54 protein-coding genes (2 of these 54 only partly in view) are annotated in these 55,211 nt (G+C 67.4%); 14 read left to right on the top strand and 40 right to left on the bottom strand.

Features of this window, described 5'->3' with window-relative positions; genetic code table 11:
- The 5 genes from iscA to uvrB form a co-directional block, all read right to left on the bottom strand.
- On the bottom strand, positions 1-197 hold the 5' portion of the coding sequence (gene iscA, locus AC3A6J_RS04830) for an iron-sulfur cluster assembly protein IscA (RefSeq protein ID WP_487858778.1). The gene continues 127 nt to the left of window position 1, outside the view; the window shows 197 of its 324 coding nt (coding positions 1-197); it begins with the start codon at positions 195-197; the stop codon falls past the left edge of the window.
- A 1-nt stretch (position 198) separates the two neighbouring features.
- Complete coding sequence (iscU, locus tag AC3A6J_RS04825; RefSeq protein WP_487858777.1) at positions 199-621, bottom strand: Fe-S cluster assembly scaffold IscU; 423 nt, start codon at positions 619-621, stop codon at positions 199-201.
- 59 nt (positions 622-680) lie between these two features.
- Positions 681-1,901, bottom strand: a complete 1,221-nt coding sequence (locus AC3A6J_RS04820) for an IscS subfamily cysteine desulfurase (RefSeq protein WP_487858776.1) — start codon at positions 1,899-1,901, stop codon at positions 681-683.
- A gap of 86 nt (positions 1,902-1,987) precedes the next feature.
- The gene (gene iscR / locus AC3A6J_RS04815; RefSeq protein ID WP_280817610.1) at positions 1,988-2,524 is read right to left on the bottom strand and encodes a Fe-S cluster assembly transcriptional regulator IscR; all 537 of its coding nucleotides are present in this window, start codon (positions 2,522-2,524) and stop codon (positions 1,988-1,990) included.
- Positions 2,525-2,756: 232 nt separating this feature from the next.
- Complete coding sequence (uvrB, locus tag AC3A6J_RS04810) at positions 2,757-4,874, bottom strand: excinuclease ABC subunit UvrB (RefSeq protein WP_487858775.1); 2,118 nt, start codon at positions 4,872-4,874, stop codon at positions 2,757-2,759.
- Between the two features lie 103 nt (positions 4,875-4,977).
- Between uvrB and AC3A6J_RS04805 the strand changes: the two genes are divergently transcribed.
- The 3 genes from AC3A6J_RS04805 to AC3A6J_RS04795 all read left to right on the top strand — a co-directional run bounded on the left by AC3A6J_RS04805 (position 4,978) and on the right by AC3A6J_RS04795 (position 8,355).
- Entirely contained in the window at positions 4,978-6,174 is a 1,197-nt protein-coding gene (locus AC3A6J_RS04805) for an amino acid aminotransferase (protein ID WP_487858774.1), read from the top strand.
- A 151-nt stretch (positions 6,175-6,325) separates the two neighbouring features.
- Positions 6,326-7,726, top strand: a complete 1,401-nt coding sequence (locus AC3A6J_RS04800) for a polyhydroxyalkanoate depolymerase (protein WP_487858773.1) — start codon at positions 6,326-6,328, stop codon at positions 7,724-7,726.
- Positions 7,723-8,355, top strand: coding sequence for an RnfABCDGE type electron transport complex subunit B (locus AC3A6J_RS04795; RefSeq protein WP_487858772.1), 633 nt, complete (start codon positions 7,723-7,725; stop codon positions 8,353-8,355). The genes AC3A6J_RS04800 and AC3A6J_RS04795 overlap by 4 nt, the downstream gene beginning before the upstream one ends.
- Positions 8,356-8,376: 21 nt before the next feature.
- Here AC3A6J_RS04795 and AC3A6J_RS04790 read toward each other — a convergent pair whose 3' ends face one another.
- On the bottom strand, positions 8,377-9,294 hold the full coding sequence (locus AC3A6J_RS04790) for an EamA family transporter (RefSeq protein ID WP_487858771.1): 918 nt from the start codon (positions 9,292-9,294) through the stop codon (positions 8,377-8,379).
- Positions 9,295-9,405: 111 nt separating this feature from the next.
- Here AC3A6J_RS04790 and AC3A6J_RS04785 point away from each other — a divergent pair, with 111 nt between their 5' ends.
- On the top strand, positions 9,406-9,903 hold the full coding sequence (locus tag AC3A6J_RS04785) for an Lrp/AsnC family transcriptional regulator (RefSeq protein ID WP_487858770.1): 498 nt from the start codon (positions 9,406-9,408) through the stop codon (positions 9,901-9,903).
- Here the strand turns inward: AC3A6J_RS04785 and AC3A6J_RS04780 are convergent.
- From AC3A6J_RS04780 to scpA, 7 genes are read right to left on the bottom strand one after another with little or no spacing between them, the layout of a single operon-like run.
- A complete protein-coding gene (locus tag AC3A6J_RS04780; protein ID WP_487858769.1) occupies positions 9,893-10,381 on the bottom strand; it encodes a VOC family protein in 489 nt (162 codons plus the stop codon). The two genes, AC3A6J_RS04785 and AC3A6J_RS04780, sit on opposite strands and share 11 nt — an antisense overlap.
- On the bottom strand, positions 10,378-11,397 hold the full coding sequence (bioB, locus tag AC3A6J_RS04775) for a biotin synthase BioB (RefSeq protein WP_487858768.1): 1,020 nt from the start codon (positions 11,395-11,397) through the stop codon (positions 10,378-10,380). The genes AC3A6J_RS04780 and bioB overlap by 4 nt, the downstream gene beginning before the upstream one ends.
- The gene (gene accC, locus AC3A6J_RS04770; protein ID WP_487858767.1) at positions 11,397-13,445 is read right to left on the bottom strand and encodes an acetyl-CoA carboxylase biotin carboxylase subunit; all 2,049 of its coding nucleotides are present in this window, start codon (positions 13,443-13,445) and stop codon (positions 11,397-11,399) included. The genes bioB and accC overlap by 1 nt, the downstream gene beginning before the upstream one ends.
- Before the next feature lie 20 nt (positions 13,446-13,465).
- Positions 13,466-15,010 carry an acyl-CoA carboxylase subunit beta gene (locus tag AC3A6J_RS04765; RefSeq protein WP_487858766.1) on the bottom strand — a complete coding sequence of 515 codons (1,545 nt, stop codon included), beginning with the start codon at positions 15,008-15,010 and terminating at the stop codon, positions 13,466-13,468.
- A 44-nt stretch (positions 15,011-15,054) separates the two neighbouring features.
- Positions 15,055-16,128 (bottom strand): methylmalonyl Co-A mutase-associated GTPase MeaB, encoded by a 1,074-nt coding sequence (meaB, locus tag AC3A6J_RS04760; protein WP_487858765.1) that lies wholly within the window; start codon positions 16,126-16,128, stop codon positions 15,055-15,057.
- A complete protein-coding gene (locus tag AC3A6J_RS04755) occupies positions 16,098-16,571 on the bottom strand; it encodes a GNAT family N-acetyltransferase (protein WP_487858764.1) in 474 nt (157 codons plus the stop codon). Before AC3A6J_RS04755 ends, meaB begins: the two co-directional genes overlap by 31 nt.
- Before the next feature lie 23 nt (positions 16,572-16,594).
- Entirely contained in the window at positions 16,595-18,757 is a 2,163-nt protein-coding gene (gene scpA, locus AC3A6J_RS04750; RefSeq protein WP_487858763.1) for a methylmalonyl-CoA mutase, read from the bottom strand.
- A 130-nt stretch (positions 18,758-18,887) separates the two neighbouring features.
- Here scpA and AC3A6J_RS04745 point away from each other — a divergent pair, with 130 nt between their 5' ends.
- Positions 18,888-19,535, top strand: a complete 648-nt coding sequence (locus AC3A6J_RS04745; protein ID WP_487858762.1) for a GntR family transcriptional regulator — start codon at positions 18,888-18,890, stop codon at positions 19,533-19,535.
- A 108-nt stretch (positions 19,536-19,643) separates the two neighbouring features.
- On the opposite strand, the gene dusA is transcribed toward AC3A6J_RS04745, so the two are convergent.
- Entirely contained in the window at positions 19,644-20,639 is a 996-nt protein-coding gene (gene dusA / locus AC3A6J_RS04740; protein ID WP_487858761.1) for a tRNA dihydrouridine(20/20a) synthase DusA, read from the bottom strand.
- Between the two features lie 212 nt (positions 20,640-20,851).
- Here dusA and AC3A6J_RS04735 point away from each other — a divergent pair, with 212 nt between their 5' ends.
- Positions 20,852-21,232, top strand: coding sequence for a response regulator (locus AC3A6J_RS04735; protein ID WP_487858760.1), 381 nt, complete (start codon positions 20,852-20,854; stop codon positions 21,230-21,232).
- Between the two features lie 24 nt (positions 21,233-21,256).
- On the opposite strand, the gene AC3A6J_RS04730 is transcribed toward AC3A6J_RS04735, so the two are convergent.
- Together AC3A6J_RS04730 and AC3A6J_RS04725 are read right to left on the bottom strand one after the other, a co-directional pair.
- Positions 21,257-22,567: an MFS transporter gene (locus AC3A6J_RS04730; RefSeq protein ID WP_487858759.1), complete on the bottom strand. Its 1,311-nt coding sequence runs from the start codon at positions 22,565-22,567 to the stop codon at positions 21,257-21,259.
- A complete protein-coding gene (locus AC3A6J_RS04725) occupies positions 22,564-23,322 on the bottom strand; it encodes an aldolase (RefSeq protein WP_487858758.1) in 759 nt (252 codons plus the stop codon). The genes AC3A6J_RS04730 and AC3A6J_RS04725 overlap by 4 nt, the downstream gene beginning before the upstream one ends.
- A 225-nt stretch (positions 23,323-23,547) precedes the next feature.
- Between AC3A6J_RS04725 and AC3A6J_RS04720 the strand changes: the two genes are divergently transcribed.
- A complete protein-coding gene (locus tag AC3A6J_RS04720) occupies positions 23,548-24,561 on the top strand; it encodes a helix-turn-helix transcriptional regulator (protein WP_487858757.1) in 1,014 nt (337 codons plus the stop codon).
- Here the strand turns inward: AC3A6J_RS04720 and AC3A6J_RS04715 are convergent.
- From AC3A6J_RS04715 to ilvB, 5 genes are all read right to left on the bottom strand, one after another.
- Positions 24,542-25,003 (bottom strand): hypothetical protein, encoded by a 462-nt coding sequence (locus AC3A6J_RS04715; protein WP_487858756.1) that lies wholly within the window; start codon positions 25,001-25,003, stop codon positions 24,542-24,544. The two genes, AC3A6J_RS04720 and AC3A6J_RS04715, sit on opposite strands and share 20 nt — an antisense overlap.
- An 84-nt stretch (positions 25,004-25,087) precedes the next feature.
- Positions 25,088-25,405, bottom strand: coding sequence for a response regulator transcription factor (locus AC3A6J_RS04710; protein WP_487858755.1), 318 nt, complete (start codon positions 25,403-25,405; stop codon positions 25,088-25,090).
- A gap of 3 nt (positions 25,406-25,408) precedes the next feature.
- Positions 25,409-25,738 carry a response regulator transcription factor gene (locus AC3A6J_RS04705; RefSeq protein ID WP_487859339.1) on the bottom strand — a complete coding sequence of 110 codons (330 nt, stop codon included), beginning with the start codon at positions 25,736-25,738 and terminating at the stop codon, positions 25,409-25,411.
- A 51-nt stretch (positions 25,739-25,789) separates the two neighbouring features.
- Complete coding sequence (locus tag AC3A6J_RS04700) at positions 25,790-27,970, bottom strand: sensor histidine kinase (RefSeq protein WP_487858754.1); 2,181 nt, start codon at positions 27,968-27,970, stop codon at positions 25,790-25,792.
- 263 nt (positions 27,971-28,233) lie between these two features.
- Positions 28,234-30,045, bottom strand: coding sequence for a biosynthetic-type acetolactate synthase large subunit (gene ilvB, locus AC3A6J_RS04695; protein ID WP_487858753.1), 1,812 nt, complete (start codon positions 30,043-30,045; stop codon positions 28,234-28,236).
- Between the two features lie 65 nt (positions 30,046-30,110).
- Here ilvB and AC3A6J_RS04690 point away from each other — a divergent pair, with 65 nt between their 5' ends.
- Both AC3A6J_RS04690 and AC3A6J_RS04685 read left to right on the top strand, forming a co-directional pair.
- Positions 30,111-30,605 carry an Lrp/AsnC family transcriptional regulator gene (locus AC3A6J_RS04690; protein WP_487858752.1) on the top strand — a complete coding sequence of 165 codons (495 nt, stop codon included), beginning with the start codon at positions 30,111-30,113 and terminating at the stop codon, positions 30,603-30,605.
- A 188-nt stretch (positions 30,606-30,793) separates the two neighbouring features.
- The gene (locus AC3A6J_RS04685) at positions 30,794-31,726 is read left to right on the top strand and encodes an alpha/beta hydrolase (protein ID WP_487858751.1); all 933 of its coding nucleotides are present in this window, start codon (positions 30,794-30,796) and stop codon (positions 31,724-31,726) included.
- Between the two features lie 12 nt (positions 31,727-31,738).
- Here AC3A6J_RS04685 and AC3A6J_RS04680 read toward each other — a convergent pair whose 3' ends face one another.
- Positions 31,739-32,635, bottom strand: a complete 897-nt coding sequence (locus tag AC3A6J_RS04680) for a LysR family transcriptional regulator (protein ID WP_487858750.1) — start codon at positions 32,633-32,635, stop codon at positions 31,739-31,741.
- A gap of 88 nt (positions 32,636-32,723) precedes the next feature.
- Here AC3A6J_RS04680 and AC3A6J_RS04675 point away from each other — a divergent pair, with 88 nt between their 5' ends.
- Entirely contained in the window at positions 32,724-33,521 is a 798-nt protein-coding gene (locus tag AC3A6J_RS04675) for an NAD(P)H-dependent oxidoreductase (RefSeq protein ID WP_487858749.1), read from the top strand.
- On the opposite strand, the gene AC3A6J_RS04670 is transcribed toward AC3A6J_RS04675, so the two are convergent.
- From AC3A6J_RS04670 to AC3A6J_RS04645, 6 genes are all read right to left on the bottom strand, one after another.
- Positions 33,508-34,476 carry a Bug family tripartite tricarboxylate transporter substrate binding protein gene (locus AC3A6J_RS04670; protein WP_487858748.1) on the bottom strand — a complete coding sequence of 323 codons (969 nt, stop codon included), beginning with the start codon at positions 34,474-34,476 and terminating at the stop codon, positions 33,508-33,510. The two genes, AC3A6J_RS04675 and AC3A6J_RS04670, sit on opposite strands and share 14 nt — an antisense overlap.
- A gap of 60 nt (positions 34,477-34,536) precedes the next feature.
- Positions 34,537-34,914, bottom strand: coding sequence for an AtuA-related protein (locus AC3A6J_RS04665; RefSeq protein ID WP_487858747.1), 378 nt, complete (start codon positions 34,912-34,914; stop codon positions 34,537-34,539).
- Positions 34,911-36,299 (bottom strand): acyclic terpene utilization AtuA family protein, encoded by a 1,389-nt coding sequence (locus AC3A6J_RS04660; RefSeq protein WP_487858746.1) that lies wholly within the window; start codon positions 36,297-36,299, stop codon positions 34,911-34,913. The genes AC3A6J_RS04665 and AC3A6J_RS04660 overlap by 4 nt, the downstream gene beginning before the upstream one ends.
- Positions 36,300-36,449: 150 nt before the next feature.
- Positions 36,450-36,830, bottom strand: a complete 381-nt coding sequence (locus AC3A6J_RS04655; protein WP_487858745.1) for a helicase SNF2 — start codon at positions 36,828-36,830, stop codon at positions 36,450-36,452.
- A gap of 243 nt (positions 36,831-37,073) precedes the next feature.
- Positions 37,074-38,432, bottom strand: a complete 1,359-nt coding sequence (locus tag AC3A6J_RS04650) for a homoserine dehydrogenase (protein ID WP_487858744.1) — start codon at positions 38,430-38,432, stop codon at positions 37,074-37,076.
- 109 nt (positions 38,433-38,541) lie between these two features.
- Positions 38,542-38,685, bottom strand: a complete 144-nt coding sequence (locus AC3A6J_RS04645) for a hypothetical protein (protein ID WP_487858743.1) — start codon at positions 38,683-38,685, stop codon at positions 38,542-38,544.
- Positions 38,686-38,821: 136 nt separating this feature from the next.
- Here AC3A6J_RS04645 and AC3A6J_RS04640 point away from each other — a divergent pair, with 136 nt between their 5' ends.
- The gene (locus AC3A6J_RS04640) at positions 38,822-39,226 is read left to right on the top strand and encodes a hypothetical protein (protein ID WP_487858742.1); all 405 of its coding nucleotides are present in this window, start codon (positions 38,822-38,824) and stop codon (positions 39,224-39,226) included.
- A gap of 10 nt (positions 39,227-39,236) precedes the next feature.
- On the opposite strand, the gene AC3A6J_RS04635 is transcribed toward AC3A6J_RS04640, so the two are convergent.
- The 8 genes from AC3A6J_RS04635 to AC3A6J_RS04600 all read right to left on the bottom strand — a co-directional run bounded on the left by AC3A6J_RS04635 (position 39,237) and on the right by AC3A6J_RS04600 (position 48,384).
- Complete coding sequence (locus AC3A6J_RS04635) at positions 39,237-40,934, bottom strand: cation:proton antiporter domain-containing protein (protein ID WP_487858741.1); 1,698 nt, start codon at positions 40,932-40,934, stop codon at positions 39,237-39,239.
- A gap of 52 nt (positions 40,935-40,986) precedes the next feature.
- Positions 40,987-42,318 (bottom strand): dicarboxylate/amino acid:cation symporter, encoded by a 1,332-nt coding sequence (locus tag AC3A6J_RS04630; protein ID WP_487858740.1) that lies wholly within the window; start codon positions 42,316-42,318, stop codon positions 40,987-40,989.
- 81 nt (positions 42,319-42,399) lie between these two features.
- Positions 42,400-43,137, bottom strand: a complete 738-nt coding sequence (gene phbB / locus AC3A6J_RS04625; protein ID WP_021006768.1) for an acetoacetyl-CoA reductase — start codon at positions 43,135-43,137, stop codon at positions 42,400-42,402.
- A gap of 199 nt (positions 43,138-43,336) precedes the next feature.
- On the bottom strand, positions 43,337-44,344 hold the full coding sequence (locus AC3A6J_RS04620) for a tripartite tricarboxylate transporter substrate-binding protein (RefSeq protein WP_487858739.1): 1,008 nt from the start codon (positions 44,342-44,344) through the stop codon (positions 43,337-43,339).
- Between the two features lie 38 nt (positions 44,345-44,382).
- Positions 44,383-45,240: an HpcH/HpaI aldolase/citrate lyase family protein gene (locus AC3A6J_RS04615; RefSeq protein WP_487858738.1), complete on the bottom strand. Its 858-nt coding sequence runs from the start codon at positions 45,238-45,240 to the stop codon at positions 44,383-44,385.
- Positions 45,237-46,418: a CaiB/BaiF CoA transferase family protein gene (locus AC3A6J_RS04610; protein WP_487858737.1), complete on the bottom strand. Its 1,182-nt coding sequence runs from the start codon at positions 46,416-46,418 to the stop codon at positions 45,237-45,239. Before AC3A6J_RS04610 ends, AC3A6J_RS04615 begins: the two co-directional genes overlap by 4 nt.
- Positions 46,419-46,435: 17 nt before the next feature.
- The gene (locus tag AC3A6J_RS04605; protein WP_487858736.1) at positions 46,436-47,347 is read right to left on the bottom strand and encodes an HTD2 family dehydratase; all 912 of its coding nucleotides are present in this window, start codon (positions 47,345-47,347) and stop codon (positions 46,436-46,438) included.
- Positions 47,348-47,367: 20 nt separating this feature from the next.
- On the bottom strand, positions 47,368-48,384 hold the full coding sequence (locus AC3A6J_RS04600; RefSeq protein ID WP_487858735.1) for a tripartite tricarboxylate transporter substrate binding protein: 1,017 nt from the start codon (positions 48,382-48,384) through the stop codon (positions 47,368-47,370).
- 96 nt (positions 48,385-48,480) lie between these two features.
- Here AC3A6J_RS04600 and AC3A6J_RS04595 point away from each other — a divergent pair, with 96 nt between their 5' ends.
- On the top strand, positions 48,481-49,395 hold the full coding sequence (locus tag AC3A6J_RS04595; RefSeq protein ID WP_487858734.1) for a LysR family transcriptional regulator: 915 nt from the start codon (positions 48,481-48,483) through the stop codon (positions 49,393-49,395).
- A 335-nt stretch (positions 49,396-49,730) separates the two neighbouring features.
- Here AC3A6J_RS04595 and AC3A6J_RS04590 read toward each other — a convergent pair whose 3' ends face one another.
- Both AC3A6J_RS04590 and phaC read right to left on the bottom strand, forming a co-directional pair.
- Positions 49,731-50,909 (bottom strand): acetyl-CoA C-acetyltransferase, encoded by a 1,179-nt coding sequence (locus AC3A6J_RS04590; protein WP_487858733.1) that lies wholly within the window; start codon positions 50,907-50,909, stop codon positions 49,731-49,733.
- A gap of 47 nt (positions 50,910-50,956) precedes the next feature.
- Positions 50,957-52,723 carry a class I poly(R)-hydroxyalkanoic acid synthase gene (gene phaC / locus AC3A6J_RS04585; RefSeq protein WP_487858732.1) on the bottom strand — a complete coding sequence of 589 codons (1,767 nt, stop codon included), beginning with the start codon at positions 52,721-52,723 and terminating at the stop codon, positions 50,957-50,959.
- A 110-nt stretch (positions 52,724-52,833) separates the two neighbouring features.
- On the opposite strand from phaC, the gene AC3A6J_RS04580 reads away from it, so the two are divergent.
- Positions 52,834-53,154, top strand: coding sequence for a hypothetical protein (locus AC3A6J_RS04580; RefSeq protein ID WP_487858731.1), 321 nt, complete (start codon positions 52,834-52,836; stop codon positions 53,152-53,154).
- Here AC3A6J_RS04580 and pgeF read toward each other — a convergent pair.
- Positions 53,086-53,850, bottom strand: coding sequence for a peptidoglycan editing factor PgeF (gene pgeF, locus AC3A6J_RS04575; RefSeq protein ID WP_487858730.1), 765 nt, complete (start codon positions 53,848-53,850; stop codon positions 53,086-53,088). The genes AC3A6J_RS04580 and pgeF overlap by 69 nt on opposite strands.
- Positions 53,851-53,923: 73 nt before the next feature.
- On the bottom strand, positions 53,924-54,562 hold the full coding sequence (gene maiA, locus AC3A6J_RS04570; protein WP_487859338.1) for a maleylacetoacetate isomerase: 639 nt from the start codon (positions 54,560-54,562) through the stop codon (positions 53,924-53,926).
- A gap of 101 nt (positions 54,563-54,663) precedes the next feature.
- Here maiA and AC3A6J_RS04565 point away from each other — a divergent pair, with 101 nt between their 5' ends.
- Positions 54,664-55,211: the 5' portion of a fumarylacetoacetate hydrolase family protein gene (locus tag AC3A6J_RS04565; protein WP_487858729.1), read on the top strand. It continues 154 nt past the right edge of the window; the window shows 548 of its 702 coding nt (coding positions 1-548); its start codon is at positions 54,664-54,666; its stop codon lies beyond the right edge, outside the window.

The raw sequence follows: 55,211 nt of genomic DNA, 5'->3' as shown, positions 1-55,211 counted from the left end.
GGATCGACCAGCACCTTCACGCCCTGGTCCTCGAACACCACGTCTTCGGGCGAAAGCTCGTCCACGTACTCGAGTTTGTAGGCCAGGCCCGAGCAGCCGGTGGTCTTCACGCCCAGCCGCACGCCCACGCCCTTGCCCCGCTTGCCGAGGTAGCGGGTGACGTGTCGCGCAGCAGCGTCGGTCAGCGTGACGGCCATGTCAGTGGACGGCTTCCGCGTCGGCGGCAGCGCCGCTCTTTGCGCCGTGCTTGGCCTTGTAATCGCTCACGGCGGCCTTGATCGCGTCCTCGGCGAGGATCGAGCAGTGGATCTTGACCGGCGGCAGCGCCAGCTCTTCGGCGATCTGCGCGTTCTTGAGTGCCGCCGCTTCGTCGAGCGTCTTGCCCTTGACCCATTCGGTCACGAGCGAAGACGAGGCGATGGCCGAGCCGCAGCCGTAGGTCTTGAAGCGGGCGTCTTCGATCACGCCGGTTTCGGGGTTGACCTTGATCTGCAGCTTCATCACGTCGCCGCAGGCCGGTGCGCCCACCATCCCGGTGCCGACCGAATCGTCGCCCTTTTCGAACGAGCCGACGTTGCGGGGGTTTTCGTAGTGGTCGATGACCTTGGAAGAATATGCCATGGTGTACCTCTCAAACTTTGTTCAATCGTGGAGCCTGGTGCGGCCTGGATCCGGAAATCTCAGTGGGCCGACCACTGGATCGTGCTGATGTCGACGCCATCCTGGAACATCTCCCACAAGGGGCTAAGTTCGCGCAGCTTGGCCACGTTGTGCTTGATGGTCGATATGGCGTAGTCGATTTCTTCTTCGGTCGTGAAGCGGCCGATGGTCATGCGCAGGCTGCTGTGGGCCAGCTCGTCGCTGCGGCCGAGTGCGCGCAGCACGTAGCTCGGCTCGAGGCTGGCCGAGGTGCAGGCCGAACCCGACGACACCGCCAGGCCCTTGATGCCCATGATCAGCGACTCGCCCTCGACATAGTTGAAGCTCATGTTGAGGTTGTGCGGCACGCGGCGCTCGAGGTCGCCGTTGATGAACACCTGCTCGACATCCTTGAAGCCGTCGAGCAGGCGCTTCTGCAGGCGCGCCGCCTTGGCGATGTCGTCCTTCATTTCGAGCCGGGCGATGCGGAAGGCTTCGCCCATGCCCACGATCTGGTGCGTCGGCAGGGTGCCCGAGCGCATGCCGCGCTCGTGGCCGCCACCGTGCATCTGCGCCTCGAGCCGCACGCGGGGCTTGCGGCGCACGTACAGCGCGCCGATGCCCTTGGGGCCGTAGGTCTTGTGCGAGGCCAGGCTCATGAGGTCGATCGGCAGCTTGGTCATGTCGATCTCGACCTTGCCGGTGGCCTGGGCCGCGTCGACATGGAAGATCACGCCCTTCTCGCGGCACACGTTGCCGAGCGCCACCATGTCCTGGACCACGCCGATCTCGTTGTTCACGAACATCACGCTGGCGAGGATCGTGTCGGGACGGATCGCGGCCTTGAACTTCTCGAGATCGAGCAGGCCGTCTTCCTCGACGTCCATGTAGGTCACCTCGAAGCCTTGGCGTTCGAGTTCGCGCATGGTGTCGAGCACGGCCTTGTGCTCGGTCTTCACCGTGATCAGGTGCTTGCCCTTGCCCTTGTAGAACTGGGCCGCGCCCTTGAGCGCGAGGTTGTTCGACTCGGTCGCGCCAGAGGTCCAGACGATCTCGCGTGGATCGGCGCCGATCAGTGCGGCCACCTCGCCGCGCGCCTTCTCGACCGCCTCTTCAGCTTCCCAGCCCCAGGCGTGACTGCGCGACGCCGGGTTGCCGAAGTGTTCGCGCAACCAGGGAATCATGGCGTCGACCACACGCGGGTCGACCGGCGTGGTCGCGCCGTAGTCGAGATAGATCGGGAAATGAGGAGTTACGTCCATGGCTGGCTCGTGCTGGCGTGGGGTTGTTATGTGTCGATGTGTCGAAGAAAACTTCTAGCCGCAGCGCCCGGAGGCGCCGCGGGCCTTCAGGACTTCGCGAAGGCGTTGCCGAGGGCGAAGACCGAATTCGGCGCGTTCACGCGAATCGGCTTGACCACCGGCTGCGCCGAGATAGCGCGCTTGACGACCGGCTTGTTCTCGATCTGCACGCCCTTGGCGATCTGGTCGTCGACCAACTTCTGCAACGTGACGGAATCGAGGAACTCGACCATGCGCTGGTTCAGCGAAGCCCAGAGTTCGTGCGTCATGCAGCGGCCCTGTTCGCCGAGGCAGTTTTCCTTGCCGCCGCACTGGGTGGCATCGATGGGTTCATCGACGGAAACAATGATGTCTGCGACGGTGATATCCGCAGCCTTGCGGCCGAGGCTGTAGCCGCCGCCGGGGCCGCGGGTCGATTCGACCAGCTCGTGACGGCGCAGTTTGCCGAACAGCTGTTCGAGATACGACAACGAAATCTGCTGCCGCTGGCTGATCGCAGCCAGCGTGACCGGACCCGTGTTCTGGCGCAATGCCAGATCGATCATTGCTGTGACCGCAAAACGGCCTTTGGTAGTGAGACGCATCGCAAGCTCCTTCAAGTGCTTACCGTTGAAATGACACCTTGGCCCTGGACCGCGGTGACTTCGTCTCCGCCCTGCCCGACCCCTGGCGCTGGTGAACCAGCCAGTGGGATCGAACCTTCATCGCGAAGTTTCTTATTTGTTGTTGAGTATTTCACTCAAGTATAGCAGATGTCCCCGAGTTCTGCTCGGGTAAACCCCATCGGGCCGCGATGCGGAGTAGACGGGCGCGCGCTCAGACCGGCAGAACGGCGATGTTGTCGCCGCCGGCGGCGCCGAATGCCTGCTCCCGCAGCAGCGCGAGCTGGTCGCGCACCCGGGCCGCCTTCTCGAACTCGAGGTTGCGGGCGTGTTCCATCATGAGCTTCTCGAGCCGCTTGATCTCGCGGGCGATGTCCTTCTCGCTCATGTCCTCGACCTTGGCGCGCTCGAGGTCGAGCTTGGCCGCTTCCTTGCCGCTCTTCTCGCTGTAGACGCCGTCGATGAGGTCGCGCACCTGCTTGTTGATGCTGCGCGGCGTGATGCCGTTGGCCTCGTTGTGGATGATCTGGCGGGCGCGGCGGCGCTCGGTCTCGCCGATGGCCTTCTTCATCGACTCGGTCATCCGGTCGGCGTAGAGGATGGCCTTGCCGTTCAGATTGCGGGCGGCGCGCCCGATGGTCTGGATCAGCGAGCGCTCGGCGCGCAGGAAGCCTTCCTTGTCGGCGTCGAGGATCGCCACCAGCGACACCTCGGGAATGTCCAGGCCTTCGCGCAGCAGGTTGATGCCCACCAGCACGTCGAAGGTGCCCAGGCGCAGGTCGCGCAGGATCTCGACGCGCTCCACGGTGTCGATGTCGCTGTGCAGGTAGCGCACTTTCACGCCGTTGTCGCCCAGGTAGTCGGTCAGTTGCTCGGCCATGCGCTTGGTGAGGGTGGTGATCAGCACACGCTCGTGCTTCTCGACCCGGATGCGGATCTCGCCCAGCACGTCGTCCACCTGGTGCGTGGCCGGGCGCACCTCCACCTCGGGGTCGATCAGGCCGGTGGGTCGCACCAGCTGCTCGACCACGTTGCCGGCGTGCTGCTTCTCGTAGTCGGCCGGCGTTGCCGAGACGAAGACGCACTGGCGAACGCGGGCCTCGAATTCCTCGAGCTTCAAGGGCCGGTTGTCGAGCGCGCTCGGCAGCCGGAAGCCGTACTCGACCAGCGTGGTCTTGCGCGCCCGGTCGCCGTTGTACATGCCGCCGAGCTGCCCGACCATCTGGTGGCTCTCGTCGAGGAACATCAGCGCGTCCTTCGGCAGGTAGTCGGTGAGCGTGGCCGGCGGCTGGCCCGGCGCGGCGCCCGAGAGGTGGCGCGTGTAGTTCTCGATGCCCTTGCAGTGGCCGATCTCGGCCAGCATCTCGAGGTCGAAACGGGTGCGCTGCTCGAGGCGCTGCGCTTCGACCAGCTTGCCCTGCGAGACGAACTCCTTGAGCCGCTCGGCCAGTTCGACCTTGATGGTCTCGACCGCGCCCAGCACCTTGTCGCGCGGCGTCACGTAGTGGCTCGACGGATAGACCGTGAAGCGCGGAATCTTCTGGCGGATGCGCCCCGTGAGCGGATCGAACAGCTGCAGCGTCTCGATCTCGTCGTCGAACAGCTCGATGCGGATCGCGAGCTCGCTGTGCTCGGCCGGAAACACGTCGATCGTGTCGCCGCGCACCCGGAAGGTGCCGCGCGAGAAATCCTGCTCGTTGCGCGTGTACTGCATGCGGATCAGCCGCCCGATCACGTCGCGCTGCCCGATCTTGTCGCCCACGCGCATGATGAAGCGCATCTGGGTGTAGTCCTCGGGCGTGCCGATGCCGTAGATGGCGCTCACCGTGGCCACGATGACCGTGTCGCGCCGCTCCAGCACGCTCTTGGTGGCCGACAGCCGCATCTGCTCGATGTGCTCGTTGATCGACGAGTCCTTCTCGATGAACAGGTCGCGCTGCGGCACGTAGGCCTCGGGCTGGTAGTAGTCGTAGTAACTGACGAAGTACTCGACGGCGTTCTTCGGGAAGAACTCGCGGAATTCGCTGTAGAGCTGCGCCGCCAGCGTCTTGTTGGGCGCGAAGACGATTGCGGGGCGGCCCAGCTGTGCGATCACGTTGGCCATCGTGAAGGTCTTGCCTGAGCCCGTGACGCCCAGCAACGTCTGAAAGACCTCGCCGTCGCGCACGCCCTGCACCAGCCCTTCGATCGCCTTCGGCTGGTCGCCGGCCGGCGGGTATGGCTGGTACAGCTCGAACGGCGAGTCCGGAAAGCGGACGAATTCGCCCTGCGGAGCGGGACCGATCGGGTCGAGCTTCTTCAGGTCTGCTACGGCTTCGTTGATCTCTGGCATGGCTGTTTCCGACAGGTGGCGTGTGGCCGGTAAAATTCAAGGCAACCGGCAAGCTTAAACCTCCTCCGGTTGCAGCGCAGCTTTCACCCCAAAGGACCTTTCCATGTCTATGTTCACCGCGGTCGAAATGGCACCGCGCGACCCGATCCTCGGCCTCAACGAGCAATACGCAGCCGACACCAACCCCCACAAGGTCAACCTCGGCGTCGGCGTCTACTACGACGACAACGGCAAGCTGCCCCTGCTGCAGTGCGTGCAGGCCGCCGAACAGGACATGATGAAGGCGCCTTCGGCCCGCGGCTACCTGCCGATCGACGGCATCGCGGCCTACGACAACGCGGTCAAGGGCCTGGTCTTCGGGCCCGACAGCGAGCCCGTGCAGTCGGGCCGCGTCGCCACCATCCAGGCCATCGGCGGCACCGGCGGCCTGAAGGTCGGGGCCGACTTCCTCAAGAAGCTCAACCCCGCAGCCAAGGTGCTGATCAGCGACCCGAGCTGGGAAAACCACCGCGCGCTCTTCACCCAGGCCGGCTTCCAGGTCGAAAGCTATCCCTACTACGACGCGGCCAAGCGCGGCGTCGATTTCGACGGCATGCTGGCCGCGCTCCAGGCCGCACCGGCCGGCACGGTCGTGGTGCTGCACGCCTGCTGCCACAACCCCACCGGCTACGACATCACCCCGGCCCAGTGGGACCAGGTCGTCGCCGCGGTCAAGGCCAAGGGCCTGGTGCCCTTCCTCGACATGGCCTACCAGGGCTTCGGCTATGGCCTGAAGGAAGACGGCGCCGCCGTGGCCAAGTTCGTCGAGGCCGGCCTGACCTTCTTCGTCTCGACCTCGTTCTCGAAGAGCTTCAGCCTCTACGGCGAGCGCGTCGGCGCGCTGTCGGTACTGTGCGAGAGCAAGGAAGAAGCTGGCCGCGTGCTCTCGCAGCTCAAGATCGCGATCCGCACCAACTACAGCAACCCGCCGATCCACGGCGGCGCCGTGGTGGCCGCGGTGCTCGGCAACCCCGAGCTGCGCACGCTCTGGGAAAAAGAGCTCGGCGAGATGCGCGTGCGCATCAAGGCCATGCGCCAGAAGCTGGTCGACGGCCTCAAGGCCGCCGGCGTGAAGGAAGACATGAGCTTCATCACCACCCAGATCGGCATGTTCAGCTACTCGGGCCTCAGCAAGGACCAGATGGTGCGCCTGCGCAGCGAATTCGGCGTCTACGGCACCGACACCGGCCGCATGTGCGTGGCAGCGCTCAACAGCAAGAACATCGACTACGTCTGTGCGTCGATCGCCAAAGTCATCTGACGATCGAAACGAGAACTTTATTGTTAATGTAAAGTTCTCCACATTTCGGACCAAAACGACCCTGCCTTCAGGGTCGGCCTAGGGTTCGCCCCCTGCAGCGCGCTCCGTGGACTGATATATTGCACTGCAACATTTTCTTTCCGGGACCACGATGCTGTATCAACTCTACGAAGCCCAGCGCTCCCTGATGGAGCCGTTTGCCGATTTCGCGCAGGCGGCGTCCAAGCTCTACGGCCATGGCGCCGTGTACGGCCAGCTGCCGATGGCGCAACGCATGGCAGCCGGCTACGACCTGCTCTACCGCCTGGGCAAGGACTACGAGAAGCCCGAGTTCAACATCAAGAGCGTCAAGGTCGACGGCGAAGAGGTCGTGATCCAGGAAGCCATCGAGCTCGACAAGCCCTTCTGCGAGCTGCGCCGGTTCAAGCGCTTCACCGACGAGCCGCACATCCTCAAGACGCTCAAGAGCCAGCCCGTGGTGCTGATCGTGGCGCCGCTGTCGGGCCACTACGCCACGCTGCTGCGCGACACCGTGCGCACCATGCTGCAAGCGCACAAGGTCTACGTCACCGACTGGAAGAACGCACGCCTGGTGCCGCTCTCCGAAGGCGAATTCCACCTCGACGACTACATCAACTACGTGCAGGAGTTCATCCGCCGCCTGCAGGCCGAATACGGCAACTGCCACGTTGTGAGCGTGTGCCAGCCGACGGTGCCGGTGCTCGCGGCGGTGTCGCTGATGGCCAGCCGCGGCGAGCCGCTGCCGCTCACCACGACGATGATGGGCGGGCCCATCGACGCGCGCAAGTCGCCCACCGCGGTGAACAACCTCGCGATGAACAAGAGCTACGAGTGGTTCGAGAACAACGTGATCTACCGCGTGCCGCACGGCTTTCCGGGTGAAGGCCGCCGTGTGTACCCCGGCTTCCTGCAGCACACGGGCTTCGTGGCGATGAACCCCGACCGCCACGCCACCAGCCATTACGACTACTTCAAGAACCTTATCAAGGGCGACGACACGAGCGCAGAGGCCCATCGCAAGTTCTATGACGAGTACAACGCGGTGCTCGACATGGACGCCGACTATTACCTCGAGACCATCCGCACCGTGTTCCAGGAGTTCGACCTGGTGAACGGCACCTGGGACGTGCGCAACCCCAAGGGCGTGCTCGAGCGCGTGCGGCCGCAGGACATCCGCTCGACCGCGCTGCTCACGGTCGAGGGCGAACTCGACGACATCTCCGGCTCGGGCCAGACCGAGGCCGCGCACAGCCTGTGCACCGGCATCGCCGACGCGAAGCGCGAGCACTACGAAGTCAAGGGCGCGGGCCACTACGGCATCTTCAGCGGCCGCCGCTGGCGCGATCTGGTCTATCCGCGGATGGCCAAGTTCATCGCGGCGCACGACGAGCCGCAGCGCCGCGCCGGCGCACGCGAAACCCTGCCTGCCGAAGACCGGGTCAAGCCCGCCCGCAAGACGACCGTCGCGGCCGCCGCCAAAAAACCCGTGACGGCCGCTGCCGCCAGGAAGCCTGCGGCCCGCAGGAAGTGAACGCGCTGGCCGCACGCATCCACCAGGCACTGCCGCAGACGCAGTGCACACGGTGCGGCTATGCCGATTGCGCCGGCTATGCGCAGGCCGTGGCCGAAGGCGAAGCAGGCATCAACCAGTGCCCGCCCGGCGGCGCCGAAGGCATTGCGAGGCTGGCGCGGCTCACCGGCCGCGAGGTGCAGCCGCTCGACGCGCAGTTCGGCACCGAAGGCCCGCGCAGCATGGCGGTCATCGACGAAGCCTGGTGCATCGGCTGCACGCTCTGCCTCGATGCCTGCCCGACCGACGCCATCCTGGGCATCCACAAGCGCATGCACACCGTGATCGAGGCGCACTGCACGGGTTGCGAACTCTGCATTCCGGTGTGCCCGGTCGACTGCATCTCGCTCGAGGTCGAAACGGCCGGGCGCAGCGGCTGGGCCGCGTGGTCCGAGGCCCAAGCCGAAGCGGCGCTGCAGCGCTACCAGCGGCACGGCACGCATCGCCGGCTCGCCAAGCGCATCGACGAGCCGTCGCCTACCCCTGCCGAGCCGCAGGCCGCCGACACGCGCAAGCGCTCCATCGTCGAGGCCGCGCTGGCGCGCGCCCGCGCTGCCTCGCTGCTGCGCCCACCCACGGCCAAGCCTTGAGCGACTTGTTGGGAGCGGGGGTCAGCGCTTCTTCGGGCGCTTGATAAGCAGCAGCAACACGCCCGCGAGCACCACGCCCACCGCGTACCACTCGAAGCGCGTGACCGTCTCGTTCGCGATCCACACGCCGAGCAGCATCGCGATCACCGGCGTCACGAAGGTATAGCTCGAGGCCAGCGCCGCCGGCGCCCTGGCGAGCAGCACCATGTAGGCGTTGAACGCGATCAGCGAACCGAAGACCACCAGGTACAGCCACGCGCCGACCGCGAGCGGATCGAACGGCCTGGCCAGGCGTTCGCCGGCAGCGGCCGCCAGCGCCATCAGCACCACGCCGCCGCAGATCATTTCGCTCGCGAAACCCATCGCGCCCGGCGCGAGCGGCAGGCTGCGCTGGCTCAGCACGCTACCCATCGACCAGCACACGCAGGCGATCGAGATCGCGGCCAACCCTGCAGGCGATGACTGGAAGCCGCTGCCCTGCGTCAGCATCAGCACGCCGACAAGTCCCACGGCAATGCCCGCTGCTTCCAGGCGCGTGGGCCGGATGCCCCAGACCAGGTTCAGCAGCGCGATCAGCAGCGGCACCACCGCGATGAAGGCCACCACCAACCCCGAGCCGATCGACACCTCGGCCACGGCCGTGCCGCCCATGCCGCCGCCGAGCATCAGCGCGCCCACCACGAAGGCATTTCGCCACTGCACGGGGGACGGCCAGGCGGCGCCGCGCCAACGCATCCAGGCGAGCAGCACCACGCCGGCGAACAGGAAGCGCGAGCCCATCTGGAGAAATGGCGGAAAGCTGACCAGCGCGTACTTGATTGCCAGGTAGGTCGATCCCCAGACCAGCCAGGTGGCGGCGAGGCAGAGCCAGAGGATCGGCGGCATGGTGCCGGCAGCGGACGCGGGCGCGGCTTGAGATGGGGAGGCGAGCGTGGGCATGGGGACGATGGTTGTGGCGGCGAATGCGCCATGGTATGAAAGCGGTTGGCGTTCAACCATGCCAATCTCATGGTTCTAGCGCCCTTCCCACCGTTGTTTTGAAGGACTTCCATGGATTCCGCCTTGAACCCCACGCTGGACGCCCACGACACGCGCATCCTGGCCGAACTACAGAAGGACGCGCGCCTCACGATGGCCGAACTCGGCCGCCGCGTGCATCTGAGCCAGCCGGCCGTGACCGAGCGCGTGAAGAAGCTCGAGGCCGCGGGTGTCATCAGCGGCTACCGCGCCACTGTCAATCTTTCCAAGCTGGGCTACGGCATCCGTGCGCTGATCCGCGTCGGCCGCGCCGAATACGACCGCGTGGTCCAGCTGATCCAGCAGACGCCCGAATGCGTGAATGCCTACAACGTAACCGGCGACGACAGCTGGATTCTCGAGATCGCGGTCATCGACGTGAGCCACCTCGACGCCGTGGTCACCAAGTTCTGCATCCTCACCGAGACCGCGACCTCGATCATCCTGAACCCGGCGCGCGAGCACCAGCCGATGCTGCCGCCGCACCGCTCGGACGTGAAGCCGCCGATCCGGAAGATCGTCAACGCGTAGCCGCGAGCGCGGCGAACGCCGCCACCACCTCGGGCGGCGCCTGCACCATCTCGATCAGCACGCCCTCGCCCGCGATCGGAAACTCCTCGTTCGCCTTCGGGTGCAGGAAGCAGATGTCGAAGCCCGCCGCACCCTTGCGGATGCCACCGGGCGCAAAGCGCACGCCCTGCGCGGTCAGCCACTCCACGGCCTTCGGCAGGTCGTCGATCCACAGGCCCACATGGTTGAGCGGCGTCGCATGCACCGCGGGTTTCTTCTCGGGGTCGAGCGGCTGCATCAGGTCGACCTCGACCTTGAACGGTCCGCTTCCCATCGCGCAGATGTCCTCGTCGACGTTCTCGCGCTCGCTGCGGAAGGTGCCGGTCACTTCGAGCCCGAGCATGTCGACCCAGAGCTTCTGCAGGCGCAGCTTATCGGGTCCGCCGATCGCGATCTGCTGGATGCCGAGCACCTTGAACGGGCGTTGTGTCGTTGTCATGCGTGCGGCTCCTGCGAGCGCGTCGCGTTGAGCCCCAGTTTCTTGAGCAGCACCGTGTCGGCCTCGACATCGGGGTTGCCGGTCACCAGCAGCTTGTCGCCGTAGAAGATCGAGTTGGCGCCCGCCATGAAGCACAGCGCCTGCACCGCATCGCCCATCTGCTGGCGGCCGGCCGACAGGCGCACGCGGGCGGTCGGCATGGTGATGCGCGCGACCGCGATCATGCGCACGAAGTCGAAGGGGTCGACCGGTTCCGAATCGGCCAGCGGCGTACCGGGCACGCGCACCAGGCTGTTGATCGGCACCGACTCCGGATACGGGTCGAGGTTGGCCAGTTGCGCGATCAGCCCCGCGCGGTGCACCGGCTGCTCGCCCATGCCCACGATGCCACCGCAGCACACGCTGATGCCCGCGCTGCGCACATGCGCCAGTGTGTCGAGCCGATCCTGGTAGGTGCGCGTGTCGACCACGTCGGTGTAGTACTCGGGCGCGGTGTCGAGGTTGTGGTTGTAGTAGTCGAGGCCCGCCGCCTTGAGCTGCTGCGCATGATGCGGCTCGAGCATGCCGAGCGTGGCGCAGGTCTGCATGCCCAGGCCCTTCACGGCCTCGACCAGCACGGCCACCTTCTCCACGTCGCGGTCCTTGGGCGCGCGCCAGGCCGCGCCCATGCAGAAGCGCGTGGCGCCCGCGTCCTTGGCGGCCTGCGCGGCGCGCAGCACCTCATCGACCTCCATCAGCTTTTGCGCCTTCACGCCGGTGTCGAACTCGGCCGATTGCGGGCAGTAGCCGCAGTTCTCGGGACAGCCGCCGGTCTTGACCGAGAGCAGCGTCGCGAGCTCGATGTCGCCTGCGGGAAAATGCGCACGGTGCACCGTCTGCGCCTCGAACAGCAGGTCCATCAGCGGCCTGTCGAGCAGCGCCTGAATGGCCTCGACCGTCCACGGGCCTTGCGGTGCCGCGGCCTTGGGCGCCGGGCGGTGCAGCTTGACCGGCTGCTGCAGATCGTTCGCACCCATCAGTTGAACTCCATGATGACCTGGTCGACCGCGAGCGACTCGCCCTTGTTCGCCGAGATCTTGCCGACCACACCGTCCTGCGTGGCGAACAGCACGTTCTCCATCTTCATGGCTTCGATCACCGCGAGCTTCTCACCCGCGCGCACCTGCTGGCCCGGCTGCACCGACACCTCGACCAGAAGCCCCGGCATCGGCGACATCAGGAACTTGCTCAAGTCCGGCGGCGCCTTGTAGGGCATCAGCGCGAGCAGGCGGGCGCCCAGCGGCGACAGCACCATGGCCTCGATCTGCTTGCCGTCGTGCGCCACGCGCAGCGCCAGCGGGCTGCGGCCGGCGCCGCGCTCGACCTGCGCGGTGAATGGCCGGTCGTTCACCGTGCCCTGCAGCCGGATCGCGCCGAGCGCGGAACCGCCGTCGATCTTGTAGGTCTTGCCGTCCACCGCCACCGCGCAGGCACCGGTCTTGCCGTGGAAGTCGGTCACCGACACCGGATGGTGCACATGCTGGCCCTCGGCCCCGAGCTCGACCACCACGAACTGCTCGCCCACCTTCACGCCGTGGCCTTCGAGCTGGCCGCTGATGCCCGAGGCGCGCGCGCGATAGCGGCGGTGCACATAGGCCGCCAGCGCCACCAGGAACGAGGAATCGGCATGCGCCACGTCCTCGGCATGGAAGCCCTGGCCGTAGTGTTCGGCGATGAAGCCGGTGTTGAAGTCGCCCGCCACGAACTTCGGATGCGCTAGCAGCGCCGCCTGGAACGGGATGTTGGTGCTGATGCCGCGGATCACGAAGCCGTTGAGCGCCTCGCGCATGCGTGCAATCGCATGGTTGCGGTCCTTGCCGTGCACGATGAGCTTGGCGATCATCGAGTCGTAGTACATCGGGATCTCGCCGCCGTCGTACACGCCGGTGTCAACGCGCACGCCGCTCAGGCGCTCGGTGTCGGCTGCGAACATCGTCTCGGGCGGCGGCTGGAACTTCACCAGCCGGCCGGTCGAAGGCAGGAAGTTGCGGAACGGGTCTTCGGCATTGATCCGGCACTCGATGGCCCAGCCATTGCGCTTCACGTCGTCCTGGCCGAGCGGCAGCTTCTCGCCGGCCGCCACGCGGATCATCAGCTCGACCAGGTCGAGCCCGGTGATGCATTCCGTCACCGGATGCTCCACCTGCAGGCGCGTGTTCATCTCCAGGAAATAGAAGCTCTGGTCCTTGCCGACCACGAACTCCACCGTGCCCGCGCTCTGGTACTTCACCGCCTTGGCGAGCGCCACCGCCTGCGCGCCCATCGCGCGGCGCGTGGCCTCGCTGATGAAGGGCGACGGCGCCTCTTCGATCACCTTCTGGTGGCGGCGCTGGATCGAGCACTCGCGCTCGTTCAGGTAGATCACATTGCCGTGCGAGTCGCCCAGCACCTGGATCTCGATGTGGCGCGGCTCCTCGACGAATTTCTCGATGAACACGCGGTCGTCGCCGAAGCTGTTGAGTGCCTCGTTGCGGCACGAAGTGAAGCCCTCGAAGGCCTCCTTGTCGTTCCACGCCACGCGCAGCCCCTTGCCGCCGCCGCCGGCCGAGGCCTTGATCATCACCGGGTAGCCGATGTCCTTGGCGATCTCGACCGCGCGCTCCGCCGTGTCGATCGCGTCGTTCCAGCCGGGGATGGTGTTGACCTTGGCCTCGTTCGCGAGCTTCTTCGAAGCGATCTTGTCGCCCATCGCCGCGATCGAATAGTGCTTCGGGCCGATGAAGGCGATGCCCTCTTCCTCGACCTTGCGCGCGAAGGCTTCGTTCTCCGACAGGAAGCCGTAGCCCGGGTGCACCGCTTCGGCGCCCGTGGCCTTGCAGGCGGCAATGATGCGGTCGGCCTGCAGATAGCTTTCGCGGCTCGGCGCGGCGCCGATGTGCACGGCCTCGTCGGCCATTTCGACGTGGCGCGCTTCCTTGTCGGCGTCGGAATAGACGGCGACCGTGAGGATGCCCATCTTCTTGGCCGTCTGGATCACGCGGCAAGCGATCTCCCCGCGATTGGCAATCAGGATCTTCTTGAACATGTTCTTCTTCTCCGCAGCACTCACAAGGGGATGTTGCCGTGCTTGCGCCACGGGTTCTCGAGCTTCTTCTCGCGCAGCATCACGAGCGAGCGGCAGATGCGCTTGCGCGTCTCGTGCGGCAGGATCACGTCGTCGATGTAGCCGCGGGCACCTGCCACGTACGGATTGGCGAAACGCGCCTTGTATTCGGCCTCGCGCGCAGCGAGCTTCGCGGGGTCGTTCTTGTCCTCGCGGAAGATGATCTCGACCGCGCCCTTGGCGCCCATCACCGCGATCTCGGCGCGCGGCCAGGCCAGGTTGACGTCGCCGCGCAGGTGCTTCGACGCCATCACGTCGTAGGCGCCGCCATAGGCCTTGCGCGTGATGACGGTGATCTTGGGCACCGTGCATTCGGCGTAGGCGTACAACAGCTTGGCACCGTGCTTGATGATGCCGCCGTACTCCTGGCCGGTGCCGGGCATGAAGCCGGGCACGTCGACAAAGGTGACCACCGGAATGTTGAAGGCATCGCAAAAGCGAACGAAACGCGCGGCCTTGATGCTCGACTTGATGTCGAGGCATCCGGCCAGCACCAGCGGCTGGTTCGCCACGATGCCGACGGTCTGGCCTTCCATGCGCGCGAAGCCGATCACGATGTTCTTCGCATAGTCGGGCTGCAGCTCGAAGAAGTCGCCGTCGTCGGCCACCTTGTGGATCAACTCCTTGATGTCGTACGGCTTGTTCGGGTTGTCGGGCACCAGCGTGTCGAGCGAATAGTCGGGCCGGTCGGCCGGGTCGCCCTGGCCATTGTTGCCCAGGCGCACCGGCGGCTTCTCGCGATTGTTGAGCGGCAGGTAGTTGTACAGGCGCCGCAGCATCATCAGCGCCTCGACGTCGTTCTCGAACGCCATGTCGGCCACGCCGCTGCGCGTGGTGTGGGTGATGGCGCCGCCGAGCTCCTCGGCCGTGACGCTCTCGTGCGTCACCGTCTTCACCACATCGGGGCCGGTGACGAACATGTAGCTCGAGTCCTTCACCATGAAGATGAAGTCGGTCATGGCGGGCGAGTACACCGCGCCGCCCGCGCACGGGCCCATGATCATGCTGATCTGCGGCACCACGCCCGAGGCCATCACGTTGCGCTGGAACACGTCGGCATAGCCGCCGAGCGAGGCCACGCCTTCCTGGATGCGCGCGCCGCCCGAGTCGTTGAGGCCGATGACCGGTGCCCCGACCTTCATGGCCTGGTCCATCACCTTGCAGATCTTCTCGGCGTGCGCTTCGCTGAGCGCGCCGCCGAAGACCGTGAAGTCCTGGCTGTAGACGAACACCAGGCGCCCGTTGATCATGCCGTAGCCGGTGACCACGCCGTCGCCCGGGATCTTCTGCTCGGCCATGCCGAAATCGACCGAGCGGTGCTCCACGAACATGTCCCATTCTTCGAAGGTGCCGTCGTCGAGCAGCAGTTCGATGCGCTCACGCGCGGTGAGCTTGCCCTTGGCATGCTGCGCGTCGATGCGCTTCTGCCCGCCGCCGAGACGCGCCTGGGCGCGGCGCTTTTCGAGTTGTTCGATCAGTTCTTGCATGTTGTGCTTCCGAAGCTGTGGTCCTGAATCTGTGGGTGGTGGCTTCATGCCTTGGCCGCAATGGCCGCGGCCGCGAGCAGCTGGCGCGCCGCGGTCGACGCGGGCAGCGCGCCCTCGGCCACCTGGCGCGTGAGCTGCGGCAGCAGCTCGCGCACTTGCGGATGCTGCCTGAAGGCCTGCTTGAGGCCCGCGTCGATGCGCTCCCACATCCACGCGGTGGCCTGTTTTTCGCGGCGCCTGGTGAGCTTGCCGTTGGACGTCTGCAGCGCCTTGAACTGCGTCACCGCGTCCCAGAAAGCGTCGACGCCGGTGTTCGCGAGCGCGCTGAGCTGCAGCACCCGGGGCAGCCAGAAGCGCACCTCGGCGCCGCTGTGCGCGTCGTGCGCCGCATGCGCGTGATCGGGATTGCCCTGGTGGCCGAAGAGCCGCAGCGCCGAAGTGATCTGCGCCTCGGCGCGCGTAGCAGCGTCGCGGTCGAGGTCGGCCTTGTTGATGACGACGAGGTCGGCGAGCTCCATCACGCCCTTCTTGATCGCCTGCAGGTCGTCGCCCGCATTGGGTAGCTGCATCAGCACGAACATGTCGGTCATGCCGGCCACCGCCGTCTCGCTCTGGCCCACGCCCACGGTCTCGACGATGACGATGTCGTAGCCCGCGGCCTCGCACACCAGCATGGCCTCGCGCGTCTTCTCGGCCACGCCGCCCAGCGTGCCGCTCGACGGGCTCGGCCGGATGAACGCGCGCTCGTGCACCGACAGCCGCTCCATGCGCGTCTTGTCGCCGAGGATGGAGCCGCCCGAGACAGTGGACGACGGATCGATCGTGAGTACCGCCACGCGGTGGCCGCGCTCGATCAGCAGCAGCCCGAGCGTCTCGATGAAGGTCGACTTGCCCACGCCCGGCACGCCCGAGATGCCGAGCCGGAACGACTCGCCGGTGCGCGGCAGCAGCGCCGTGAGCAGCGCGTCGGCCTCGGCGCGATGGTCCGCGCGGGTCGATTCGAGCAGCGTGATGGCCTTGGCGATGGCACGGCGCTGCGCCATGCCCTGTGGCGCGGCCAGCGCCCGGTCGAGCGCCTCGGCCGAGTTCAGCACGCCTCCCCCACTGCCGCGCGCCATCGGTAATGCAGGTCGAAGCCGTCCTCGGCCTCGAGCACGAAGCCGTGGCGCAGGTAGAAGCGGTTGGCATCGCTCTTCACAAGCGCGGTGAGCTTGATGTCTCGCTGCTGCGCGCGCGCCTCCGACTTGGCCCATTCGAGCACCCATTCGCCGATGCCCAGGTTCTGGAAGCCGGTGCGCAGGTAGAGGTGATCGAGGCGCAGCGCATCGCCGCCCTCGGGCTTGAGCGTGACGAAGCCGATGCGCTGGTCTGCGTCGAGCACGATGTGGTGCATGTACGGCACGACGAAGCCTGCCGAGAGCCGCTCGCGCGAACGCTCGGGATCGAAGCGCCCGACGCGCTCCAGGCTCGGGCGCATCGCATCGATGCGCAGGGCCAGCATGGCCTCGAAATCGCCGGAGTCCACCGGCTGCAGCGACAGCCGCGACAGGAGATCTTTCACGTTGCTTCCCACACGCGCCTGATTCAGGAAGACACCGCGGCGCGGATCTGCTCGAGCACGTCCTTCGCGCTGGCCGGGATCGGCGTGCCGGGGCCATAGATGCCCTTGACGCCCGCCTCGTACAGGAAGTCGTAGTCCTGCCTCGGGATCACGCCGCCGACGAACACGATGATGTCGTCGGCGCCCTGCTTTTTCAGCTCTTCGATGATCGCGGGCACCAGCGTCTTGTGCCCCGCCGCGAGCGTGCTCACGCCCACCGCGTGCACGTCGTTCTCGATCGCCTGGCGCGCGCACTCCTCGGGCGTCTGGAACAGCGGCCCCATGTCGACGTCGAAGCCCAGGTCGGCGAAGGCGGTAGCCACCACCTTGGCACCGCGGTCGTGGCCGTCCTGCCCGAGCTTGGAGATCATCACGCGCGGGCGGCGGCCCTGCGCTTCGGCAAAGGCGTCGATCTCGGTCTTGAGGGCTTCCCAGCCTTCGGCCGAGTCGTAGGCAGCAGCGTACACACCGGTCACCTTTTGCGTGTCGGCTCGATGGCGGCCGAATGATTTTTCGAGGGCGTCGGAGATCTCGCCCACCGTGGCGCGCAGGCGCACCGCGTCGATGCTCAGCGCGAGCAGGTTGCCGGTGCCGTTCTCGGCCGCCTCGGTCAGCGCGTCGAGCGCGGCCTGCACCTTGGCAGCATCGCGCGAGCCGCGGGTCTTCTGCAGCCGCGCCACCTGCTGCTCGCGCACCATCACGTTGTCGATCGACAGGCTGTCGATCGCATCTTCGGTCTTGAGCTTGTACTTGTTGACGCCCACGATCACGTCGCGGCCCGAGTCGATGCGCGCCTGCTTCTCGGCCGCCGCGGCCTCGATCTTGAGCTTGGCCCAGCCGCTGTCCACCGCCTTGGTCATGCCACCCATGGCCTCGACCTCCTCGATGATGGCCCAGGCCGCATCGGCCATGTCCTGCGTGAGCTTCTCCATCATGTAGCTGCCCGCCCAGGGGTCGATCACGTTCGTGATGTGCGTCTCTTCCTGGATGATGAGCTGCGTGTTGCGTGCGATGCGCGCGCTGAACTCCGTCGGCAGCGCGATCGCTTCGTCGAGCGCGTTGGTGTGCAGGCTCTGCGTGCCGCCGAACACCGCGGCCATGGCCTCGATGGTGGTGCGCACCACGTTGTTGTACGGGTCCTGCTCGGTCAGCGACCAGCCCGAGGTCTGGCAGTGCGTGCGCAGCATCAGGCTCTTGGGGTTCTTCGGGTTGAACTCCTTCATGATGCGGCACCACAAGAGGCGCGCCGCGCGCATCTTGGCCACCTCGAGGTAGAAGTTCATGCCGATGGCCCAGAAGAACGACAGCCGCCCGGCGAAGCCGTCGACGTCGAGGCCCTTTGCGAGCGCGGTCTTCACGTATTCCTTGCCGTCGGCCAGCGTGAAGGCCAGCTCCAGCGCCTGGTTGGCGCCAGCCTCCTGCATGTGGTAGCCGCTGATCGAGATCGAGTTGAACTTCGGCATCTTCTGGGCCGTGTACTCGATGATGTCGCCGATGATCCGCATGCTCGGCGCGGGCGGAAAGATGTAGGTGTTGCGGACCATGAACTCCTTGAGGATGTCGTTCTGAATGGTTCCGCTCAGCTGGTCCTGCGCGACGCCCTGCTCCTCGGCCGCCACCACATAGCCCGCCAGCACCGGCAGCACCGCGCCGTTCATCGTCATGGAGACGCTCACCTTGTCGAGCGGGATCTGGTCGAACAGGATCTTCATGTCCTCGACCGAATCGATCGCCACGCCGGCCTTGCCGACGTCGCCGGTCACACGCGGATGGTCGCTGTCGTAGCCGCGGTGCGTGGCCAGGTCGAAGGCCACGCTCACGCCCTGGCCGCCGGCAGCCAGCGCCTTGCGGTAGAAGGCATTCGATTCCTCGGCGGTCGAGAAGCCGGCGTATTGACGGATGGTCCACGGGCGCACCGCGTACATCGTGGCCTGCGGGCCGCGCAGGTACGGCTCGAAGCCCGGCAGCGTGTCGGCGTACTTCAGCCCCTTCAGGTCGGCGGCCGTGTAGAGCGGCTTCACGGTGATGCCGTCGGGCGTGAGCCAGTTCAGCGCGTTCAGGTCGCCGCCGGGCGCCGACTTGGCCGCGGCCTTGGCCCAGTCGTCGAGGGTTGCGGGCTTGAAAGTGGGTTCGGGTGTGCTGCTCATGAAGGGGCCGTGGTGCAGTGTCGTCTTGCAGGAATCGTCGCATGCGCCCGCACGGATTTGCAGGTCGGCCGCGAGTCTAACCGATCCGTAATTATTAATTCAAACCCAGTTTTGAGGTACATTCGCGCCCATGTCCGCCGTCACCCTCACCCCGCGCGCCCTCTATGAAGAGGTGGCCGAGCTGCTGCGCCAGCGGATCTTCCGCCGCGAGCTCGAGCCCGGCAGCTGGATCGACGAACTCAAGCTGGCCGACGAATACGGCATCAGCCGCACCCCCCTGCGCGAGGCGCTGAAAGTGCTCGCGGCCGAGGGGCTGGTGACGATGAAGGTGCGCCGCGGCGCCTACGTGACCGAGGTGTCGGAGCAGGACCTGGCGGACGTGTACCACCTGCTGTCGCTGCTCGAGAGCGACGCGGCGGGCGTGGTGGCCGAGCGCGCCAGCGCCGAGCAGCGCCAGGAACTCAAGGCGCTGCATGCCGAACTCGAGGCCGCCGCCGCGCCCGGCAAGGTCGACCGCGAACACTTCTTCGCGGTCAACGAGCGCTTCCACATGCGGCTGCTGGCGATTGCCAACAACAAGTGGCGCGACCAGATGGTGGCCGACCTGCGCAAGGTGATGAAGCTCAACCGCCACAACTCGCTGCTGAAGGCGGGGCGCATCGCCGAATCGCTGGCCGAGCATCGCGCGGTCATGGCGGCGATCGACACGCGCGACGCGACGGCGGCCATGGCGCGCATGCGCGAACACTTCGCGAACGGGCTGGAAGCCGCGAACTAGGCCCACCCCCGAAACGGCTCACTTCGTGTAGCCGTCTCCCCCTCAAGGGGGCAACACCGGTGGCCCGGCAAAGCCGGTTCCACGGTGTTCCTGGCATGACCTTGTCGGCTACGCGGCTTGGGCGACAGGCTCGTGCGCGAGCGCCATCACCTCGCGCGGCGGGCGCGTCTTGAGCTTGTGGTCGCTCCACACCTGCCGCCAGCGCCGCGCGCCGGGCAGGCCGTTGCGCAGGCCCAGCATGTGGCGTGCGATGGAATACCAGAGCGTGCCGTGTTCGGCCGCCTCGCGCTCCATGTAGTCGCACATCAGCGATTCCACGTCTTCTCGTGTGAGCGGCTGCGCTTGGGCGCCGTAGAACTCGGCATCCCATTCGGCCAGCCACCACGGGTTGTGGTACGCCTCACGCCCGATCATCGCACCGTCGAGCAGCCGCAGGTGCTCGTGCACCTGTGCGTTGGTCGTGAGGCCGCCGTTGACGGAAAAGTCGAGATGAGGAAACTCGTGTTTCAGCCGGTGCACGATCTCGTAGCGCAGCGGCGGGATCTCGCGGTTCTGCTTCGGGCTCAGGCCCTGCAGCCAGGCATTGCGCGCATGCACGATGAAGGTCTTGCAGCCGGCCTCGCTGACCGCGCCGACGAAGTCGCGCACGAATTCGTAGCGCTCGATCTTGTCGATGCCGATGCGGTGCTTGACCGTGACCGGCACGTCCACCACGTCGACCATCGCCTTCACGCAGTCGGCCACCAGCTGCGGCTCGTTCATGAGGCAGGCGCCGAATGCCCCGCGCTGCACCCGCTCGCTCGGGCAGCCGCAGTTGAGGTTGATCTCGTCGTAGCCCCACTCTTCGCCGAGCTTCGCGCAGTGCGCAAGGTCGGCCGGCTCGCTGCCGCCGAGCTGCAGCGCCACCGGATGCTCCGCGTCGTGAAAGCGCAGGTGCCGCGGCACGTCGCCATGGATGAGCGCGCCGGTGGTCACCATCTCGGTGTAGAGCAGCGCATGGCGCGTCATGAGGCGGTGGAAGAACCGGCAATGGCGGTCCGTCCAGTCCATCATGGGTGCGATGGAGAGGGTTTTCTCTTTCAGATTCAAGGACTTGTCGTTCATACGCGGGCGCTGGCTCGGGCCGGTAGTTTCTCACGCGATGGTTTTCCGCACTGCACAACGACGAGTTTGGGGCGCTTTGCGGACGCGGATGGGTGGGTCTTGTCCGACTCCGCATCGCGCCTGCATTCGTGACAATGGGTAAACCCTGCGGCGGCCCGCCCCCCATCTGACGTGCACGAAGCCGACGCATTCCCTCTCCAGGTTCCGCACCGATGACCCGCATCTACCTCATAGAAGACAACCCCCTGATCGCCACCACCCTGTCCGACGGGCTGCGCGAGTTCTCCGGATGCGAAGTGGTCGCCACCGCCGCCAGCGCCGACGAGGCGATCGACTGGCTCGACGCGAATCCCGATGGCTGGGACGCTGCGGTGATCGACATCTTCCTCGCCCAGGGCAACGGGCTGACCGTCGTCAACCATTTGAAAGAACGCAAGTCGCCCGCGCAGCGCACCGTGGTGTTCATGAACCACGCCACCTCCGAAGTGCGCGAGGACGCGCTGTCGGCGGGTGTCGATGCGGTGTTCGACAAATCGCTGCAGCTCGAGGACTTCTACGAGTTCTGCCGCGCGCTCGGCATCCCGCGGCGCTGAGGCGGCGCCGCAGGGGCATGGCCGCTATTCGTTCGCAGCCGGCCGCATGCCCCAGGCCGACAGCGCTGCGATCGCCCCCAGCACCGCCAGGTACGCACCCACCGGCACGATGCTCCCGTAGCTCGCCACCAGCGTCGCCGCGATGATCGGCGCCAATCCCCCGCCGAGCGCAGCCGCCGTCTGGATGCCGATCGAGATCCCCGAGTAGCGCAGCTCCGCGGGGAACTGCGCCGCATAGAGGTTCGACTGCGGCGCGAACATGAGCGGATAGTTCAGCGCGAGCGCCACCACCATCGCCACCGTGTAGGCCGCGAGCGATCCGCTTCCGATGGCCAGGAACAGCGGCAGCGCCATCAGCGCCAGCAACACGCCGCCGAACACGTAGAGCCGCCGCGCGCCGACGTGGTCGGCCAGCCAGCCGAACAGCGGAATGGTCAGCACCATCAGCGACGAGCCGAGCACCAGCGCATGCAGCGCGTCGCCGCGCGAGAAGCCCAGCCGCGTGACCGCATAGGAGATCGAGAACACCAGCAGCGTGTAGATCAGCGTCACCTCGGCCAGCTTGCCGCCGATGGTCAGCAGCAGCGGCCGCCAGTGGGCCACCAGCACCTCGCGCGCCGGCAGCACGGCGGTTTTGCGATGCGCCTTCACCGCCTCGAACTCGGGCGACTCGTCGAGCCGCGTGCGGATGAAGATCCCCAGCGCGATCAGCAGCGCGCTGGCCAGGAACGGCAACCGCCAACCCCAGTGCAGAAAGTCCTCTTCGGGCAGCTGCGTGACCAGTGCGAAGGCGCCCGAAGACAGCAGCACCCCGATCGGCGCGCCCATCTGCGGCATGCTGCCGACCAGCGATCGCCAGCGCGGCGGCGCATGCTCGACGGCCATCAGCATCGCGCCGCCGAGCTCGCCGCCGAACGACAGTCCCTGGCCGATGCGCAGCAGCACCAGCAGCACCGCGGCCCAGAGCCCGATCGACTCGTAGGTGGGGAGCATGCCGATCAACACCGTGCAGATGCCCATCATCAGCAGGCTCAGCGTCAGCATGGCCTTGCGGCCCAGCCGGTCGCCGTAGTGGCCGAACACGATGCCGCCGAGCGGACGCGCCAGCATGCCGCTCGCGAAGGTGCCGAAGGCCGCGAGCGTGCCGGTCACCGGATCGAAGTTCGGGAAGAACAGCTTGTTGAAGACCAGCGCGGCTGCGGTGCCGTAGGCCAGGAAGTCGAAGCCTTCGATGGCGGTGCCGGCCATGGTGGCGGCGCCGACCTTCCATACGCTCTGCGGCCGGGGCGTGGAGGCGGGCACGTCGCTCGACGTGGGTGAAGCGATGCTGTTCATGCGGCCCGCCCTTCGAAGCGCCGCGCGAACATCGCGAAGCTCGCCTTCACGATGCTCGGCTGCAGCAGGAAGTCGTGCGACTCGCGCGCCAGCGCCGGGTCGACCGGCTTGAGCCGCCCGTAGGCGCTCTGCGCGATCAGCTGGTTGCGCGCCGCGCGTTCGATCAGCACCGACAGGTACAGCGACTCCTCCACGCTGCCGGTGGCCGCGAGGAAACCGTGGTTCGCGAGCAGCACGCAACGCTTGTCGCCGAGCGCGGCCGAGATGAGTTCGCCCTCCACGTCGGCGATCGGCAGGCCGGGCCAGTCGGGCAGGAAGGCGCAGTCCTCGAAGAAGGGCGTGGCGTCCATGTGCGCGACCTGCAGCGGCTCGCCGGTCATCGACAGCGCCGAGACGTACGGCGGATGCGTGTGGATCACGCAGTTCACGTCGGGCCGCCGCCGGTACACCCACAGATGGAAGCGCACTGCCGGGTTGGGCACCCCGCGGCCTTCGAGCACCCGCAGCGTGTCGTCGATGCGCATCACCGAGCCGGCGCGGATCTCGTCGAACGCGTACGCGAGCGGCGTCGTCAGGAAGCTGCCGTCGCCCTGGCGCACCGTGATCTGGCCGGCCAGGGTTTCGGAATGGCCCTCCTTCGCAAGGATGCGGCAACTCAGCGCGAGCTTCTCGGCGTCGCTCCATTGGCCGATGGTGAGGCCGTCGAGTGCCGGTGGCGCGGCGGCGGGCGGGGTGTGGGTGGCGACATGGTTCACGCGGGGCTCCTTCATCAGTATGCGGTGGCCACCACTCTAGGAAGCAAGGCCGCACCGGGCCTTGCGCCTGCGCGCACACGGATTGATCCAGCGTGCCAGCGCAACGGCACCGAGGGTCGCCGCTAGTGGAAAGTCTCGATGTGCCACCCTGCGCCAGCCGTCCAGACTGCGGACCGGTCCGCACACCTGGCACGAACCCTGCACGCCACCTCCACGCAAACCGCCATGCACCAACACGACCCCGACCTCGGCTTCGCGCCGCAGCTGCGCCCCTTCTATGCGGGCGACCTGCGCGGCTATTCGTCCACGCTCGACGCGCTGGTCTACCCCGGCGAGCTCAGCCTGAACCACAGCCATCCGCGCATGAGCCTCGAAGCCTGCAAGCTCGTGGGCGGCGGCATCGCGGTCAGCTTCGATTCCACGCCGATGCGGGTGCACCATGCATCGGGCCAGGCGCGCCAGGGCAGCGCCGGCGAAGTGCTCGCGATGATCGCGGTCGATGGCGAAGGCGCAGTCGAACAGGCCGGGCGCCGGCTGCCTTTCCAGAAAGGCGACATCGTCTTCCGCACCACGCGGCTGCCCTCCACCTGCACGCTGGCTGCATCGGGCCGGCTCGTCGTGCTGCGGCTGCCGGCGGCGCGCTTCTTCGGCATCTACGCCGACCTGCGCGAGAACTTCGAACCCTCGCTCGCGCTCGCAGGCTCGCCGCTGGCCGCATCGGCGCACCAGCAGCTCGAGCGCCTGTTCGCGGTGCAGGTCCAGCCGCATCCGGCGCTGGCCTACTTCTCGGAACAGTCTTTCGTGTCGCTGCTCGCAGCCAGCTACTGCGAGGCCGTGGCCGCGGGCGACAGTGCGCCCCAGGCGGGCGACGCCGTCGCGGGCAAGCGCCACGAGCGCGACCGCTGGCAGCGGCTCGCAGCCTACGTCGAGGCCAACCTCTGCGATCCCGAGCTCTCGGTGGAGGCGATCGCGCGCGAGCTGCGCATCTCCAAACGGTTGGTGCACCGCCTGTTCGCCGCGGAGCAGACCCGGTACGGCGCCTACCTGCGTGAGCGCCGGCTGGAACACGCGGCCGCGGAGCTCGCCAACGAACGGGTCGCTGAACTCAGTGTGACCGAGATCGCCTTTCGCAACGGCTTCAACGACCCGAGCCATTTCAGCCGCGCATTCCGCGACCGCTTCGGCACCACGCCGGGCGGCTACCGCGCGTCGGCGCGCCTCAATCCACCTTCACCCTGAACAGCACCGTGCCGATGCCCCCCGGCTGCACCGTGCCGACGAACTTCCATTCGATCGGCCCGGTGCCGCCCTCGGTCTGCGCGGTCGCACACGTCACAGCCGCCGCCGGCAGCGCATTGGCCGGTGTGTTCTTGGTGCAGCTCGTCAGGCTCGCCGGCGTCGTGCCCGCGCTCGCGCTCACGAACGTGGTGTAGCCCGGCGTGATGTCGTTGACCACCAGGCTGCTGATCGGCGCGGCGCTGTTGTTCAGGTACGTGATGCGGTATTCCAGCGTCTCGCCCGACTTGGCCTGGTTGCTGATGCCGAAGGTCGTGATGCCCTGCGTGACGTTGCGTACCTCCTTCTTCAGGTCCAGCGCCTGGCTGCCGACGGTGGTGATGTCCTCCAGCACGTAGCTGGCGCTCAGCGCAGGCGTGCGGCAAAGACCCGGAACAGAGCGCAACGAATGCGCTCCGAACACCGGTCAACTGTGCCCGTAACCGTCGGTAAATGAAGCTAGTCTTTCGTATAACTACTTAGAACTTTTTCACGACATGCCGCCCTCATCTGCGATGGTACCGGTTGCAATGCTTTTCATTGGTTTGATCCGCAGTCGCGCGACCATATGCATGAGTTCCGCTGCGGTGCGCGCGCCCATTCGCTCCATGATGCGGGCCCGGTGGTACTTGACGGTCTGCTCGACAATCTCGAGTGCTTCCGCGATCTGCTTGTTGAGCTTTCCGTCGGACAGCGCTTCGAGCACCTCGCGTTCACGGGTGCTCAGCATTTCGAAACGCTTCTGTAGCTCGATCAGTTCTGCATCCCGACGGCGACTGCCCTCTTGCTGGTGCAGCGCGCTGCGCACCGCCTAAATCAGAAACTCGGTCGCCACTGGCTTGGTCAGGAAATCCGCCGCGCCTCTCTTCATGGCCCGCACCGACATCGGAATGTCGCCATGCCCCGTGAGAAATACGATCGGCAGCGTCAGGCCCTTGCTCGCCAGATGCTCCTGAAGATCGAGCCCGCTAAGCCCCGGCATCGAGACATCCAGAATCACGCAGGCACTGGCCGCAGCGTCGGGCAGTTCGGCAAGAAATGCCTCGCCCGATTCGCAAGTACGCACTTCGAATCCTTCTTCCTGAAGCATCCGGCCCAGGGCCCGGCGAATGCTCGCGTCGTCATCAACAACAAATACGATTGCCGTGGAGTCCTCCGATCGGATGTGTGCAGCTGTGGTGTGCTTGCGTGGCTAAGCAGGTCCGGAAACGGGCAATGAAATCGTGAATGCGGCGCCACCTTCCGAGGGGCTGGCTGCAGCGATGGCGCCGTGGTGGGCCTCGAGGATCGCGCGGCTGATGGGCAGGCCGACACCGATGCCGTTTTCCTTTGTGGTCCAGAATGGATCAAAGATGTGCTCGAGCTCTTCCTGTGCGATGCCTTTGCCATGGTCGGCGATCGTGACGGTCACCCATCTGTCGTCCGGCGCGGTCTGCAGGATCAGCACCCGGCTCTCATTCGGTGTTTCCGACATCGCCTGCATGCCGTTCAGCATCAGATTGAGAAGCACCTGCTGGATCTGCACCCGGCTGCCTCTCACCGGCGGCAGACCGGGCGCGGGCTCGACGCGAACGGTGACGTGGCGCCAGATGGCTTCTTCCCTCAGCAGTTGCACGGTTTCGAGAACCAGTTCGTTGATCTCGAAACCCTCTGCCTCCACCGGCGCACGGCGATAGAGGGCGGAGACATTCCGGATGATGTCGGCCGCCCGCTTGTTCTCTTCGTTGATGTCTTCGAGGATCTCCTTGAGCTCGCCGGTTCCGACGTCAAGCCGCTTGAGGATCTTTCGCGCCGTGTCGGTATTGAAGCGGATGGCGGCGAGCGGCTGGTTCAGCTGATGCGCGATGCCGATCGAGAGTTGCCCGACCGTGGAGATGCGCGACAGGTGCATCATCATCGCGCGATCCTGGGCGGACTGGGCCTCGGCCTCCTTGCGCTCGGTGATGTCCATGGTGACGCCCGTGATGTGGCAACCATCCGAGACTTGGCCGCGCACCTCGATCCACGAGGCGGCGCCCTCCTGCTCGACCAGCCGCAGTTCGATGTCCAGTTCCTCCTGCCGGTCGACGACGCGCTCGATGGCTGCGGCCAGCCGTTCACGATCGCTGGGGTGCACGCGCTCGACGAAATCCTCCACATGCTGGATCAAGCCCCCGTGCGAGCTGGCGTGCTTGCGCGGCGCGGTCCCGTTACCGCTTTTGGGAACGCTGAGGTTCCAGTTGAACGTGCCCAGCCGGGCGGCCTTGGTCGCTGCGCTGAGGTGGTGCTGGCTTTCGGTCAGCGCGCGCGCCGTGCGCTGGCGTCGCCGGCGTTCGACCAGGAGCGCGCTGATCAGAAGCGCCTGCGCGAGAAAGACCAGCCCTCCCGTCACGGCGTGCGCCCTGTAGAGCTCCATGAACGAGGGTTCCCGAAAATGGATGACCGCATCGTCCGGCACCAATTCGGGCGCCACGTTCCACTTGCGCAGTTGCCGCCAGTCGAGTTGCGGACGAAGCGTCACCATCTGGCGCATGACTTCCGGATCGGTTTCTGTTCCGGCCACGAAATCGTCGAGCAGTCGCCGCGCAGCACGGCCAATCTCGTCGAAGGTGACCATTCGGCCACCGACCGCACCCACGCCGATGTGCGTGGAGAAGATCGAGTAGATCGGCGCGGCACTGACCGACGCCATGAGCTCGACGGACTCGACCGGCGTGAACCCGTCTCCCGCACCATCGCGGTAGTAGCCGGGGGTGTAGACAATGCTGTCGGGCGGCAACGCGGCCAGCCGCGCCAGCAGTTCGCTGGTGGGCAATCCGGTCCAGTACGCCACGTCGATCGACACATTGCTCGAAGCCACTGCATCCGCGACGGCGTCGCGATGTTCTCTGCCCCTGTCCGCCATGCTGGTGACAACGACCAGGCGTTTCGCCTTGGGGTGGAACTGCAGCGCCAGCGCCACCGTGCCAGCGATGTCGTGCATCACGTGAACACCGTCGACGTCCGGGGGCAGGTTCGGAATCTCGTCGAGAAAGCGTTGGTCGACGCCCATGTGCATGATGGGCACGTCGGGGAACATCTCCTCTCGAAACTGGAGCACGAAAGCGAGTGCGATGTCGCCGCCGACCAGAATTACCTTCGGCGGCCGGTCCGCGTACTTGTTGCGCAGGTAGGCGGCCGTGCGCTGCTCATGAGCGTCGCCCGAAAAGGCCGGATGGTCCAGAAATTCCGTGAAGAACCGAAGCCCCCCCCCCTGGAGTGGACCGCTCGGTGACGCAGTCAGGCCCCTGTCGGCCTGAATGTTGGCGGGCAGGAGCCGATTCTGGGAGTAGATGAGGAGAACGTCAGCCGGCTTCGCGTGGGAAACCACCGGCGCAGCAAGCAGCCACGCCACCAGAAGGACGCAGAATTCGAGCCTGAACGGGCGTTGAACGTATTTGATCTGCTGTCTCCCGGCACGGTCACAACATGCTTCTTTTCGCCCGCTGCCCAACTCTTGCGAGAACCGGGAACAGCCTTTGGCGATTACCTTTGCATTTTCAGTGTCCTAAGCCGAGATTTTTTGACGCAGCGAAATTCAGGTCATTTTCGATAATTCTTTATCGAGTTAATAACTCTATGGTAATTTGTTAACAATGATCATTGTCAGAACTTAATTTAGTATTTCGGCGCTTGAGATGTGGCTTCTTCCTTGTCGTACCACCGCTCCTTCGCCAGCAGCACCCGATGGTGCCCCTGCCCGGCCGGCATCATCGGAAAGCAGTTCTCCTGCGCCGCCACCTGCACGTCGAGGAAGAAGGGCCCTTCGCTCGCCAGGCATTCGGCGAGCGCGTCCTCGAGTTCGGCAGGGTCCGAGACGCGGCGTGCGCCCCATCCGAAGGCACGCGCCAGCGCGACGAAGTCGGGCAGCGCCTCGTTCCAGCTGTGGCTCAGCCGGTTGCCGTGGTTGAGCTCCTGCCACTGCCGCACCATGCCCATGTAGCCGTTGTTGCACAGCACCAGCTTCACGGGCGTGCGGTGCTGCACGGCGGTCGACAGTTCCTGGATGTTCATGAGCACCGAGGCGTCGCCGCTCACGCAGACCGCGAGCGCGCCAGGGTGGGCGATCTGGGCGCCGATTGCGGCAGGCAGGCCATAGCCCATGGTGCCCGCACCGCCCGACGTGAGCCAGCGCCGCGGCCGCTCGAAACGCAGGTACTGCGCGGCCCACATCTGGTGCTGTCCCACGTCGGTCGACACGATCGCATCCCGGTCGCCAATGGCCCGCTGCAGCGACGCCATGAGCTGCTGCGGCAGGATCGCATTGCTGCGCGGCACAAAGCCCAGGCAGTTTTCCGCGCGCCAGCCGTCGATGCGCTGCCACCAGGGGGCGAGCCGTTCAGGCGCAAAGCCTTGCTCGGGCAGCAGTGCGAGCAGCGCCTCCACCACGGCGCCACAGTCGCCGACCATCGGCACGTCGACGCGCACCACTTTGTTGATGCTGCCGGGATCGACGTCGATGTGGATCTTGCGCGCATGCGGGCAGAACTCGTCGAGCTTGCCGGTCACGCGGTCGTCGAAGCGCGCCCCCACGCACACCACGAGGTCGGCCTCGTGCATCGCAAGATTGGCCTCGAGCGTGCCGTGCATGCCCAGCATGCCCACGAACTTTGGGTCCGACGCAGGAAACGCACCGAGCCCCATGAGCGTGAGCGTGCAAGGCGCATGCAGGCGATGCACCAGCTGCGCAAAGGCCTCGCACGCTGCGGGCCCCGAATTGATCAGCCCGCCGCCGCCGTAGATGATCGGCCGGCGCGCGGTCGAGATCAGGTCGGCCGCGCGCTGCAGCATCGGCTTGGGCGGCAGCGCCGCCCTGCCCGTGCGCAGCGCCCGCAAAGCGCGAACTGCGCTTGGCCCCGCGCCGTGGCCCAGGCGCGCGAGCTGGACGTCTTTCGGCATGTCGAGCAGCACGGGCCCCGGCCGGCCCGAGGCCGCGATCTCGAGTGCCCGCCGCACCAGCGCGGGCACCTCGTCGGCCGTGCGTGCCTGTTGGTTCCACTTGGTCACGGGGCGCGACATGCCGAGCGCGTCGCTCTCCTGGAACGCCTGCGTGCCGATCACCGCGGTGGCCACCTGGCCGCTGATGCAGAGCAGCGGCACCGAGTCGCTGATCGCGTCGAGCAGTCCGCTGATGGTGTTGGCGACACCCGGCCCCGAGGTGACGAGCACCACGCCCACGCGCCCCGTGCTGCGCGCATAGCCTTCGGCCGCATGCACGGCCGCCTGCTCATGCCGCACCAGCACATGGCGCAACCGCGGTTCGCCGTGCAGCGCGTCGTACAGCGGCAGCGCCGCGCCGCCGGGATAGCCGAAGAGCGTGTCGACGCCGCAGGCGACCAGCGTGTCTAGCAGCGCCTCGGCGCCGTTGCACATGCGCGGCGTCAATGAAGAGGAAGAGGGAGAAGAAAGATCCAGGTCGATAAGTCTCATGCCGTCGATTCTTCCGGATTCTGTGCAAAATGTGCTTCTTTCTTTTGGCTGATGCGGCATGTTTTATGAAGATCAATCGAAAAAACAAGGACACAGACGAAGGATCTTTCGACAAGACCGATCTTGCCATCCTGCGTGTGCTGCTGCTCGACTCGCGCAAGACCCTGCAGGACATCGGCAACGAGGTCGGCCTATCACCCACCAGTTGCTGGACGCGCATCAAGAAGCTCGAGGCCCAGGGCGTCATCAAGCGCTACACCGTCGACATCGATCCCGCCAAGCTCGGCTACCACGACTCGGTTATCGTGCAGGTCACGCTCGAGAGCCACACAGACGAGACGCTCTACGACTTCGGCCGCATGCTCGCGACCATTCCCGAGATCCAGGAGGCCTACCTTGTCTCGGGCGACTACGACTACTACATCCGCATCGCCGTGCGCGACACGCGCGACTACGAGCGGCTGCTGCGCGAGAAGCTCTACAAGATCCCCGGCATCCGACACAGCAAGTCGCACTTCGTGCTGCGCGTGTTGAAGGAGACGAGCGTGCCGCTGATCTGAGGCCGGTGCGGTTGATACGACTATTGCAACCGCCAACTACCCTGTTTTCGCACGCTCTGCAGAGCCGGCATGGCATCCTCGGCGCGCGCCGCCGACCCTGGCGCGACCCAAGCCAACTCGGAGCCTTCATGCAGACTGGACGACCGGTGCGACGATTCTTGTCCGCTTCAACCTGGGCGCTCCTGCTCATGATGTTCCTCGTCGCCTGCGGCGGCGGTGGTGGTGGTGGCGGCGGAGCGGGCAGCCTGGCAGCCGTCGGATTGCTCCCGCCGGCGGCGCCACCCGCATCACCCGAGCCGGCCCAGCCCGAGCCCCCGCCACCCGACCCCGTGCCGCCCGCGCCGGAGCCGCCCCCTGCCGAGCCTCCGCCCGCCGAGCCCGAGCCACCACCGCCCGAGCCCGAGCCGGCAAGCCGGGTCGTATCGGAGCGCATCACCTCGGCGTTCACCGGCGCGGAATACCCGGTCGAGATCTACCTGCCCGCGTCGTACGACGGCAGTTCGGCCGCGTACCCCGTCATCTACGCCATGGACGGGGACGGCATCTTCAATCCACCCGGTACGCGTTTCGAGAACTTCAAGAACACGCTGGAGTCGCGGGGCACGCAGGCCATCCTGGTCGGCATCGGCGGCACGGCGCGCCGCGAGCAAGACTACATGCTGCCCGGCGCGCGCGCGTACCACGACTTCCTCACGCAGGAACTCGTGCCGCTCGTCGAAGCGAAGTTCCGTGCCGACCCAGCCCGGCGCATGCTCACCGGCTTCTCGCTCAGTGGCAGCATGGCCGCCGTTGCACTTCTGCTTGAGGGTGCGAGCGGCAAGCTGACCTTCTCGCACTTTCTGGCATTTGAGGCGTCTTTCAACTCGCAGCCCGCAGAGAACAATGCGCTCGAGCAGCAGATGCGCGACGCCCGGGGCAATAACCCGCTGCCTGTCACGCTCCTCCTCACCCGCTGCGACAACCCGGACGAATGCAATTTCGACAACGTCGACGAGATGCACAGCCGGCTGCAATCGCGCGGCTACCCGGAGCTCAGGCTCTCGGAAACCACCTACTCGACCACGCATGTGGGCGCCGACACCGCGTCCTTCGTCGACGCCATTGCCGCGCTGTTCCCGTAGCCTGCGGTCCATTCACGGCAGGCGCGCGGCAATCCATTCGCGCAGCCACCGGTGCCCCGGGTCGCGATGGCGTCGCTCGTGCCAGAGCATCGCCATCTCGTAGCCCGGCACCTCCAGAGGCGCCTCGACCACGCGCAGGCCGGGTGCGCCGCGCGCGAGCCGCTCGGGCAGCATGGCGACCAGGTCTGTGCTCGCCAGCACCGACATCATGAAGAGGAAGTGCGGCACCGACAGCACCACGTGCCGCGTCAGGCCCTGCCGCGCCAGCGCCTCGTCGGTGGGCCCCAAAAAGCCGCCGCCGCCGGGCGACACCACCACATGCTCGAGCGCGCAGAACTGCGCGAGCGTGGGCCTGCGCTTGAGCCGTGGATGACCGGCACGGCCGGCCAGCACATAGCGTTCGTCGAACAGCTTGCGCCGGTGCAGCCCCGGCGGTGCGCCCACGCTGGTGTGGAAGAACAGGTCGATCTCGCCCTGCTCCAGCTGCCGCGCCATGCGTGACGGCACGGCCTCCACCACCGCCAGGCGGGTGTGCGGCGCAGCCGCGCGCAGGCCCGCGAGCATGGGCAGCAGGATGGCCGTTTCGGCATAGTCGGCCGCGGCCAGGCGCCATGTGGTGGTGGCGTCGGCCGGATCGAAAGGCCGGCTCGGCGCCACCGCGCGGCCCAGTGCCTCGAGGGCTTCACGCAGCGGAGCGCGCAACTCGTCGGCACGCGCGGTGGGCCGCATGCCGCGCTGCGCGGGCACCAGCAGCGGGTCGCCAAACGCCTCGCGCAGCCTGGCGAGCTGCACGCTCACCGAGGGCTGCGAAAGGTTCAGGCGCTCGGCTGCACGCGTCACGCTGCGCTCGGCGAGCAGCGTGTCGAGCGTGACCAGCAGGTTGAGATCGAGCCGACTGAAATTGTTCACGGCAATTCCTTGGATTTGAACTATTCATTTCCAATATACCGCCCGCATGCCTAACCTGAGGGCATCAACACCTGGCCCTCTCGAACAGATGAACATCCTCCTCGTCCTCGCCCACCCCGAACCCACCTCGCTCAACGGCTCGCTACACCGCTTCATGCGCGAACGCCTTCGCGACACCGGCCACTCGGTGCAGGTGTCCGATCTCTACGCCATGCGCTGGAAGCCTGCGCTCGATGCCGACGATTTCCCCGCGCGCGGGCCGGCCGAAGCCTTCAGCCCCGAACGCGATTCATTGCACGCCTTCGCGTCGGGCACGCAGGCCGACGACATCGCTGCCGAGCAACAGAAGCTGCTTTGGGCGGACGCGGTGATCCTGCAGTTCCCGCTCTGGTGGTATTCGATGCCGGCCATCCTCAAGGGCTGGGTCGAGCGCATCTACGCCTATGGCTTTGCCTACGGCGTAGGCGAGCATTCCGAAACGCACTGGGGCGACCGATTCGGCGAAGGCACCCTGGCCGGCAAGCGCGCGATGCTGGTCGTCACGACCGGCGGATGGGCTTCGCACTACGGTCCGCGCGGCGTCAACGGGCCCATGGACGACCTGCTGTTTCCGATCCAGCACGGCATCCTCTACTACCCCGGCTTCGAGGTGCTGCCGCCCTATGTGGTGCACCGCACCGGCAAGGTCGACGATGCCGCTTACGCGCGCATCAAGGCGGAATTGGGCGAGCGGCTCGACACCCTCTTCAGCGCCGCGCCGATCCCGTTCCGCCGCCAGAACCATGGCGACTACGAGATTCCCGCGCTCACGCTGCGGCCCGACATTGCGCCGGGCCGTTCGGGGTTCGGCGTGCATCTCGCCGAACAGGGGCTCATTCGGCGGTGATGCCCGCAGCCTTCACGATGCGGCCCCACTTCTGCGATTCGCTGGCCTGGAACTTTGCGAGTTCTTCGGGCGAGGTGGTGAACACCTCGGTGCCGGTGGGACCGTAGAACGCCGTCTTTGCCGACTCGCTCCGGACGGCCTTCACGAGCAGTTCGTTCAACCGCTTGACGACGGCCGGCGGCGTGTTGGCGGGCGTATAGGCCGCGAACCAGTAACCCATCTCGTAGCCCTTCACGCCGGCTTCGGCAATGGTGGGTACGTCGGGCGCGAGCGGCGAGCGCGCCGCGCTCGACACGCCGAGCGCGCGCAGCTTGCCGGCCTTGACCTGCGGCAGGCCCGTGGCCGCGTCGGTGATCATCATGTGGATCTGCCCGCCGAGCAGGTCCGTGACGGCGAGCGTGTTGCTCTTGTAAGGCACGTGCAGCAGCTGGATGTCGGCCATTTGCTGGAGCAGTTCGCCGGCCATCCGGCTCGACGAACTGCCGCTGCCGAAGCTGTACTTGCCGGGCTCCTTCTTGGCGAGCGCGATGAACTCGGCCACGCTCTTGGCCGGGAACGTGGGGCCCACCACCATGATCTGGCCACCCTTGCCGAGCCCCGACACGGGCGCGAAATCCTTCACCGGGTCGTAGGGCAGCTTCTTGAACAGGTGCTCGTTGGCGGCATGCGTCGTGTTCGTGGTGATCAGCACCGTGTAGCCGTCGGCCGGCGCCTTGGCGACTTGCTGCGACGCGATGAAACCGCTCGCGCCAGCCTTGTTGTCGATCACGACCGCCTGCTTGGTTTCGGCCGTGATGCTGTTGCCCAGCGCACGCGCGATCTGGTCGGTGGCGGTGCCGGCCGCAAAGGGCACGACGAAGGTGATCGGTTTCTCGGGGAAGGCCTGTTGCGCGTGGGCGAGCAGCGGTGCGAGCGCGAGTGCGGCCGCAGAGAGGGTCAGGGAACGTCTTTTCATTGGGTGTTGTCTCCGGATGGATGGGTCGTTGAAAAATCGGAAAGCAAAAGGGGTCGGCCGCTAAGGCCCGGCAAGCAACGGCTCGAGCGCGCGCGGCATCCGCACGGGCATGTCGAGCAGCAGGAACGCAAGTGCCTTGCCGTGCGCATCGAGGTTCAGCGCGTCGTTGACGCCGCCGTCGAGCACCGCGTCGAGCACGAAGTTCATGGCATACAGCCGAGGCAGGAGAAAGCGCTGCACACGCGCCGGCGCGCGATGCCTGAACTGCGCCGCTACGCGCTCGGGCGTGAGCTGCTCGGCCAGAACGGGATAGAGCGCCGGATGCCAGGCGATCACGCTGATGTTGGAGCGGTCGCCCTTGTCGCCGGTGCGGCCGTGCGCGGCGCGGTAGAGCGGCACGTCGATGGTGCCGGTGTCGGCATTGGCGTTGGTGTTCATCCGAGCTCCTTCGCGCCGAGCAGTTCGAAGCGCACCGGCACCGCGTCCCGCGGCACCAGGCACGACAGGGTATTGAGCCGCGGCGTGAGCGCGGTGCGCACGCCGCCGCCGCCCGCGGGCCCGCAGGTGTAGAGCGCCATCACCTCGCGCGCGAGCCGCTCGGCCTGTGCACGCTCGGCATGCGCCGCCGCCACGCGCAGGCGCACGTCGCGCAGCCCGGCATCAGGTGTGTCGGCGAGCATGCGTCCGGCATCGTCGCCAAGGATGCTGAGCGCACCGATCAGGTCGACGCGCAGCGTGAGCCCGCCCAGGCGCGCGCGCAGCACCTCGGCCGCGAGACGGGCGCGGGCTTCTGCGCGCGGGCCGGCATAGGAGATTTCGCCCTCAGCGAGCCAGCCGCCTTCGTGGCAGACATTGACCTTGAAATGGCTTGGCCGCGCATGCCCGCGCACGCCCGAGAGCGCCACGCGGCCGAGTGGCAGCGGCGCCACCTCGGCGTCGGCAATGTCGGCCACCACGTCGGGCGTGAGATAGGCGCTCGGGTCGTGCACTTCGTAGAGCAGCTGCTCCTTCACGGTAGCCTCGCTCACGAGGCCGCCGGTGCCATCGGCCTTGCCGATGGTGCAGTGGCCGTCGGCATCGATCTCGGCGATCGGAAAGCCCACGCGCTCGAGGTCCGGCACGTCCTTGAAGCCCGGGTCGGCGAAGTAGCCGCCGCAGACCTGCGCGCCGCATTCCAGCAGATGCCCCGCCATGGTGGCGCGGCCGAGCCGGTCCCAGTCGTCGGCGCGCCAGCCGAAGTACGACATGGCGGGCCCCACCGCGAGCGATGGATCGGCCACGCGGCCGCACACCACGATCTGCGCGCCGGCGTCGAGCGCGGCGGCGATCGGCTCGGCGCCGATGTAGGCGTTGGCACTGACGATGCGCAGCCCGTCGAGCTGCGCGCCGAGCGCGTCGTGCAGCAGCGTACGCTGCGCGGGGCCCGAAAGATCGTCGCCCTCCACCACCGCGATGCGCGGTGCGTCGGCGCCGAGTTCGCGCGCCATGCGGGCGATGTGCCGGGCCGCGGCGCGCGGATTGGCCGCGCCGAAGTTGCTCACGATGCGGATGCCGTGCGCAAGGCAGCGCGCCAGCACGGGCCGCAGCATGGCGTCGATCAGCGGCTCGTAACCGGCTTCGGGATCGTCGCGCCGGCGCAGTTGCGCAAGCGCGAGCGTGCGCTCGGCCAACGTTTCGAAGATCAGGAAGGCGCGCTGCTGCCCAGGACCTGCCCGCAGCCGCGCGATCAGCGTATCGACCACCGGCCCCGCGGCATCGGTGCGGTCGCCGGAAAAACCGGCCGCGCAGCCGATCAGCAGGGGTGGCGGTGCATGAGCGTTCATCGAGGCCGACTGTAGGCAGCGGCCTTCGATCCGTGAAATTGAAAATTCAGATCAATTGATCTGCAATACAGATGAATCGCCATCCCGTCGGATGGGCCAATGAAAAAGCCCCGCTTTCGCGGGGCCTGATTCGCTGCGCAACCGCAGTGCTTACAGCGGCAGCGCTTCGCCACGCGCGGCAGCGCGGGCTGCGGCACGCACCACCGCGGGGTCGACCGCACCGGCGGCCACATAGGTCATGCCGGCGGATGCCGCTTCGGAAAAAGCGTCAGGGCTGTGCGCGGCGGCCACGGCTTCTGCACGGACCTGGTCACGGCTGCGCTGCGACACGGGCGACTGCGCCACGCTGGCATTCGCGCCTTCGGCGTACGGGTCGGCGCTGTGGGCAGCGGCGATGGCCTGGCTGGCCACGTCGGCACGGCTTTCGGCAGTGGTCAGGCGATGCACGCCTTCATAGGTTTCGGCATGGGCGGCACCGGTGGCGGCAACGAGGGCGACGGCGACGGCGGAGAGGAGCTTGGAGACGGTCATTTCGATTTCCTTGGTTCAATGGTTTCACTTCGGGACGTGTCGAACCGGTCTTGGGTGGGAAGCCGTCCTTTCGAAAGGACAGCCGCCGCGCTCGGGGGCCTTGTTCAGCCGGGCCAGCCTGGTGGCCGGTCCGTGGGATCAATTGTGCGCCGGCAACCCCCGTGGAAACCCTGTGCAAAAGGAACCGCGGCGTTCACGCCATGGAAACAATGCATGCGCTCACAAGCGGTCGCCAGGCGGGCCTCAGGCGGCCAGCTCCTCCACGCGCAGCGCGGTGGGTTCCCCTGCCACCGCCGGGTGCAATGCCAACGCATGCGACACCAGGTCGAGCTCGCGCTGCGGCATCGGCTGCGTCACCACCAGCAGTTGCGGCGTGTCGGCGACCTCGGCCGCCGCCAGCCGGAGCTCGCGCACGGGCACCTGTCTCGCCGCCAGCCAGCCCGACAGCGCTTCGATTGCCTGGGCCTCGCGCAGTGGCACTCGCAGGTAGTGCGCCGTGCGCACCTCGGCACGCGGCAGCACCGGCAACGCGCGCATCGCGTGGGCATGAAAGCCCAGGTGCGGCACGCGCTGCGCCGCCCGCGTGCCATCGAGCCGCGCCACGTCCACCAGGTCGGCGATCACGGCCGAGGCGGTCTGCTCCGAGCCCGCGCCGGCCCCGCAGTACAGGGTCGGGCCGGCCGCGTCGCCCTTGACCACCACCCCGTTCATCACGCCGTTCACATGCGCCATCGGATGCGAAGCGGGCACCAGCGCGGGCTGCACGCGCAGTTCGAGCCCCGCGTCGGCAAGGCGCGCCAGCGCCAGCAGCTTGATGCGGTAGCCCAACTGCTCGGCGCAGGCCATGTCGATGCGCTGCAGCGCCGTGATGCCCTGCACTTCCACGTCCGCCAGTTGCACGGCGCTGCCGAAGGCATTGGCCGCGAGCAGCGTGAGCTTGTGCGCGGCATCGATGCCCTCGATGTCGAAGGTCGGATCGGCCTCCGCGTAGCCGAGCGCCTGGGCCTCGGCGAGCGCGGCCGCGAAGTCGAGCCCCGCGTCGCGCATCCGGCTCAGGATGAAGTTGGTGGTGCCGTTGACGATGCCCGCCACCCATTCGATGCGGTTGGCCGCAAGCCCCTCGCGCAGCGCCTTGACGATCGGGATGCTTCCCGCCACCGCGCCTTCGTAGGCCACTGCCACGCCCTGGCGCCGGGCGGCGGCGAAGATCTCGGCGCCATGTACCGCGAGCAGCGCCTTGTTGGCCGTGACCACGTGCTTGCCGTGCGCGATCGCGGCCAGCACCCAGTCGCGTGCCGCGCCCGTGCCGCCGGCCACTTCGACCACCACGTCGACCTCGGGATGCGTCGCGACGCGCAGCGCGTCGTCGGTGAGCGGCACCTCGCCGGCCACCGAAGCCGCACGCGCCAGGTTGCGCGCGGCCACCAGCACCAGTTCGATGGGCCGGCCTGCGCGGGCCGCGATCTCGGCCTGGTTGCGCAGCAGCACGCGCAGGGTGCCCGCGCCCACGGTGCCGATGCCGATCATCCCGACGCGCAGCGCGCGGATGGCCGCGGGGCGGCCGGGCAAGGACTCGAGGGACTGGACTGGATCGCGGTACATGGAAACCTCCGGATGAAAAACGAAAAACCCAGCTGCCAGAGCTGGGTTTCATTCATTCGGGGGAAGAGCGATACACCAGGTGGCTGCCGAAACGGCCACCTGCGCGTGCTCAGGTGGCCGCGGTGGTAATGGTGCGAATCATTCGTGCAGCAGCAGCGATCCCGGCCCCGCCGGTGCGCGCGAACGCGAACGGCAGCAGCGTGCGCGCCGAGGCGGCAGCGCAGGCGTTGGCAGAGATGAGATGGCACGACATGAGCGCCGCAGTGTACAGGAGCCCCGTGCCGAGCCCGCGCCCTGCCTTCGGCGATATGCGCAGCAGGCCTACAGCCCGGCGATGCAGCCCGGCCTACGCTTAAACCACAGAACTACATTGCCCAGGAGGCCGCACCATGAAGAACTTCGTCCTAGAACCCAGCATGCGGGCAGCCATCGGGGGCGCCTTCTATCCCTCGGGTTACTCGATGGTCATGTTTCCGGACTCGGAAGATGCGAACCGCATCGGCCACCGCCTCATCGAAAAAGGCGTGAGCGGCGACGAGATCTACCTGATCCCCGCCGAGACCGTGCTCACGGAAATCACGCCCACGGCGTCGGATTCGGACGACCCGCTGCCGTCCGCGGGCACCGATGCCGCGACCGTGCGCGCCTACACCAAGCTTGCCCGCGAAGGCCACACCGGTCTGCTCGTAAAGACGAAGAACGAAGAGGAAGCCAACCGCCTGATGGAAGAAGTGCGCACCGTGCCCTACTCCATCGCGCAACGCTACCGCATGCTGGTCATCGAGGATCTCTGAGCCGGGCGGCTCAGGCTGGCTGCGGGTCTGCACGCCGCACCACGTCGCGCGCCATGGCCTGGGCCAGTTCATGCTCCCCGAGAAAAACCGTGGCGGACGTTTCTTGCGACAGGAGCCGTGCCTCTTCCTCGTTGTGGCTGCGAACCACGGTCTCGATGGCGGGGTTCAGCGTGCGCGCCGTCTCCATCATCTGCCGCACGTTCATCGCGTCGGCCACGGCCACCACGAGCACGCGCGCCCTGGCGATGTGCGCCTGGATGAGCACCGCCGGATCGGCCGCGTCGCCCCACACGGCCGCCACGCCGGCCGCGCGCAGCTGGCCTACGAGTTCTCGGTTCTGCTCGGCCACCACGTAGGGAATGTCGTGCGCCGCCAGTTCGGCCGCGATGCGCCGGCCGACGCGGCCGTAGCCGACGAGCACGACCTGCCTCGACAGGAAGCGCGCCTCCGTGCTCATCGGCAGTTCGGCCAGCGGATGGTCACGCGCTTCGAGCCCGCGCACCAGCGCAAAGCGCCTGTGCAGCCATTCCTGCAGTGGCGCGATCAGGCTGAACCAGAGCGGGTTGGTGGCGATCGAGATCAGTGCGCCCGCCAGGATCAGGCTTTGCCCCTCGCTCGGCAGCAGGCCAAGCGAGAAGCCCAGCCCCGCGAGGATGAACGAGAACTCGCCGATCTGGGCCAAGCTCGCGCTGACCGTGAGCGCGGTGCCGAGCGGATAGCGCATCGCGAGCACCAGCGCGCAGGCGGCGAGCGACTTGCCGAGCACGATCACCGCCACCACCGCGAGCACCTGCAGGGGCCGCTCGAGGAGCACCCACGGATCGAACAGCATGCCCACCGAGACGAAGAACAGCACCGCGAACGCATCGCGCAGCGGCAGCGATTCCTGCGCCGCGCGGTGGCTGAATTCGGATTCGCGCATCACCATGCCCGCGAAGAAGGCGCCGAGCGCGAACGACACGCCGAACAGTGCCGCCGAGGCGAAGGCGATGCTGACCGCGGCGGCGATCACGCACAGCGTGAACAGCTCGCGCGAGCCGGTGCGCGTGACCTGCCAGAGGATCCACGGAAACACCCGCCGCCCCACGACCAGCATCAGCGCGACGAAGCCGCCCACCTGCAGCAGCGTGAGCCCCAGCGTCTGCCACAGCGGATCGCCCGCGCCATCGCCGGCCTGGCCGCCCATCACGCCCGCCAGCGGCGGCAGCAGCACAAGCACCAGCACCATGGCGAGGTCCTCGACCACGAGCCAGCCCACGGCGATGCGGCCGGTGAACGAGTCGAGGATGCCCAGGCTCTCGAGCGCGCGCAGCAGTACCACCGTGCTCGCCACCGACAGCGCCAGCCCGAAGACCAGCGCCGCGCCCCACGACCAGCCCCACCAGAGCGCGAGCGCGCCGCCGAGCAGCGTGGCCACCGTGATCTGCGCCAGTGCGCCGGGCAGCGCGATGCGGCGCACCGCGAGCAGGTCGTCGAGCGAGAAATGAAGGCCCACGCCGAACATCAGCAGCATCACGCCGATCTCGGCCAGTTGCGCCGCGATGGCACCGTCGGCCACGAACCCCGGCGTGAACGGCCCGATGATCACGCCCGCGAGCAGGTAGCCCACCAGGGCCGGCAGGCGCAGCCGCGCCGCGATGAAGCCGAGGACGAGCGCGAGCCCGAGGCCGGCGGCGATGGTGCTGATCAGGGAGACGCTGTGGGGCATGCGGCGATTGTGCACAGCGCGGGCCCCGCCCCGCGGCGCCGGGGCTTTTGCACTAGGGCGCGATGCGGCCGGCGTCCAACGGCTCGGGCGCCGGGACAGCGACGCGGCCGCGACTCAGTTCGGCATCGAGCCGCTCGGTATCGAGCTCGTGCGTCCAGCGCGCCACCACGAGCGTGGCGACGCCGTTGCCGATCAGGTTGGTCAGGGCGCGCGCCTCCGACATGAAGCGGTCGATGCCGAGGATCAGCGCCAGCCCCGCCACCGGCACGTCGCCCACCACCGACAGCGTCGCCGCAAGCACGATGAAGCCGCTGCCGGTCACGCCAGCCGCGGCTTTCGAGGTGACGAGCAGCACCGCAAGCAGCGTCATTTCCTGGCCCAGCGACAACGGTGCGTTCGTGGCCTGGGCGATGAACACCGCCGCCATCGTCAGATAGATCGAGGTGCCGTCGAGGTTGAACGAATAGCCCGCCGGCAGCACGAGCCCCACCGACGCCTTGCTCGCGCCGAGCTTCTCCATCTTCTTCATCATGCGCGGCAGCACCGTCTCGGACGACGAGGTGCCGAGCACGATCAGCAGTTCTTCGCGAATGTAGCGGATGAGTTTCCAGATGCCGAAGCCGTGCAGCCGCGCGATCAGCCCCAGCACCACGAAGATGAACAGCAGGCACGCCAGGTAGAAGGTGCCGATGAGCTTGCCGAGCGAGAACAGGCTGTCCGCGCCGTACTTGCCGATGGTGAAGGCCATGGCGCCGAAGACGCCGATCGGCGCCAGCTTCATGATGTAGTCGACGATGCCGAACAGCACCTGCGAGCCCTTCTCGATCACGTCGAACACCAACGTGCCGCGGCCGCCGAAGCGGTGCAGCGCAAAGCCGAACAGCAGCGCGATCAGCAACACCTGCAGGATCTCGCCCTTGGCGAAGGCATCGACCAACGTGGTCGGGATCACGTTGAGCAGAAAATCGACTGGCCCGGTCATCTTGCCCGGTCCGGCGACCGACGCCACAGCGGCCGCGTCGAGCGTGGCCGGATCGATGTTCATGCCCGCACCAGGGCGCAGCAGGTCGGACATCAGCAGCCCGAACACCAGCGCGATGGTGCTCACCACCTCGAAGTACAGGAGCGCGAGCCCGCCGGTGCGCCCCACCTTCTTCATGTCCTCCATGCCCGCGATGCCGACCACCACGGTGCAGAAGATGATCGGCGCGATGATCATCTTGATGAGCTTGATGAAGCCGTCGCCCAGTGGCTTCATCGCCTCGCCGAGCGCCGGATAAAAGTGCCCGAGCAGCACGCCGACGATCACCGCGGCAATCACCTGGACGTAGAGCGAACGGTAGAGCGCGGGCTTCGGGCCCGGCGCGAGGATCGTGTCAGCCATGGGTTCTCGTTGTCTCCGGGAGTAGCCAACGAAAAAACCCGCCGAAGCGGGTTTTCGTGGCGCAGGTGCCGAAGGGCACCGTCAGTGCATGTGCAGGCCGCCGTTGACCGAGAAGTCGGCCCCCGTCGAATAGCCGCCCTCGTCGGTGGCGAGCCACGAGATGATCGAGGCGATCTCGCTCGGCTCGCCGAGGCGCTTGACGGGAATCGTCGCGACGATCTTGTCGAGCACTTCCTGGCGGATGGCCTTGACCATGTCGGTGCCGATGTAGCCCGGGCTCACGGTGTTGACGGTGACGCCCTTGTTCGCGAGCTCCTGCGCCAGCGCCATCGTGAAGCCGTGCATGCCGGCCTTGGCGGCCGAATAGTTGGTCTGCCCGGCCTGGCCTTTGGCGCCGTTGACCGAGCTGATGTTGATAATGCGGCCCCAGCCCTTTTCGACCATGTCGCCGACCACCTGCTTGGTGACGTTGAACATGCTGTTGAGGTTGGTTTCGATCACCGCGCTCCAGTCCTCGGGCGTCATCTTGAGGAACATGCGGTCGCGCGTGATGCCAGCGTTGTTGACCAGCACGTCGATCGGGCCGTGCGCGGCCTTGGCGGCCGAGAAGGCCTCGACCGTGGATTGCCAGTCGCCGACGTTGCCGACCGATGCATGGAACTCGAAGCCGAGCGCTTTCTGTTCGGCCAGCCACTTGGCGTGGTCGCGCGTGGGGCCGCAGCCTGCGACGACCGTGAAGCCGTCCTTGTGGAGCCGCTGGCAGATGGCTGTTCCGATGCCACCCATGCCTCCGGTGACATATGCAACTTTCTTGCTCATGAGATTTCCTTGATGTGTGCGAAGCAAAAGCCTGAACGGCCGCCTTCACTCTAGCGAGTTTCAAGCCACCGAACTCTGAGGAAAACACTGAGCCTGGCTTGCAACCAGCTGTCACGGCGCGCCGCCTGCAACGATATTGCATCGCGGCTGCCGATTCATGCATAACCCGCCGCCGTCGAGGAAATCGAAAGTACGAAGATCAATCCGCCTGCACGCCTGCCGCCCGGATCACCTTGCCCCACTTCTCCGTCTCGGCTGCGAGGTGGCTGCGCAGCGATTCCGGCGTGACCTTGTCCATCGGCACGGCTTCGGTGCTGAGCTCGGCGAAACGGTGCTTGACCGCTTCGTCCTGCAGCGCGGCGCGCAGTGCCGTGTTGAGCTTTTCCATCACGGCCGGCGGCGTTCCCTTGGGCGCGTACACGCCGTGCCACACCTTCACGTCGAAGCCCTTGAGGCCCTGCTCGTCGAGCGTGGGAATGTTCGGCATGCTGGACAGCCGCTTCGGCGTGGTCACGCCGAACACCTTCACGCGGTTGCCGTCCTTGATGACGGGCGCGGTCTGCGTGGTCTGGTCGCACAGCAGGTCGACCTGCCCGCCCATCACGTCGTTGAGCGCCGGGCCCGCGCCCTTGTAGGGCACGGTGGTCAGCTGCACGCCGACCTGGTGCGCGAACAGCATGCCGCACAGCTGCGACACCGCGCCGATGCCGGCATTGGCCAGCGTGACCTTGTCCTTGTTGGTTTTGACGTAGGCCAGCAGCTCCTGGAAGTTGTTGGCCGGAAAGTCCTTGCGCGACAGCAGCGTCATCGGCACGTCCATCACCTGGCCCACGTACTCGAAGTCCTTCAGCGGATCGTAGGCGAGCTTCTTGTAGAGCGCGGGCGCGGTGGCCATGCCCATGTGGTGGATCAGGATGGTGTAGCCGTTGGGCGCAGCCCTGGCCACCCGCGCAGGTGCGATCGTGCCGCCGGCGCCGACCGTGTTCTCGACCACCACGGTCTGGCCGAGCGACTTGCCCATCGGGATCGCGAGCATGCGTGCCACCACGTCGGTGGGCCCGCCGGCCGAGTACGGCACGACCAGCGTAACCGGCTTGTCGGGCCAGGCGGCCTGCGCGAGCGCCGGCCCGGCATGAAAGGCAAGAATGCAGGCGCTCGCCGAAGCGGCGAACAGGGCCTTGAGGTTCCGGGTCTTCATCGTCGTCATGGTGGTCGTCTCCTTCTTGTGAAATGGGGATCGGTGGTTCAGGCGTGCGCCATCCCGAGCAGGCGTTCGGCCAGGCGCAGCACGGGCGCATCGACCATGCGGCCGTCGAGGCTCGCGACGCCGCCGCCCGAGGCGCCCACGGCCTGCACCACGCGGCGCGCCCAGGCGAGCTCGTCGGCGCTCGGGCCGAGCCCCGCCTGCACCGGCGCGACCTGGTCGGGGTGGATGCAGAGCTTGGCGCCGAAGCCGCCGCGCCGGGCGCGTGCCGTGTCCGCAGCCAGCCGCGTCGCATCGCGCCAGTCGGCCGTGACGCCGTCGATCGGCGCAGCCAACCCGGCGCGGCGCGAAGCCAGCACCAGCGCAAGGCGCACCGGCACCAGCTCGGCCTCGTCGGCATCGCAGGCCAGGCCGAGGTCGGCCTGGAAATCGAGGTGGCCGAAGGCCAGCCGCAGCACCCGGGGCGCGGCGGCGATTTCATCGGCCGCCGCGAGGCCCGCGGCCGACTCGACCAGCGGCACCAGCACGCCGCCGCCGCCAACCACCGCGGCCACACGCGCCAGGTCGGCTACGCGCTCGGCCTTGGGCACCACGATGCCGGCCACGAGACCCTGCGCGGCCAATGCACCGGCCTGCGCGCAGTCGTCTTCGTGCCAGGGCGTGCCGGGCGCGTTGATACGCAGCAGCACACGCCCGCGGGCATCGGATACCAGCGCGGCGAGCGAAGCCGCAAGGCCGTCGCGCGCGGACGCCTTGCGCTCGGGCGCGACCGCATCCTCCAGGTCGACGATCACCGCGCCCGCACCTGCGGCCAGCGCACGCGCGTGGCGCTCGGGACGGTCGGCCGGCACGAAGAGAAAAGTACGCGCCAGTGCGAGCGGCGCCGTGTTCGGGGTCACACCGCGCCCGCCTCGCGCAATGCCGCGATCTCGGCCTCGCCGCGGCCCAGGCTGCGCAGGATCGCTTCGGTGTGCTGGCCCACCGCCGGTATCGGGTCCATGCGGTAGTCGAAGGCACTCTGCCGCCCCGCCGGCAGCAGCGCCGGGATCTCGCCGGCCGGCGAGCCCACCTGGCGCCAGCGCTCGCGCGCCTGCAGTTGCGGATGGGCCCACAGCCCCGCCATCTCGTTCATGCGGGCATTGGCGATCTGCGCGGCATCGAGCCGCTCGACCACTTGCGCGGTGCCGAGCGACTCGAATACCGCCACGATGATCGCGCGCAGCGCCTCGCGGTTGTCGTTGCGGCGCGCGTTGCTGTCGAAGCGCGGGTCGCTCGCGAGCGCCGGCTGCAGCAGCACCTTCTCGCAGAACAGGCGCCACTCGCGCTCGTTCTGCAGGCCCAGCATCACCGTGCCGCCATCGCCCGCAGGAAACGGGCCGTAGGGATAGATGGTCGCGTGCGCGGCGGCGCTGCGCGGCGGCGGCGTCGCGCCTTCGTAGGCGTAGTACATCGGATAGCCCATCCACTCGGCGAGCGACTCGAGCATCGACACGTCGATGTGGGAACCCTCGCCGGTCCTGCCGCGCTGCAGTAGCGCCGCGAGGATGCCGGTGTAGGCGTACATGCCCGCCGCGATGTCGGCGATCGAATTGCCCGACTTGCAAGGATCGTCGGGCGTGCCGGTGACCGACAGGAAGCCCGCCTCGCTCTGGATCAGCAGGTCGTAGGCCTTCTTGTCGCGGTAGGGCCCGTCGTCGCCGTAGCCCGAGATGTCGCAGACGATGAGCCGCGGATGCCGTGCCCGCAGCGCCTCGGCGTCCAGGCCCATGCGCGCGGCCGCGCCGGGCGCCAGGTTCTGCACCAGCACGTCGGCGCCGGCGATCAGTTCCTGCAGCACCGCGAGCGCGGCGGGCTGCTTGAGATCGAGCGTGAGGCTCTCCTTCGAGCGATTGACCCAGACGAAATGCGAGGCCTGGCCGGCCACGCGCGCATCGTAGGCCCGCGCGAAGTCGCCGGCGCCCGGGCGCTCGACCTTGATGACGCGCGCGCCGAGGTCGGCGAGCTGGCGGGTGCAGAACGGCGCCGCGATGGCGTGCTCGAGCGAGACGACGGTGATGCCGTCGAGCGGTCTTGTCATGGGCTGGTTTCTCCGTGTCATTCGAGCACCGCCGTGGCCTGCATCGTGAGCCAGCCGTCGGCGTCCTCCCCCCACAACGCAAAGCGCTTGCCGTCCGCCTGCGCCGCGTCGGGCCTGCCGTGCACCCGGAACGGCGCGATGTCGAAGGTCGGGCGCACCGCGCGGAACTCGAAGCGCGCGAGCTGCGTGCCCGGCACATGGCGGCGCAGCAGGTCGACCAGCAGCGTGGCGATCAGCGGACCGTGCACGATCAGGCCCGGGTAGCCCTCGACCTCGGTGACGTAGCGGCGGTCGTAGTGGATGCGGTGGCCGTTGAAGGTGAGCGCCGAATAGCGGAACAGCAGCACGTCGTCGGGCACGATGTCGCGGCTGAAGGCGGTGTCCCGGGGCGCGGGCTTGGGCGGCGGAACCGGCTCGCCGGGTTCGGCCGCGGCGCGGTAGACGATGTCGTGCTCCTCGGTCAGCGCCAGGCCGCGCGCGTTGTGTACCTCGTGGCGCACGAGCACGAACACCAGCGCCCCCGTGCGGCCCGCCTTGTGCGTGACCGAGACGATGCGCGAACGGCGCTCGGCCCGGTCGCCGACGCGCAGCGGGTTGCCGGCTTCCCACGCCAGCCGGCCGCCTGCCCACATGCGGCGCGGCAGCGGCACCGGCGGCAGGAAGCCGCCGCGCCGGGCGTGGCCGTCGTCGCCGAGCTCCGACTGGCGATGATGCGGCAGAAAGTAGAGCCAATGCCAGAGCGCGGGCAACGGCGTGCCAGCCGACGGCGGCGGGTCGTCGCGGTCGAGCGTGGCACAGAGCGCGCGAACAGGCGCGGCGGTGATCTCGTCGGCGAGCGTTTCGCTGCGGCCCTCCCAGGCCTGGAGCGTTGCGAGCGTCTCGGCGTCGATCGATGCAGTGGGGTTGTTGTCGTGGTTCGAACGAGGCATGGCGGGTGTTGTTGGTTTCTTCAATCGACTGCCGCGCCCGACGCCTTCACGATCCGCGCCCACTTGGCGAGATCGGCCTGCAGCAGCGCCGCGAACTGGTCGGGCGACGTCGGCGGTGCGATCTCGACGCCCTGTTGTTCGAGCTTGTCGCGCAGGTCCTGCGCGTCCAGCGCCTTTCGCGTGGCTTCCTGCAGCGTGGCCAGCACGTCGGGCGGCACACCCGCAGGCGCGAACAGGCCGATCCAGAGCGTGCCGCTGTAGCCCGGCACCGCCTCGGCGATGGTGGGCACCTCGGGCAGCACGGCCGAGCGACGGTCGCCGCTCACCGCCAGCGCGCGCAGCTTGCCGGCCTTGATGTGGGCCAGCGCCGAAGGCAGGCTCGCGAACACGATCGGCAATTGCCCGCCGAGCACGTCGTTGAGCGCGGGCGCGACGCCCTTGTACGGCACGTGCTGCAGCGAGATGCCGGCCATGCTGTTGAGCATTTCGCCGAGCAGGTGGTTGAGCGTGCCGTTGCCGGCCGAGGCGTACTGGTAGGCCGCGCCCTTCGTGCGCGCGAGCCTCAGGAATTCGCCGAGGTCTTTGGCCGGGAACGAGGGATGGACCAGCAGCACGTTGGGCACTGCGCCGATCAGGCCGACGGGCCTGAAATCCGTCACCGGGTCGAAGCCCGGGCTCTTGTAGAGCGCCGGGTTGATCGCCTGGCTGCTGCTGATGGTCATGAGCAGCGTGTGGCCGTCCTTCGGCGCCTTCGCGACCAACTGCGTGCCGATGTTGCCGCCCGCGCCGGGGCGGTTGTCGACCACCACGCTGGCGTTGTTCTTCATCACCTCGCCAAGCTTCTGGCCCACGAGCCGGCCGACGATGTCGTTGGTGCCGCCCGCGGCCTGCGGCACGACGAGCGTGACGGGGCGAGACGGATAATTTTCAGCGTGCGCGGGGCCGAACGGCAGCAGCGCGGTCGCGGCGGCGGTGGTCAACGCCAATGCCACGCAGGCGAGCGGGCGTCGTAGCGCAAGGGGTGTGGTTGTCTCCATGCCCGCATGGTGTTCGCCGCCGGCGCCCCGTGCAATCTGCGAATTCGGAACCCAGCCTTCCATGGTTCCGAAGGCTCGGGGTCTACCATCGCCCCCATGCTCTTCGACCTGACCGACCTGCGCCTGTTCGTGGCCGCGGCCGAACTCGGCAACCTCACGCGCGCTGCCGAGCGCCAGCACCTGTCGCTGGCGGCCGCGAGCGCGCGCATCAAGGCGCTCGAAACCCAGGCCGGCCTGCAGCTGCTGCAGCGCGAAGCACGTGGCGTGCGCCTGCTGCCGCCGGGCGAAGCCTTCTTACACCATGCGCGGCTGGTGCTGCACCAGACGGAACAGTTGCGCGCCGACCTGCTCGAATACGGCGGCGGCCTGCGCGGCCATCTGCGCGTGTTCGCCAACACCACGGCGGTGACAGATTTTCTGCCCGAGATCCTGCCCGGCTTTCTGGCGCGCAATCCGCGCATCAACATCGACCTTCAGGAAAAACCGAATGCTCAGATTCCGCGCGGTGTGCTCGACGGCCGTGCCGACATCGGCATCGTCGCCGGCCGCGTCGACACGCTGGGCCTCGAGGCGATCCACTTCAGCACCGACCGGCTGGTGCTCGCGACCTCGCGCAAGCACCGCTTCGCGAAGCGCCGCAGGATCTCGTTCGCCGAGACGCTCGAGGAAGATGCGATCGGCATGCAGCAAGGCAGCACGCTGCAGGCCTTTCTTTCGCAGATCACCGACAACCTCGGCAAGCGGCAGAAACTGCGCATCCAGCTCGGCAGTTTCGACGCCATGTGCCGGATGATCGGCAGCGGCGTGGGCATCGGCGTGGTGCCCGAGTCGGCCGCACGGCGCAACTGCGAGAGCATGCAGCTGGCGCTGATCGAGCTCAGCGATACCTGGTGCGTGCGGGAGCGCTACCTGCTGGTGCGCGACCGGGCGGCGCTGCCGATCTATGCGCAGGCGCTGGTCGAGACACTGTGCCGGCACTATGTCGACGAGCCGCCCGCCGCCACGGCCTGAGCGCCGCGCCTGTTTCTCGCCAAAACAAGGACTTGCGGGCGACTTGTGCGGAAGTCAGCGCCGTCCCCAGTTTCCGTGGACAACTTTGGGGATAACTGATGTTCTTCCTTGTAAACGTTATCTAAGCTGTTGTTTTACAAAGGGAATAATCAGTTTGCTCAATTTTTGAGCGGTGCACAAGATGGTCTCGGAGCGGGACGCGCGTTCAGGGCGTGTGCCCAGGCCGCCGGGTACTCCCCTGCGCGAATGTCCCCCGCCGCAGGCCGGGGGACATTCGCGGAGAAAGGTACCCCGTCGGCGGGATCGCGCCCTGAAAGCAGCGCCCCGCCGAAACGCTAGCGCTCGATCGTCAGCGCCACGCCCATGCCACCGCCGATGCACAGCGACGCGATGCCCTTCTTCGCGTTCTGGCGCTGCATCTCGTGCAGCAGCGTCACCAAGATGCGGCAACCCGACGCGCCGATCGGATGACCGATGGCGATGGCGCCGCCGTTCACGTTGACCTTGTTCACGTCCCAGCCCATTTCCTTGTTCACCGCGCAGGCCTGTGCGGCAAAGGCTTCGTTGATCTCGAGCAGGTCGAGGTCGGCGGCCTTCCAGCCGGCGCGCTGCAGCGCCTTGGTCGAGGCGGGCACAGGGCCCATGCCCATGATGGCCGGGTCGAGTCCGGCCGTGGCGTAGCTCGCGATGCGGCCCAGCGGCTTGAGGCCGAGCGCGGCCGCCTTCTTGGCCGTCATCACCATCACCGCAGCAGCGCCGTCGTTCAGGCCCGACGCATTGCCCGCGGTCACGCCGCCGGCCTTGTCGAACGCGGGGCGCAGTCCGGCGAGGCCTTCGGCGCTGGTCTTGCGGTTGATGAACTCGTCCTGGTCGAAGACCAGCGGATCGCCCTTGCGCTGCGGAATGCTCACCGGCACGATCTCGTCCTTGAACTTGCCGGCATCCTGCGCGGCCGCGGCCTTGGTCTGGCTGCCGAGGGCCAGCTCGTCCTGCGCCGCACGGTCGATGCCGAACTTCTTGGCCACGTTCTCGGCCGTGATGCCCATGTGGTACTGGTTGTAGACGTCCCACAGGCCGTCGACGATCATCGTGTCGACCAGCTTCCAGTCGCCCATGCGCTGGCCGTTGCGCGAATTGGGCAGCACGTGCGGCGCCATGCTCATGTTCTCCTGGCCGCCGGCGATCACGATCTCGCTGTCGCCCGTGGCCACGGCCTGCGCCGCGAGCATCACGGCCTTCAGGCCCGAGCCGCAGACGGCGTTGATGGTGAGCGCTGGGGTTTCCTTCGCGCCGCCGCTCTTGAGCCATGCCTGGCGCGCCGGGTTCTGCCCAGCGCCCGCCGCCAGCACCTGGCCCATGATCGCCTCGCCGACCTGCTCGGGCGTGAGCTTGGCGCGCGCGATCACTTCCTTGATGACGAGGGCGCCCAGCTCGGTGGCCGCAATGCCGGCCAACGAGCCGCCGAACTTGCCGACCGGCGTGCGTGCAGCCGAAACGATGACGATGTCTTCCATTTGGGTTCTCTCCGTTGATGTGTGATTTGGAAGGGTGCGGGCGAAGATCAGGCGCGAGCCTTCACGTAGCGCCCGGGCGCCGGCTCGATCGCCTTGTAGGCCTTGCCGTTGCCATAGGCCTTGGGCGCGGCAACCTGTTTGCCGCCGTGGCCCTTGAGCCATTGTGCCCAGTCGGTCCACCAGCTTCCGGGCTGCTCCTTGGCGCCGGCGAGCCATTCGGCCTGGGTCTTGGGAAACTTGCCGTCTTCGCGCAACCAGTGGCTGCGCTTCTTCTTGGCGGGCGGGTTGATCACGCCGGCGATGTGGCCCGAAGCGCCCATCACGAAGCGCTTCTTGCCCGGCAGCAGCTGCGTGGAGGCATAGGCGCCGCCGATCGGCACGATGTGGTCCTCGCGCGAGCCGTAGATGTAGGCCGGGATGTCGATGCGGCCGAGGTCGATCTTCTCGCCGCAGACCGTGAGTGCACCGGGCTTGGCGAGCTTGTTCTCGTGATAAGTGTTGCGCAGGTACCAGGTGTAGAACGGCCCCGGCAGGTTGGTGGCGTCGCTGTTCCAGTAGAGCAGGTCGAACGGCGGCGGCGTCTCGCCCTTGAGGTAGTTGCCGACCACGTAGTTCCAGACCAGGTCGTTCGGCCGCAGGAAGCTGAAGGTCGAGGCCAGGTCCGTGCCGGGCAGCAGGCCGCCCTTGCCGAGCTGCATCTCGCGGTACTTGACCATCGGCTCGTCCACGAAGATGTCGAGGATGCCGGTGTCGCTGAAGTCGAGGAAGGTCGTCAGCAGCGTGAGCGACGCAGCCGGCTTCTCGCCGCGCGCCGCGAGCACCGCGAGCGCGGTGCTCAGGATCGTGCCGCCGACGCAGAAGCCGAGCGCATTGATCTGCTTGCTCGCGCCGATCTCCTGCACCACGTGGATTGCCTTGATCGCCGCCTGCTCGATGTAGTCGTCCCAGGTGGCATGGGCGAGCGACTCGTCGGGGTTGCGCCAGCTCACGACGAACACGCGATGCCCCTGCTCGTTGGCATAGCGGATCAGCGAGTTCTCGGGCTGCAGGTCGAGGATGTAGAACTTGTTGATGCACGGCGGCACCAGCAGGAACGGCCGCTCGTGCACCTTGGCCGTGAGCGGCTTGTACTCGAGCAGCTGGAACAGCTCGTTCTCGAACACCACCGCGCCCTCGGTCGTCGCGACGTTGCGGCCGACCTCGAAGGCGCTTTCATCGGTCATGCTCAGGTGGCCCTGCTTCACGTCGTGCAGCAGGTTCTGGATGCCGCGCGCAATGCTCTCGCCGCGCGTGTCGATGGCCTTCTTCTGGGCTTCGGGGTTGAGTGCGAGCGAATTGCTCGGCGACGCAGCGGCCATCCATTGCTCGACCGCGAAGCGCAGGCGCGAGCGGGTCTTCTCGTCGGCCTCGACCGCCTCGGCCATGCGCAGCAGGGTGCGGCCGTTGAGCAGGTACACCGCGGCCGCAAAGGACGACAGCGGATTGCTGCCCCAGGCCTCGCCGGCGAAGCGCCGGTCGCCCTCGGGCCGCGCCTCCAGGCCCTTGCGCCAAAGCTCGTTCGCCTCGGCAACGTAGTCCTGCTGAATCGCCTGCAGCTTCTCGGGCGGCACGGACAGGCGCGGCATCTCGGGCATCTGCGGCATGCCGGGCATCTCGGGCATCGGCGGCAACTGCCAAAGCGGCTTGCCGGCAAAGGCTGCGGGTGTCTGCCCGGCCGCCTGCTGGAACGCCTGCATGGCCTGGGCCCAGCCGTCTGAAAACGCCTTCTGGAGCGGTGCGAATGCCTCTGCCCCCGTTGCTTGTTGCTTTGTCATGTCTTCGGGTCCTCGCCTGAATCGATACGGATGGCTTGCGCGTTTTGAGTATCCTGCATTTCCCGAGGCCTCCGAAGCGGCGGCCTTCCACTTACCTGCTGAAACCTGCTGTGTTCATCCACCTGATCGTGATCGGCTGGCTCTACGTCGTCGTGATGATGGCCGTGGCCGAGGCCACCAACACCACGGGCACCGTGCTGGGTGCCATCTTCACATTTCTTTTGTACGGATTGGCGCCCGTGGCACTGGTGGTTTACCTGATGGGCGCGCCGGCGCGGCGGCGCGCGATCAAGCAGCGCGAGGCCGAGGCCCAGGAAGCTGCTCGGCAGGCCGCGGCGGCCGAGAAGGCGGCCGCGCTGGCTTCAGCGCTTCCAGACCAGGGCAGCGAAGCGCCCGCTGACGCCGTCGCGCCGGTGCGAAAAGAACCGTGAGGGATTGCCGACCGTGCACCACTCGGCGCTGCCGTCGTTGCCATGCAGTTGCACCAGGCCCACTGCGCGCAACCGCTGGCGCGCCAGCGACGGCAGGTCGGCCAGCCATTTGCCGGGCGCTGCCGCGGGTGCGAAGCAGGCTGCCGCCTCAGGGGCATGCGCCTCGAAAGCGGCCTTGACCTCGGCCCCGACCTCGAAGGCCGTGGGGCCGATGCAGGGCCCGAGCCAGGCCATCAGCTCGCCGGCCGGCGCGTCGAACCCTGCGACCGTGCGCTCCAGCACGCCCTCAGCGAGCCCACGCCAGCCCGCATGCGCGGCCGCCACGCGCCGGCCGGCCCTGTCGGTGAACAGCACCGGCAGGCAGTCGGCCACCATGATCGTGCAGGCCACGCCGGCCGCAGTGGTGGTGGCAGCATCGGCCGCCATGCCGTCGGGGTAAGGCTGGGCGCCATCGAGCATCGCCACCCCGGTGCCGTGCACCTGCTGCAGGAACACCGGCCGCGCACCGTCCAGCGCCTGCGCCAGCCGGGCCCGATTGGTCGCCACGTCGGCTGGGGCATCGCCCACGTGGTCGCCGAGGTTGAGGCTTTCGTAGCGCCCTGCCGACACCCCGCCGTCCCGCGTCGTGCACAGCGCCTGCACATTCGGCGGCGCCGGCCAGTCGGGCACGAGCCACTCCGGCTCGGGTGCGTTCACTGGTGCACCCTTGGCGCTACGCGCCTTCCCGCCAAGCGGGAGCGAGCTTGCTTGGGGCGGCCCGGCGCGGCGCTCATGCCTCGGCGTCTGGAGCCTGCGAGGGCTGCGCGCGCTGGAACGCGTCGAGCGCCATGCAGGCCTCGAACGCGGCCATGGTGCGCGGCAGGCCGCTGAAGTCGCAATCGAAGCGCCTGCCGTTGAAGATCTGCGGCACCAGGCAGCAGTCGGCCAACGTGGGCGTGTGGCCGTAGCAGAAGGTGCTGTCCGGGTGCTGCGCGAGCTGCCGCTCGAACGCCAGCATGCCTTCGCGCACCCAGTGGCGATACCACGCGTTCTTGGCCGCGTCGTCGAGCTTCAGGTCTTTCACGAGGTACTTGAGCACGCGCAGGTTGTTGAGCGGATGGATCTCGCAGGCGATCGACTGCGCCAGTGCACGCACATGCGCCCGTCCCACCGGGTCGGTTGGCAGCAGCGGCGGCTCGGGATGCGTCTCGTCGAGGTATTCGATGATTGCCATCGACTGCGAGAAGCGCTCGCCCTCGTCCTCGAGCAGCGGCACCAGCATGTCGGGCGAGATGGCCGAGAACGGGCCCGAGCGGTGGTCGCCGCGCGCGATGTGGACGGGGATGTACTCGAAGTCCAGGCCCTTGAGGTTCAGCGCGATGCGCACGCGGAACGATGCGGAGGAACGGAAGTAGTTGTGCAGCTTCATCATGCCGTGAGCATAGCGCCGGGCGGCGCAGAGCGGCGGCGCGGGCCTGCCTCTGGCACACTGCCGTTTTCCCAGATTTTTCGCTGAAAAGGACAGACGCAATGGCTTCCGAGTTTGTTTTCGCCCCGCCCGCGACGGTTTCGGTTCCGGTGGTCGGGCAGACGGCCCGCTTTCCGGTGCACCGCATCTATTGCGTGGGCCGCAACTACGAGGACCACGCGAAGGAAATGGGCTTCACCGGCCGCGAACCGCCCTTCTTCTTCATGAAGCCGGCCGATGCCGCGGTCGTGGTCGAAGACGGCCAGACCGGCACCATCGCCTACCCCGCGCTGACGAAAAACCTGCACCACGAGATCGAGCTCGTGGTGGCGATCGGCACGGGCGGGCGCAACATCCTGGCCGCCGACGCGCACAAGCACATCTACGGCTACGCCGTGGGCCTCGACATGACGCGCCGCGACCTGCAGGGCGAGATGAAGAAGCAGGGCCGCCCCTGGGACATCGGCAAGGGCTTCGAGCAGAGCGCGCCCATCGGCCCGATCGTGCCGGTGGCCCAGGCCGGCGACGCCGAGAAGGCCGAGATCTCGTTGCAGGTCAACGGCACCGACCGCCAGCGCAGCACGGTCGCCAAGCTGATCTGGAACGTGGC

The organism is Variovorax sp. Soil_C_39 (assembly GCF_057656815.1).
Note: the sequence above shows the minus strand (reverse complement) of the source record. Positions and strands in the feature narration are given on the sequence as shown.

What these genes read in the sequence shown, in the direction of transcription:
- AC3A6J_RS04820 (WP_487858776.1), bottom strand. Translation starts at nt 1,901, where the DNA reads ATGGACGTAACTCCTCATTTCCCGATCTATCTCGACTACGGCGCGACC.
- AC3A6J_RS04605 (WP_487858736.1), bottom strand. Translation starts at nt 47,347, where the DNA reads ATGCCTCGTTCGAACCACGACAACAACCCCACTGCATCGATCGACGCC.
- AC3A6J_RS04735 (WP_487858760.1), top strand. Translation starts at nt 20,852, where the DNA reads ATGACCCGCATCTACCTCATAGAAGACAACCCCCTGATCGCCACCACC.
- meaB (WP_487858765.1), bottom strand. Translation starts at nt 16,128, where the DNA reads ATGGCGCGCGGCAGTGGGGGAGGCGTGCTGAACTCGGCCGAGGCGCTC.
- AC3A6J_RS04805 (WP_487858774.1), top strand. Translation starts at nt 4,978, where the DNA reads ATGTCTATGTTCACCGCGGTCGAAATGGCACCGCGCGACCCGATCCTC.
- AC3A6J_RS04635 (WP_487858741.1), bottom strand. Translation starts at nt 40,934, where the DNA reads ATGCCCCACAGCGTCTCCCTGATCAGCACCATCGCCGCCGGCCTCGGG.
- AC3A6J_RS04630 (WP_487858740.1), bottom strand. Translation starts at nt 42,318, where the DNA reads ATGGCTGACACGATCCTCGCGCCGGGCCCGAAGCCCGCGCTCTACCGT.
- AC3A6J_RS04595 (WP_487858734.1), top strand. Translation starts at nt 48,481, where the DNA reads ATGCTCTTCGACCTGACCGACCTGCGCCTGTTCGTGGCCGCGGCCGAA.
- accC (WP_487858767.1), bottom strand. Translation starts at nt 13,445, where the DNA reads ATGTTCAAGAAGATCCTGATTGCCAATCGCGGGGAGATCGCTTGCCGC.
- AC3A6J_RS04690 (WP_487858752.1), top strand. Translation starts at nt 30,111, where the DNA reads ATGAAGATCAATCGAAAAAACAAGGACACAGACGAAGGATCTTTCGAC.
- AC3A6J_RS04610 (WP_487858737.1), bottom strand. Translation starts at nt 46,418, where the DNA reads ATGACAAGACCGCTCGACGGCATCACCGTCGTCTCGCTCGAGCACGCC.
- AC3A6J_RS04780 (WP_487858769.1), bottom strand. Translation starts at nt 10,381, where the DNA reads ATGACAACGACACAACGCCCGTTCAAGGTGCTCGGCATCCAGCAGATC.
- AC3A6J_RS04645 (WP_487858743.1), bottom strand. Translation starts at nt 38,685, where the DNA reads ATGTCGTGCCATCTCATCTCTGCCAACGCCTGCGCTGCCGCCTCGGCG.
- scpA (WP_487858763.1), bottom strand. Translation starts at nt 18,757, where the DNA reads ATGAGCAGCACACCCGAACCCACTTTCAAGCCCGCAACCCTCGACGAC.
- AC3A6J_RS04655 (WP_487858745.1), bottom strand. Translation starts at nt 36,830, where the DNA reads ATGACCGTCTCCAAGCTCCTCTCCGCCGTCGCCGTCGCCCTCGTTGCC.
- ilvB (WP_487858753.1), bottom strand. Translation starts at nt 30,045, where the DNA reads ATGAGACTTATCGACCTGGATCTTTCTTCTCCCTCTTCCTCTTCATTG.
- phaC (WP_487858732.1), bottom strand. Translation starts at nt 52,723, where the DNA reads ATGACAAAGCAACAAGCAACGGGGGCAGAGGCATTCGCACCGCTCCAG.
- AC3A6J_RS04670 (WP_487858748.1), bottom strand. Translation starts at nt 34,476, where the DNA reads ATGAAAAGACGTTCCCTGACCCTCTCTGCGGCCGCACTCGCGCTCGCA.
- AC3A6J_RS04730 (WP_487858759.1), bottom strand. Translation starts at nt 22,567, where the DNA reads ATGAACAGCATCGCTTCACCCACGTCGAGCGACGTGCCCGCCTCCACG.
- AC3A6J_RS04640 (WP_487858742.1), top strand. Translation starts at nt 38,822, where the DNA reads ATGAAGAACTTCGTCCTAGAACCCAGCATGCGGGCAGCCATCGGGGGC.
- uvrB (WP_487858775.1), bottom strand. Translation starts at nt 4,874, where the DNA reads ATGCCAGAGATCAACGAAGCCGTAGCAGACCTGAAGAAGCTCGACCCG.
- AC3A6J_RS04600 (WP_487858735.1), bottom strand. Translation starts at nt 48,384, where the DNA reads ATGGAGACAACCACACCCCTTGCGCTACGACGCCCGCTCGCCTGCGTG.
- AC3A6J_RS04590 (WP_487858733.1), bottom strand. Translation starts at nt 50,909, where the DNA reads ATGGAAGACATCGTCATCGTTTCGGCTGCACGCACGCCGGTCGGCAAG.
- iscU (WP_487858777.1), bottom strand. Translation starts at nt 621, where the DNA reads ATGGCATATTCTTCCAAGGTCATCGACCACTACGAAAACCCCCGCAAC.
- AC3A6J_RS04675 (WP_487858749.1), top strand. Translation starts at nt 32,724, where the DNA reads ATGAACATCCTCCTCGTCCTCGCCCACCCCGAACCCACCTCGCTCAAC.
- AC3A6J_RS04685 (WP_487858751.1), top strand. Translation starts at nt 30,794, where the DNA reads ATGATGTTCCTCGTCGCCTGCGGCGGCGGTGGTGGTGGTGGCGGCGGA.
- AC3A6J_RS04785 (WP_487858770.1), top strand. Translation starts at nt 9,406, where the DNA reads ATGGATTCCGCCTTGAACCCCACGCTGGACGCCCACGACACGCGCATC.
- AC3A6J_RS04790 (WP_487858771.1), bottom strand. Translation starts at nt 9,294, where the DNA reads ATGCCCACGCTCGCCTCCCCATCTCAAGCCGCGCCCGCGTCCGCTGCC.
- maiA (WP_487859338.1), bottom strand. Translation starts at nt 54,562, where the DNA reads ATGAAGCTGCACAACTACTTCCGTTCCTCCGCATCGTTCCGCGTGCGC.
- bioB (WP_487858768.1), bottom strand. Translation starts at nt 11,397, where the DNA reads ATGGGTGCGAACGATCTGCAGCAGCCGGTCAAGCTGCACCGCCCGGCG.
- AC3A6J_RS04660 (WP_487858746.1), bottom strand. Translation starts at nt 36,299, where the DNA reads ATGAACGCTCATGCACCGCCACCCCTGCTGATCGGCTGCGCGGCCGGT.
- phbB (WP_021006768.1), bottom strand. Translation starts at nt 43,137, where the DNA reads ATGAGCAAGAAAGTTGCATATGTCACCGGAGGCATGGGTGGCATCGGA.
- iscR (WP_280817610.1), bottom strand. Translation starts at nt 2,524, where the DNA reads ATGCGTCTCACTACCAAAGGCCGTTTTGCGGTCACAGCAATGATCGAT.
- AC3A6J_RS04765 (WP_487858766.1), bottom strand. Translation starts at nt 15,010, where the DNA reads ATGCAAGAACTGATCGAACAACTCGAAAAGCGCCGCGCCCAGGCGCGT.
- AC3A6J_RS04720 (WP_487858757.1), top strand. Translation starts at nt 23,548, where the DNA reads ATGCACCAACACGACCCCGACCTCGGCTTCGCGCCGCAGCTGCGCCCC.
- AC3A6J_RS04650 (WP_487858744.1), bottom strand. Translation starts at nt 38,432, where the DNA reads ATGTACCGCGATCCAGTCCAGTCCCTCGAGTCCTTGCCCGGCCGCCCC.
- AC3A6J_RS04745 (WP_487858762.1), top strand. Translation starts at nt 18,888, where the DNA reads ATGTCCGCCGTCACCCTCACCCCGCGCGCCCTCTATGAAGAGGTGGCC.
- AC3A6J_RS04665 (WP_487858747.1), bottom strand. Translation starts at nt 34,914, where the DNA reads ATGAACACCAACGCCAATGCCGACACCGGCACCATCGACGTGCCGCTC.
- AC3A6J_RS04800 (WP_487858773.1), top strand. Translation starts at nt 6,326, where the DNA reads ATGCTGTATCAACTCTACGAAGCCCAGCGCTCCCTGATGGAGCCGTTT.
- dusA (WP_487858761.1), bottom strand. Translation starts at nt 20,639, where the DNA reads ATGAACGACAAGTCCTTGAATCTGAAAGAGAAAACCCTCTCCATCGCA.
- AC3A6J_RS04620 (WP_487858739.1), bottom strand. Translation starts at nt 44,344, where the DNA reads ATGACGACGATGAAGACCCGGAACCTCAAGGCCCTGTTCGCCGCTTCG.